At 70.5% G+C, this 54,771-nt stretch carries 56 protein-coding genes, 1 tRNA gene and 1 pseudogene (1 of these 58 only partly in view); 29 read left to right on the top strand and 29 right to left on the bottom strand.

Features of this window, described 5'->3' with window-relative positions:
- Positions 1–206: pseudogene (locus tag ACGG9C_RS07245) on the top strand (hypothetical protein); the annotation flags it as partial.
- A gap of 108 nt (positions 207–314) precedes the next feature.
- Here the strand turns inward: ACGG9C_RS07245 and ACGG9C_RS07250 are convergent.
- Positions 315–388, bottom strand: a tRNA-Gly gene (locus ACGG9C_RS07250).
- Positions 389–467: 79 nt separating this feature from the next.
- Between ACGG9C_RS07250 and dcd the strand changes: the two genes are divergently transcribed.
- Positions 468–1,073 (top strand): dCTP deaminase, encoded by a 606-nt coding sequence (dcd, locus tag ACGG9C_RS07255; protein WP_071045473.1) that lies wholly within the window; start codon positions 468–470, stop codon positions 1,071–1,073.
- 168 nt (positions 1,074–1,241) lie between these two features.
- Here dcd and ACGG9C_RS07260 read toward each other — a convergent pair whose 3' ends face one another.
- The 3 genes from ACGG9C_RS07260 to ACGG9C_RS07270 form a co-directional block, all read right to left on the bottom strand.
- On the bottom strand, positions 1,242–3,551 hold the full coding sequence (locus ACGG9C_RS07260) for an alpha-galactosidase (RefSeq protein WP_194384017.1): 2,310 nt from the start codon (positions 3,549–3,551) through the stop codon (positions 1,242–1,244).
- Positions 3,509–4,555, bottom strand: coding sequence for a LacI family DNA-binding transcriptional regulator (locus ACGG9C_RS07265; protein ID WP_194384016.1), 1,047 nt, complete (start codon positions 4,553–4,555; stop codon positions 3,509–3,511). The genes ACGG9C_RS07260 and ACGG9C_RS07265 overlap by 43 nt, the downstream gene beginning before the upstream one ends.
- A 179-nt stretch (positions 4,556–4,734) precedes the next feature.
- Positions 4,735–5,364 (bottom strand): MarR family winged helix-turn-helix transcriptional regulator, encoded by a 630-nt coding sequence (locus tag ACGG9C_RS07270; RefSeq protein ID WP_194384015.1) that lies wholly within the window; start codon positions 5,362–5,364, stop codon positions 4,735–4,737.
- 91 nt (positions 5,365–5,455) lie between these two features.
- Between ACGG9C_RS07270 and ACGG9C_RS07275 the strand changes: the two genes are divergently transcribed.
- Complete coding sequence (locus tag ACGG9C_RS07275) at positions 5,456–6,049, top strand: MarR family winged helix-turn-helix transcriptional regulator (RefSeq protein WP_194384014.1); 594 nt, start codon at positions 5,456–5,458, stop codon at positions 6,047–6,049.
- A 183-nt stretch (positions 6,050–6,232) separates the two neighbouring features.
- On the top strand, positions 6,233–8,005 hold the full coding sequence (locus ACGG9C_RS07280; RefSeq protein WP_228481140.1) for a BCCT family transporter: 1,773 nt from the start codon (positions 6,233–6,235) through the stop codon (positions 8,003–8,005).
- Between the two features lie 18 nt (positions 8,006–8,023).
- On the opposite strand, the gene ACGG9C_RS07285 is transcribed toward ACGG9C_RS07280, so the two are convergent.
- The gene (locus tag ACGG9C_RS07285; RefSeq protein ID WP_194384013.1) at positions 8,024–9,430 is read right to left on the bottom strand and encodes an MFS transporter; all 1,407 of its coding nucleotides are present in this window, start codon (positions 9,428–9,430) and stop codon (positions 8,024–8,026) included.
- A gap of 81 nt (positions 9,431–9,511) precedes the next feature.
- On the opposite strand from ACGG9C_RS07285, the gene ACGG9C_RS07290 reads away from it, so the two are divergent.
- Together ACGG9C_RS07290 and ACGG9C_RS07295 are read left to right on the top strand one after the other, a co-directional pair.
- The gene (locus ACGG9C_RS07290; RefSeq protein ID WP_194384012.1) at positions 9,512–10,000 is read left to right on the top strand and encodes a cation:proton antiporter regulatory subunit; all 489 of its coding nucleotides are present in this window, start codon (positions 9,512–9,514) and stop codon (positions 9,998–10,000) included.
- Between the two features lie 7 nt (positions 10,001–10,007).
- Entirely contained in the window at positions 10,008–11,198 is a 1,191-nt protein-coding gene (locus ACGG9C_RS07295) for a cation:proton antiporter (protein WP_194384011.1), read from the top strand.
- A gap of 6 nt (positions 11,199–11,204) precedes the next feature.
- Here the strand turns inward: ACGG9C_RS07295 and ACGG9C_RS07300 are convergent, their stop codons facing one another.
- Positions 11,205–12,008, bottom strand: a complete 804-nt coding sequence (locus ACGG9C_RS07300; RefSeq protein WP_194384010.1) for a response regulator transcription factor — start codon at positions 12,006–12,008, stop codon at positions 11,205–11,207.
- Between the two features lie 240 nt (positions 12,009–12,248).
- Between ACGG9C_RS07300 and ACGG9C_RS07305 the strand changes: the two genes are divergently transcribed.
- Genes ACGG9C_RS07305 through ACGG9C_RS07315 form a run of 3 tightly spaced genes read left to right on the top strand, consistent with a single transcriptional unit; the run spans position 12,249 to position 16,324 of the window.
- Positions 12,249–13,913: a GspE/PulE family protein gene (locus ACGG9C_RS07305; protein ID WP_194384009.1), complete on the top strand. Its 1,665-nt coding sequence runs from the start codon at positions 12,249–12,251 to the stop codon at positions 13,911–13,913.
- Complete coding sequence (locus ACGG9C_RS07310) at positions 13,900–15,096, top strand: type IV pilus twitching motility protein PilT (RefSeq protein ID WP_272872941.1); 1,197 nt, start codon at positions 13,900–13,902, stop codon at positions 15,094–15,096. Before ACGG9C_RS07305 ends, ACGG9C_RS07310 begins: the two co-directional genes overlap by 14 nt.
- A gap of 1 nt (position 15,097) precedes the next feature.
- Positions 15,098–16,324 carry a type II secretion system F family protein gene (locus ACGG9C_RS07315; protein WP_390178468.1) on the top strand — a complete coding sequence of 409 codons (1,227 nt, stop codon included), beginning with the start codon at positions 15,098–15,100 and terminating at the stop codon, positions 16,322–16,324.
- 30 nt (positions 16,325–16,354) lie between these two features.
- On the opposite strand, the gene ACGG9C_RS07320 is transcribed toward ACGG9C_RS07315, so the two are convergent.
- The 8 genes from ACGG9C_RS07320 to ACGG9C_RS07355 form a co-directional block, all read right to left on the bottom strand.
- Positions 16,355–17,014 (bottom strand): hypothetical protein, encoded by a 660-nt coding sequence (locus tag ACGG9C_RS07320; RefSeq protein WP_390178469.1) that lies wholly within the window; start codon positions 17,012–17,014, stop codon positions 16,355–16,357.
- A gap of 1 nt (position 17,015) precedes the next feature.
- Positions 17,016–17,663 (bottom strand): PilN domain-containing protein, encoded by a 648-nt coding sequence (locus ACGG9C_RS07325; protein ID WP_390178470.1) that lies wholly within the window; start codon positions 17,661–17,663, stop codon positions 17,016–17,018.
- Positions 17,660–18,664 (bottom strand): type IV pilus biogenesis protein PilM, encoded by a 1,005-nt coding sequence (gene pilM, locus ACGG9C_RS07330; protein WP_390178471.1) that lies wholly within the window; start codon positions 18,662–18,664, stop codon positions 17,660–17,662. The genes ACGG9C_RS07325 and pilM overlap by 4 nt, the downstream gene beginning before the upstream one ends.
- 8 nt (positions 18,665–18,672) lie before the next feature.
- Positions 18,673–19,494: a prepilin peptidase gene (locus tag ACGG9C_RS07335; protein WP_390178472.1), complete on the bottom strand. Its 822-nt coding sequence runs from the start codon at positions 19,492–19,494 to the stop codon at positions 18,673–18,675.
- The gene (locus tag ACGG9C_RS07340; protein WP_390178473.1) at positions 19,491–21,149 is read right to left on the bottom strand and encodes a hypothetical protein; all 1,659 of its coding nucleotides are present in this window, start codon (positions 21,147–21,149) and stop codon (positions 19,491–19,493) included. Before ACGG9C_RS07340 ends, ACGG9C_RS07335 begins: the two co-directional genes overlap by 4 nt.
- Positions 21,140–21,796, bottom strand: a complete 657-nt coding sequence (locus tag ACGG9C_RS07345) for a PilW family protein (protein WP_390178474.1) — start codon at positions 21,794–21,796, stop codon at positions 21,140–21,142. The genes ACGG9C_RS07340 and ACGG9C_RS07345 overlap by 10 nt, the downstream gene beginning before the upstream one ends.
- A complete protein-coding gene (locus ACGG9C_RS07350; RefSeq protein ID WP_390178475.1) occupies positions 21,793–22,215 on the bottom strand; it encodes a prepilin-type N-terminal cleavage/methylation domain-containing protein in 423 nt (140 codons plus the stop codon). Before ACGG9C_RS07350 ends, ACGG9C_RS07345 begins: the two co-directional genes overlap by 4 nt.
- A gap of 76 nt (positions 22,216–22,291) precedes the next feature.
- Positions 22,292–22,684, bottom strand: a complete 393-nt coding sequence (locus ACGG9C_RS07355; RefSeq protein ID WP_390178476.1) for a prepilin-type N-terminal cleavage/methylation domain-containing protein — start codon at positions 22,682–22,684, stop codon at positions 22,292–22,294.
- 273 nt (positions 22,685–22,957) lie between these two features.
- On the opposite strand from ACGG9C_RS07355, the gene dnaK reads away from it, so the two are divergent.
- The 6 genes from dnaK to ACGG9C_RS07385 all read left to right on the top strand — a co-directional run bounded on the left by dnaK (position 22,958) and on the right by ACGG9C_RS07385 (position 28,969).
- The gene (gene dnaK / locus ACGG9C_RS07360) at positions 22,958–24,829 is read left to right on the top strand and encodes a molecular chaperone DnaK (RefSeq protein ID WP_390178477.1); all 1,872 of its coding nucleotides are present in this window, start codon (positions 22,958–22,960) and stop codon (positions 24,827–24,829) included.
- A 2-nt stretch (positions 24,830–24,831) separates the two neighbouring features.
- Entirely contained in the window at positions 24,832–25,437 is a 606-nt protein-coding gene (locus tag ACGG9C_RS07365; protein ID WP_071045457.1) for a nucleotide exchange factor GrpE, read from the top strand.
- Between the two features lie 8 nt (positions 25,438–25,445).
- Positions 25,446–26,450 carry a DnaJ C-terminal domain-containing protein gene (locus ACGG9C_RS07370; protein WP_390178478.1) on the top strand — a complete coding sequence of 335 codons (1,005 nt, stop codon included), beginning with the start codon at positions 25,446–25,448 and terminating at the stop codon, positions 26,448–26,450.
- A 131-nt stretch (positions 26,451–26,581) separates the two neighbouring features.
- Entirely contained in the window at positions 26,582–27,040 is a 459-nt protein-coding gene (locus ACGG9C_RS07375) for a heat shock protein transcriptional repressor HspR (RefSeq protein WP_071045455.1), read from the top strand.
- Positions 27,041–27,097: 57 nt separating this feature from the next.
- Positions 27,098–27,844, top strand: coding sequence for a potassium channel family protein (locus ACGG9C_RS07380; RefSeq protein WP_390178479.1), 747 nt, complete (start codon positions 27,098–27,100; stop codon positions 27,842–27,844).
- Positions 27,845–27,853: 9 nt separating this feature from the next.
- Positions 27,854–28,969, top strand: coding sequence for an AI-2E family transporter (locus ACGG9C_RS07385; RefSeq protein ID WP_390178480.1), 1,116 nt, complete (start codon positions 27,854–27,856; stop codon positions 28,967–28,969).
- A gap of 3 nt (positions 28,970–28,972) precedes the next feature.
- On the opposite strand, the gene ACGG9C_RS07390 is transcribed toward ACGG9C_RS07385, so the two are convergent.
- The 3 genes from ACGG9C_RS07390 to ACGG9C_RS07400 all read right to left on the bottom strand — a co-directional run bounded on the left by ACGG9C_RS07390 (position 28,973) and on the right by ACGG9C_RS07400 (position 30,505).
- On the bottom strand, positions 28,973–29,332 hold the full coding sequence (locus tag ACGG9C_RS07390; RefSeq protein ID WP_071045453.1) for an SHOCT domain-containing protein: 360 nt from the start codon (positions 29,330–29,332) through the stop codon (positions 28,973–28,975).
- Positions 29,333–29,350: 18 nt separating this feature from the next.
- Entirely contained in the window at positions 29,351–29,764 is a 414-nt protein-coding gene (locus ACGG9C_RS07395) for a DUF6325 family protein (protein ID WP_071045452.1), read from the bottom strand.
- Between the two features lie 81 nt (positions 29,765–29,845).
- Positions 29,846–30,505 carry a transaldolase family protein gene (locus tag ACGG9C_RS07400; RefSeq protein ID WP_071045451.1) on the bottom strand — a complete coding sequence of 220 codons (660 nt, stop codon included), beginning with the start codon at positions 30,503–30,505 and terminating at the stop codon, positions 29,846–29,848.
- Between the two features lie 89 nt (positions 30,506–30,594).
- Between ACGG9C_RS07400 and ACGG9C_RS07405 the strand changes: the two genes are divergently transcribed.
- Genes ACGG9C_RS07405 through ACGG9C_RS07420 form a run of 4 tightly spaced genes read left to right on the top strand, consistent with a single transcriptional unit; the run spans position 30,595 to position 33,790 of the window.
- Positions 30,595–31,566, top strand: coding sequence for a ribokinase (locus ACGG9C_RS07405; RefSeq protein WP_390178481.1), 972 nt, complete (start codon positions 30,595–30,597; stop codon positions 31,564–31,566).
- Complete coding sequence (gene rbsD, locus ACGG9C_RS07410; RefSeq protein WP_194384000.1) at positions 31,563–31,967, top strand: D-ribose pyranase; 405 nt, start codon at positions 31,563–31,565, stop codon at positions 31,965–31,967. Before ACGG9C_RS07405 ends, rbsD begins: the two co-directional genes overlap by 4 nt.
- 1 nt (position 31,968) lies before the next feature.
- Positions 31,969–32,760 carry a GntR family transcriptional regulator gene (locus ACGG9C_RS07415; RefSeq protein ID WP_390178482.1) on the top strand — a complete coding sequence of 264 codons (792 nt, stop codon included), beginning with the start codon at positions 31,969–31,971 and terminating at the stop codon, positions 32,758–32,760.
- Positions 32,744–33,790, top strand: coding sequence for a LacI family DNA-binding transcriptional regulator (locus tag ACGG9C_RS07420; RefSeq protein ID WP_390178483.1), 1,047 nt, complete (start codon positions 32,744–32,746; stop codon positions 33,788–33,790). Before ACGG9C_RS07415 ends, ACGG9C_RS07420 begins: the two co-directional genes overlap by 17 nt.
- Positions 33,791–33,848: 58 nt before the next feature.
- Here the strand turns inward: ACGG9C_RS07420 and ACGG9C_RS07425 are convergent, their stop codons facing one another.
- A complete protein-coding gene (locus tag ACGG9C_RS07425) occupies positions 33,849–34,925 on the bottom strand; it encodes an FAD-dependent monooxygenase (protein ID WP_286717883.1) in 1,077 nt (358 codons plus the stop codon).
- On the opposite strand from ACGG9C_RS07425, the gene ACGG9C_RS07430 reads away from it, so the two are divergent.
- Entirely contained in the window at positions 34,897–35,148 is a 252-nt protein-coding gene (locus ACGG9C_RS07430) for a hypothetical protein (protein WP_194383996.1), read from the top strand. The two genes, ACGG9C_RS07425 and ACGG9C_RS07430, sit on opposite strands and share 29 nt — an antisense overlap.
- 206 nt (positions 35,149–35,354) lie before the next feature.
- Positions 35,355–36,989 carry a fucose isomerase gene (locus ACGG9C_RS07435; RefSeq protein WP_194383995.1) on the top strand — a complete coding sequence of 545 codons (1,635 nt, stop codon included), beginning with the start codon at positions 35,355–35,357 and terminating at the stop codon, positions 36,987–36,989.
- Between the two features lie 4 nt (positions 36,990–36,993).
- On the opposite strand, the gene ACGG9C_RS07440 is transcribed toward ACGG9C_RS07435, so the two are convergent.
- Positions 36,994–37,863, bottom strand: coding sequence for a sugar phosphate isomerase/epimerase family protein (locus ACGG9C_RS07440; protein ID WP_390178484.1), 870 nt, complete (start codon positions 37,861–37,863; stop codon positions 36,994–36,996).
- A 197-nt stretch (positions 37,864–38,060) separates the two neighbouring features.
- Between ACGG9C_RS07440 and ACGG9C_RS07445 the strand changes: the two genes are divergently transcribed.
- The 3 genes from ACGG9C_RS07445 (at position 38,061) to ACGG9C_RS07455 (ending at position 41,712) form a co-directional block, all read left to right on the top strand.
- A complete protein-coding gene (locus ACGG9C_RS07445; RefSeq protein ID WP_071045445.1) occupies positions 38,061–39,566 on the top strand; it encodes a sugar ABC transporter ATP-binding protein in 1,506 nt (501 codons plus the stop codon).
- Positions 39,563–40,597, top strand: coding sequence for an ABC transporter permease (locus tag ACGG9C_RS07450; RefSeq protein WP_083336607.1), 1,035 nt, complete (start codon positions 39,563–39,565; stop codon positions 40,595–40,597). Before ACGG9C_RS07445 ends, ACGG9C_RS07450 begins: the two co-directional genes overlap by 4 nt.
- 125 nt (positions 40,598–40,722) lie before the next feature.
- Positions 40,723–41,712: an ABC transporter substrate-binding protein gene (locus tag ACGG9C_RS07455; RefSeq protein WP_390178485.1), complete on the top strand. Its 990-nt coding sequence runs from the start codon at positions 40,723–40,725 to the stop codon at positions 41,710–41,712.
- Between the two features lie 100 nt (positions 41,713–41,812).
- Here ACGG9C_RS07455 and ACGG9C_RS07460 read toward each other — a convergent pair whose 3' ends face one another.
- The 7 genes from ACGG9C_RS07460 to ACGG9C_RS07490 form a co-directional block, all read right to left on the bottom strand.
- Entirely contained in the window at positions 41,813–42,748 is a 936-nt protein-coding gene (locus tag ACGG9C_RS07460) for a phosphotriesterase (RefSeq protein ID WP_194383993.1), read from the bottom strand.
- On the bottom strand, positions 42,745–43,668 hold the full coding sequence (locus tag ACGG9C_RS07465) for a shikimate dehydrogenase (RefSeq protein ID WP_390178486.1): 924 nt from the start codon (positions 43,666–43,668) through the stop codon (positions 42,745–42,747). Before ACGG9C_RS07465 ends, ACGG9C_RS07460 begins: the two co-directional genes overlap by 4 nt.
- Positions 43,665–44,321 carry a bifunctional 4-hydroxy-2-oxoglutarate aldolase/2-dehydro-3-deoxy-phosphogluconate aldolase gene (locus ACGG9C_RS07470; RefSeq protein WP_390178487.1) on the bottom strand — a complete coding sequence of 219 codons (657 nt, stop codon included), beginning with the start codon at positions 44,319–44,321 and terminating at the stop codon, positions 43,665–43,667. The genes ACGG9C_RS07465 and ACGG9C_RS07470 overlap by 4 nt, the downstream gene beginning before the upstream one ends.
- A gap of 11 nt (positions 44,322–44,332) precedes the next feature.
- Entirely contained in the window at positions 44,333–45,286 is a 954-nt protein-coding gene (locus tag ACGG9C_RS07475) for a phosphoglycerate dehydrogenase (protein ID WP_390178488.1), read from the bottom strand.
- A complete protein-coding gene (gene xylB, locus ACGG9C_RS07480) occupies positions 45,286–46,773 on the bottom strand; it encodes a xylulokinase (protein WP_390178489.1) in 1,488 nt (495 codons plus the stop codon). Before xylB ends, ACGG9C_RS07475 begins: the two co-directional genes overlap by 1 nt.
- Before the next feature lie 7 nt (positions 46,774–46,780).
- Complete coding sequence (locus tag ACGG9C_RS07485; protein ID WP_194383988.1) at positions 46,781–47,356, bottom strand: glucose-6-phosphate isomerase family protein; 576 nt, start codon at positions 47,354–47,356, stop codon at positions 46,781–46,783.
- 63 nt (positions 47,357–47,419) lie between these two features.
- A complete protein-coding gene (locus ACGG9C_RS07490; protein ID WP_071045495.1) occupies positions 47,420–48,106 on the bottom strand; it encodes a FadR/GntR family transcriptional regulator in 687 nt (228 codons plus the stop codon).
- A 64-nt stretch (positions 48,107–48,170) separates the two neighbouring features.
- On the opposite strand from ACGG9C_RS07490, the gene ACGG9C_RS07495 reads away from it, so the two are divergent.
- The gene (locus ACGG9C_RS07495) at positions 48,171–49,010 is read left to right on the top strand and encodes an amidohydrolase family protein (protein ID WP_390178490.1); all 840 of its coding nucleotides are present in this window, start codon (positions 48,171–48,173) and stop codon (positions 49,008–49,010) included.
- 46 nt (positions 49,011–49,056) lie between these two features.
- Here ACGG9C_RS07495 and ACGG9C_RS07500 read toward each other — a convergent pair whose 3' ends face one another.
- On the bottom strand, positions 49,057–49,827 hold the full coding sequence (locus ACGG9C_RS07500) for an SDR family NAD(P)-dependent oxidoreductase (RefSeq protein ID WP_286795633.1): 771 nt from the start codon (positions 49,825–49,827) through the stop codon (positions 49,057–49,059).
- Positions 49,809–50,666 carry a fumarylacetoacetate hydrolase family protein gene (locus ACGG9C_RS07505; RefSeq protein ID WP_390178491.1) on the bottom strand — a complete coding sequence of 286 codons (858 nt, stop codon included), beginning with the start codon at positions 50,664–50,666 and terminating at the stop codon, positions 49,809–49,811. The genes ACGG9C_RS07500 and ACGG9C_RS07505 overlap by 19 nt, the downstream gene beginning before the upstream one ends.
- A gap of 133 nt (positions 50,667–50,799) precedes the next feature.
- Here ACGG9C_RS07505 and ACGG9C_RS07510 point away from each other — a divergent pair, with 133 nt between their 5' ends.
- Genes ACGG9C_RS07510 through ACGG9C_RS07520 form a run of 3 tightly spaced genes read left to right on the top strand, consistent with a single transcriptional unit; the run spans position 50,800 to position 53,482 of the window.
- Positions 50,800–52,089, top strand: coding sequence for an L-fuconate dehydratase (locus tag ACGG9C_RS07510; protein WP_390178492.1), 1,290 nt, complete (start codon positions 50,800–50,802; stop codon positions 52,087–52,089).
- Positions 52,076–53,047, top strand: a complete 972-nt coding sequence (locus tag ACGG9C_RS07515) for an aldo/keto reductase (RefSeq protein ID WP_390178493.1) — start codon at positions 52,076–52,078, stop codon at positions 53,045–53,047. Before ACGG9C_RS07510 ends, ACGG9C_RS07515 begins: the two co-directional genes overlap by 14 nt.
- Positions 53,048–53,062: 15 nt before the next feature.
- Positions 53,063–53,482 carry an RbsD/FucU family protein gene (locus ACGG9C_RS07520; RefSeq protein ID WP_390178494.1) on the top strand — a complete coding sequence of 140 codons (420 nt, stop codon included), beginning with the start codon at positions 53,063–53,065 and terminating at the stop codon, positions 53,480–53,482.
- Between the two features lie 21 nt (positions 53,483–53,503).
- Here the strand turns inward: ACGG9C_RS07520 and ACGG9C_RS07525 are convergent, their stop codons facing one another.
- Positions 53,504–54,097 (bottom strand): hypothetical protein, encoded by a 594-nt coding sequence (locus ACGG9C_RS07525; protein ID WP_071045432.1) that lies wholly within the window; start codon positions 54,095–54,097, stop codon positions 53,504–53,506.
- A gap of 190 nt (positions 54,098–54,287) precedes the next feature.
- Between ACGG9C_RS07525 and ACGG9C_RS07530 the strand changes: the two genes are divergently transcribed.
- Positions 54,288–54,771 carry the 5' portion of a glycosyltransferase gene (locus tag ACGG9C_RS07530; protein WP_390178495.1) on the top strand. 713 nt of this gene lie beyond the right edge of the window, so 484 of the gene's 1,197 nt are visible here — the first part of the coding sequence; it begins with the start codon at positions 54,288–54,290; its stop codon lies off the right edge, out of view.

A 54,771-nucleotide genomic window follows, 5' to 3' on the forward strand; every position in this document is an offset into this window, starting at 1 on the left:
CGTTCTGCGAAAGCCACCACGCGCTGAAACAAGCCGCCGGATGGACCGTCGTCCAAATGCCCGGCGGAAGACTTCACTTCACCGCACCCTCCGGCCTCGAATACGACGACGACCCACCACCACGAGTCATGTTCATGCCCGACGGGGTCGGCGGCCCGGGCGACGCGGACCCACCCGACCCAGAAGTCTGCCCAGCGCCTTTCTAGACAACCCGCTGTGCCGTGGGCGGATCAGGACGCCCGCAGGCGGATCGATGCCGACGGCATCCGTACGAGAGCCCTCCCGCACCACCGTCGGTGGCACGTGAGGGCTTGTGGAGGGGATGACGGGAATCGAACCCGCGCTGTCTGCTTGGGAAGCAGAAGTTCTACCATTGAACTACATCCCCGAGAGCGGAAAACCGCAGCATCCGACAGCATAACAAGGTCGGCGTCGAACGCTCGCACGCGGATCGCTAGGCTGATGCCGTGCTGCTTTCCGATCGCGATATCCGCGCAGAAGTCCACGCCGAACGCATCGGAATCGCCCCCTGGGATGCGCGGATGGTGCAGCCGTCCAGCGTCGACGTTCGCCTGGACCGGTACTTCCGGCTGTTCGACAACCACAAGTACCCGTTCATCGATCCCGCCGAAGACCAGCCCGACCTCACGCACCTGATCGAGGTCGCGCCGGATGAGCCGTTCATCCTGCATCCGGGAGAGTTCGCGCTCGGGTCGACGTTCGAGCAGGTCACCCTGCCCGACGATGTCGCAGCGCGTCTGGAGGGCAAGTCGTCGCTCGGCCGCCTGGGACTCCTCACCCACTCGACGGCCGGATTCATCGACCCGGGGTTCTCGGGCCACGTGACCCTCGAACTGTCCAACGTCGCGACCCTGCCGATCAAGCTGTGGCCGGGCATGAAGATCGGGCAGCTGTGCTTCTTCCGGCTCTCGTCGCCGACCGAGAACCCCTACGGCTCCGGCCCGTACGCCAACCGTTACCAGGGGCAGCGCGGACCGACCGCCTCGCGCTCGTTCCAGAACTTCCACCGATCCGATGTCGGCGTCACCGATGCGGGCTCCGCGGGTCGATGAGAATCCGCTTCGCTGCACCCCTTCCCCTCGGGATGAGAATCCTCTAACCTGAGTCGCGTCGGCAGTCGGAGGCCACGGAGTCGTCGCCTTCACGAACACCGATACCCGGGGTTTACCCCGCGGTCGCTGCGTCGTCGGGGGGCACAGCGGCGACCGCGGGACGCCCCGTCAACGGGCAACCGAGTCGATCGCCTCGACGTCGTAAAGCACGGTCGTGTCGGGGAACACCGCCGGATGCGTGAGGCCGACCCGCTCGAGGGTCCCGCCGGTGAAGACGGCACCCACGCTCGCAGCGACATCGTCGGCGGTGACCGCGGAGTGCGCGGCCATGTCACCCGCGCCGCCACCCCACCACGGTGGCGGCAGCATCCCGCCGAGACTTCCCGCCGGCAGTACCGGGCGCACCCGGTAGCGACGATCCGGATCGAGCCCGCGCAGGCGCACGCGCCCGTACATGCTCGTCACCGGCCGGTCGACCGAGGTGATCGCGAACAGCGCGCGGGAACGGTCCGCGTCGACCACGCCGTGACCGAACAGGGTCTCGTCACCGGTGTCGAGACGCACGATCGTGCCGGTGTGCAGCAGGTCACGCCACTGCTTGTAGAACGCCACCCAGGCTGTGAGCTGCGCGAACTCCGCCGCCGGGGCGTCGCGCAGATCCCACTCGATGCCCAAGTGACCGAACAGCGCGGTCGACGCGCGGTATTCCAGCGAGTGGCCCCGTCCGGTCGTATGCGAGACGCCTGACGCGATGTGCGCGCCCATCAGCTCGGGCGGCAGCAGCTGCTGGGTCCAGCGGTGCATGAGCTGGCGCTCGTGCGGGTCGATGCAGTCCGATGTCCAAACGCGGTCGGTGCGCTCGATCACCTCGAGGTCGATGCGCCCGCCACCCGAGGAGCACGACTCGATCTCGAGGCCCGGGAAGGTCGCCTTCAACTCGTCGACGAGCCGGTAGAAGGCGAGCGTCTGGGCGTGCACGACCGGTCGGCCGTCGATGCGGTCGGCCGCTTCGACGAGGTCGCGGTTGTGATCCCACTTGATGTACGAGATGTCGTACTCGCGCAGAATCGCGACCATCGCATCCCGGATGTGGTCGTAGCAGGCCGGGATCGCCAGGTTCAGCACCTGCTGGTGGCGGCTCGGAACCGGCAGCCGGTCGGGATCGGCGCTCATGATCCATTCCGGATGCGCCCGCGCCACGTCGGAGTCGAGGTTCACCATCTCGGGCTCGAACCACAGTCCGAACTGCATGCCGAGTCCGGTCACGTGGTCGACCAGTGGCCCGAGCCCGTCGGGCCAGACATCCGCAGACACCTGCCAGTCGCCGAGGCCGGAGGTGTCGTCGCGGCGGGATCCGAACCAGCCGTCGTCGAGCACGTAGCGCTCCACCCCGATCTCCGCTGCCCGGTCGGCGAGATCGATGAGTCCCGGCAGGGAGTGGTCGAAGTAGACCGCCTCCCACACGTTGAGGGTGACCGGGCGCGGCGACGACGGATGCTGCGGACGGGCCCGCAGATGCCGATGGAAACGCGCCGCGAGCTCGTCGAGCCCGTCGCCGTATGCGCCGTAGAGCCATGGCGACGTGTAAGACGCACCCGCGTCGAGGACGACCTCGCCGGGCAGCAGCAGTTCGCCGCCCCCGAGCATCTGCTCGCCGCTGAAGAGCCGCTCGGCGTAGTGCACGTGGTTGCCGCTCCACGCCGCGTGCACCGCCCACACCTCTCCCGAAGCGAAGTCGAATCCGGGCACCCCGGCGTGCAGCAGATAGGCCGAATCGGCGCCGGTGCGCCCTCGGCGGTTCTCGCGCGAGTGGATGCCGACACCGAGGTCGGTGCGCTGCGGTGTACGCTCACGCGCCCAGCGGCCGGCGAAGTCGAGCACCTCGCCGGCGATGGGCGGGATCGGCAGCGCCGGCGTGAGCGCATCGAGCGCGTAGTCGTCGGTGCCGAGATTGGTCAGCTCCGCTCGTGTGCGCACGAGTCCGCTGGGCAGCAGCTCCACGCGGAGCGTCAGCGCGAGGCCGGCTCTGGCGTCTTCGGCGCGCACGACGAGCTCCCCCGGCCCGGACTCGGTGTAGCCATCACGCACCGCGACGCCTCCGAGTGTGCGCTCGGTCACCCGGAATCGCGGCGACCACGCCGTGCCGCCGCGCGAACCGGATACGCCGGGACGGCCGGGCCATCCGCTCGACCCCTCGGGAAGGATCGCCACGCGCACCGGCTCGTCCACCTGGTTGAGGCCGACGGGGTTCACGCCGGCGTCGATGAGCGCGAACGCCTCCGGCTCATTCAGCTGTCCGGGGTCGGCGCCCCAGTGCGCGGTCGCCGGGAGCAGATCGCCGGAGAGGTCGAGCACGAGCGCGACGCCGGCGGCGCGCAGCGACACGGCGCGCCGCGGGAAGGCGGGGGAGGAGGAGGTCACGGAGGCCTTTCGCGTCAGGAATCGATCGGTCCTGCGACCGGGGGTGTGAGGGGGCATCCGCACGATTCCCGCACGACGAGGTCGACGGGAAACGCGTGATAGCGCGGGTCGGGGTCGGGATGCGCGACCAGCGCGAGCGCGAGATCGGCCATCTCGCGCACGGGCTGACGTGCTGAGGTGAGCGCCGGCCACGTGAAGTCGCCGGCGCCCGTGCCGTCGAAGCTCACGATCGGACACGCGCGCGGGATGTCGATGCCAGCCTCGAGGAGGGCGCGGAGCACGCCGATCGCCTGCGCATCGGAGCCGACGAAGAGCGCGTCGGGCAGTGCTCCGGTGTCGAGGAGGCGTCGTGCGGCGCGGTATCCGCCCGCGTTGCTCCAGTCGTCGACCGCGAGGGCGCCCGGCGTGACGCCGCGCGCCTTGGTTTCGCTGCGCCATCCGGCGAGGCGCGGATCGGGGCTGGCGAGACCGTCGGGGCCGATGACCATGCCGATGCGCCGGCGGCCGTGCACCTGTGCGAGATGGGCGACGGCGGCGCGGGCGCCGGAGGCGGCATCCGGACCGATCGTGTGATGACCGGCGACCGGACCGGCGCAGTCGAGCAGCACGGTGGTGGGATCCCGCGGGTTGGCAACGGCGGGCTCGGTGGTGGGAGGCCCCGAGCTCGCGAGCAGCAGGGCGTCGACCTGACGGTCGGACAGATCCGAGAGCAGGCGGCGTTCGGCGTCGCGATCGCCGTGCGACTCGGCGGTGAGCACGCCGAATCCGCGTTCGCGGGCGGCGCGGTCGATCTCACCGGCAAACTCGGCGAAGTAGGGGTTGAGCGTGTCCTGCAGCACGAGGCCGATGGTGCGGGTCGTGCCGAGATTGAGGGTGCGTGCCGCGTGGTTCGGCCGGTAGCCCAGGTCATCCATCGCCGCGCGCACGCGGGCCGCCGTCTCGGGCGCAACCGGACGCGGGCCGCCGTTCATGACGTAGCTCACGACGGCCGTGCTCACGCCCGCCGCACGCGCGACGTCGGCCCGGGTCACCCGGCGGCTGCGCGCCTCGTCCCGCCCCATCCGTCGCTCTCCCTCGCCCTGAATCCCTCGGCGAGCGCGAGTCTACCCGGGTAGACCGGCGCGGGAGGTCGCATCGCCCCCGCCGATGTCGGAGATTCAGCTCGATGTCGGACGATTTCGGGCGAATCCTCCGACATCGGCGCGATTCTCCGACATCGGCGGGGCGGGGTCGGGTGTCGTCAGGCGGTGGGGGCGCGGTCGGGGCGGGGGCCGTAGCCGGGGTGGCGCGGACCGAAGCCGTGGTGGCGGTTGCCGTCCCAGCCGTCACGGAATCCGCGACCGTGCCCGTCGCCGGAGCCGTGTCGGTATCCGCGACCGTGCCCGTCGCCGTGCCCGCGGCCGAAGCCGTGCCCGCGACCGAAGCGGCCGCGAGCGAAGTCGAACGAGTCGTCGTCGGCGCCGCCGAGCGAGCGGGTGAGGGCCTCGAGGCTGCGCACGGTCGTTTCGTAGTCCTGCTCGCCGACGGTCTCGACCAGGCGGGAGCGCACCTCGTCGATGATGCCCGCCAGACGCTGCTTCGCCTCGCGACCGGCGTCGGTGAGCGACAGGCTGCCGTCTCCGGCCTCCTCCACCCAGCCTCGGTCGGCGAGGTGGCGCAGGTGGCGTCCGCGTCCGTGGCCAGGGCCGCGGCCCTGGCGCGTGGGCCAGGGTGCGTCGATGGATCCGTCGATGACGTTCAGCAGCATCCAGTCGCGTCGTGTGACGTCTTCGGCCGCAAGGCGCCCGTCGATCTCTCGCGAGAGTGAAGCATCCAGCGCGCGCAGCCAGAAGCCGAGGGGGCGGGGTGTGGGTGTTTCGGGGGTGTTCATGGAAGTTCTCCTCAGATATATGTCATGTAACAACTACATGCATGGTGACATGCTTGTGTGGAACATGTCAAGAGACATGTAAATTCGAACCATGACCGATCCTCGGCCCGACGACCCCGCCGCCACGATCGCCGCCGCGCTCGCTCGCCTGCGGGGGCGGCGCTTCTCCCGGCCGCCGTGGGAGGGCGGTCGTCATCCTCACGGCCGGCACGGCAAGCCCGGGTCGCACGGCAAGCCCGGGTCGCACGGCAAGCCGGGCGTCGGCGAGCGGGGGCGCCCGGAGTGGCCGGGTTCGCACCCGCTCGCCGGACCCGGCCGATTCGGCGGTCCGGCGCGGGTGCGCATGCTCGACGTGCTCGCGAGCTCGCCGGAGCCGCTGGGCGTGAGCGAGCTCGCCGAGAGGATCGGTGTCGACCAGCCCCGTGCTTCGCGACTGGTGCAGCAGGGCGTGCAGGAGGGGATGGTCCGCCGCGAGGCGCATCCCGACGACGCACGTCGCACGCGCATCGCCCTGACAGAGGAGGGCGCCGCGATCGCGCGAAGTTTCCGGGGCGAGCGGACGGATGCGGTGCGCACCGCCCTGGCGGGCTTCACCGACGCCGAGCGCGTGGAACTCGCGCGCCTGCTCGGCAAGCTCGCCGACGCGTGGCCCGGGCCGGCGCCCGGCGAGAACCCTCGAGCATAGCCGCCGGCCGCGGCACACCACCATGACTTTCGGTCGTCCGGCGGGCGTCGATACCGTGGAGCGGTGAGCGAGAACCAGACGCGCGCCGATACGGCGCCTGACGACCCCGCGCCCGACGACCCGACCTCCTCTCCGACCGAAGAGACCGAGAACCTCCTCGACGTGAAGCCCGCCGAGGAGGATGTGACCAGCACCCTCGCCGCCGGGAAGGGAGTGCAGCCCTGGGTCTTCTGGCCCGCAGCGGGAGTCGTGATCGCCTTCAGCGCCTTCGCGATCCTCGCCCCCGGTGCGGCTGAAGATCTGTTCCTGGGCCTGCAGAACTCCATCGTCAACGGCTTCAGCTGGTACTACGTGCTGATCGCGGCGATCTTCGTCGCGGTCGCGATCGTCTTCGGGTTCTCCCGCTTCGGCGACATCAAGCTCGGTCGAGACAACGACGAGCCCGAGTTCTCCCTCGGCGCCTGGTTCTCCCTGCTGTTCGCCGCGGGCATGGGCATCGGCCTGGTCTTCTACGGCGTCAGCGAGCCGCTCAGCCACTTCATCTCGCCGCGACCCGGCGTGACCGGCGAGCCGCCGCAGCTCGCGCAGGCGGCGCTCACCCAGACGTACCTCCACTGGGGGGTCACGGCCTGGTCGATCTACGTCATCGTCGGACTCAGCCTCGCCTACGCCATCCACCGGCGCGGCCGGCCGATCTCGATCCGCTGGACGCTCGAGCCCGTCCTCGGGCGCAAGCGCGTCGAAGGACCCTGGGGTCATGCGATCGACGTCGTCGCCCTCGCCGGAACGCTCTTCGGTGTGGCGACCTCGCTCGGCCTCGGCGTGCTGCAGATCAGCGCGGGTCTCGACGCCGCCGGTATCGCCGAGCCCTCCGCGGGCCTGCAGGTGATCATCATCGGCGTCATCACGGTGTGCGTGCTCGCATCGGTGCTGTCCGGCGTCACCCGAGGCATGAAGTGGCTGTCCTCGACGAACCTGATCCTCGCCGGCCTGCTCCTGCTCTACATCCTGATCTTCGGGCAGACGGAGTACCTGCTGCGCGAGTGGGTGCAGTCGATCGGCTCCTACATCCAGAACTTCGTCGGCCTCTCCTTCACGGTGAGTGCCTTCCAGGGCACCGCCGGGGAGGACTGGCAGTCGTCGTGGACCTCGTTCTACTGGGGCTGGTGGATCTCGTGGGCGCCCTTCGTCGGCATCTTCATCGCCCGCATCTCCCGCGGGCGCACCGTGCGTCAGTTCGTGCTCGGCGTGATCGGCGTGCCGACCCTGCTCGGCATCCTGTGGTTCGCGGTGCTGGGCGGATCGGCCCTGTACCTCGAGCTCGACCAGCCGGGATCGATGACGACGGCCGACGGATCGGTGAACATCGAGGGGGCGATCTTCCAGCTCCTGGACTACTTCCCGGGCACGACGCTGCTCACGATCGGCGTGATGGTGCTCGTGGCGGTGTTCTTCATCACGTCGTCCGATTCCGGGGCGCTCGTGATGGGGATGATCGCCACCGGCGGCAATCAGGAGCCGGCGAAGTGGATCCGCACTTTCTTCACGCTCGTGACCGCGCTGCTCGCGATCGCGCTGCTGCTCACCGGCGGACTCACCGCCCTGCAGACGGCGGCGATCACGATCGCCCTGCCGTTCAGTGTCGTGATGCTGCTGATCTGCTGGTCGACGATCGTGGCGTTCCAACGCGAACGCCGCGCCTACGACCACGCGCAGCGCGCCGCCTTCGTCGAGCGCATCGGCGACTACTACGGCCTCGAGGTCGAGGAGCCCGACCAGCGCGGCGTGAGGTGGCCGCGCCTGCCGAAGTGGATGCATCGGCGCGCCGACAGCGGTGACGGGAACGGCGCAGGCACCGGCCGTGGCTCGGGAGCCTCGCCGGCGGAGCGCGTCGATCCGTCGGTCACCCAGATCGAGGCGTCTCGCAAGGACGTGGGAGCGTATCCGCCCGAGTGATCGGGGAGCAGGCCGTCGTCAGTCGATGACGGCCTGCTTCGCCTTCACCGGGATCATGAGGGCGAGCCCGGCCAGCAGCACGATGGTGATGCCGAGGATGCCCAGTCGGGTGTCGCCCGAGATCGCGACGAAGAGGGCGAACAGGCCCGGCGCCATGAACGACACGGCGCGGCCGGTGGTGGCATAGAGGCCGAAGATCTCGCCCTCGCGCCCCGGCGGCGTGATGCGGGCGAGGAACGACCGGCTCGCCGACTGCACCGGCCCGACGAAGGCGGTGAGGATGAGGCCGGTGATCCAGAAGCCGATCTGCGCAGTGCCGATGAAGAGCACCACCGTCCCCGTCGCGACGAGGCCGATGAGCGAGGCCATGATGACGTTCTTCGGTCCGAAGCGGTCGTCGAGGCGCCCGGCGAGGATCGTGGATGCGCCCGCGACGACGTTGGCGGCCACGGCGAAGTAGAGCACCTCGCTGGAGGAGAACCGGAACACCTGGGCGGCGATGATCGCGCCGAAGGTGAAGACGCCCGCGAGCCCGTCGCGGAAGACGGCGCTGGCCAGCAGGAACATCAGCACCTGCCGGTTGCCGTGCCAGAGCTTGGTGAGGGTGCCCCACAGCACCGCGTAGGAGCGGAAGAAGCCCACACGCACCCGGCGCTCGGCCGCCGGGATTTCGGGAACGCGCAGCAGCACGGGGATCGCGAAGATGCCGAACCACACCGCCGAGGCGACGATCGCGACGCGGATGTTGAGCCCGTCGTCGGTCGGGATGTCGAGCACACCCGCCGCCCCGTCGGCGCCGAAGCTCTGGATGAACAGCACGAGCAGCAGCAGGAGCAGCACGATGCCGCCGACGTAGCCCATGCCCCATCCGAAGCCCGACACGCGGCCCATGTTCTTCGGCGTCGACACCTGCACGAGCATGGCGTTGTAGTTGACCCCGGCGAACTCGAAGAAGACGTTCCCGACCGCGAGCAGCGTGGCTCCGAGGATGAGGTAGCCGGGTGTGCCCTCGACGAAGAACATCGCGGCCATGGCGCCGACGACCACGAGCGTGTTCACGCCGAGCCAGAACTTGCGGCGACCGCTCCCGTCGGAGCGCTGGCCGAGAACGGGGGCGAGCACGGCGATGAGGATGCCGGCGATCATGAGGGCGACGCCGACCACGCTGGCGTTGTTCGCCAGGGCGGCCACGAGCGCCGGATCGTCGTCGTTGCCTCCGGCGGCGTCGACGATGGCAGGGTCGACGAACAGGCTGCTGGCGAGGTAGGTGCTGAAGACGAACGTGGTCACGACCGCGTTGAAGGCCGCCGACCCCCAGTCCCACAGGGCCCACGCGAGCACACCGCGCCGGCGCGTGTCCGGTGCGTCGTCGGCCTGCGTCGTGGGATGTCCAGATTCCGGGGAGGGGCGGTCGGGATGCGGCATGTCGGTCACAGTATGACCTTTCGGTGAACGGCCGGTGCTCGGCGGCGAGCGGGGATCGCCTCATGATGCGAGGATGTGGCCATGCCCGTCAATGTCGAGCGCACCGAACTGCCGGGGATCGGCATCCGTCACGATGTCGAGACCGCGGCAGGGCGTCGCGTGTCGATCGTCACCTTCCGCGACGGGGGCCGCGAGCTCGCCGTCGCGGATCCCCATGATCCGGACCGCGCCGAGCTGTCGCTGGAGATTACCGACGACGAGGCCACCGCGCTGTCGGAGGTGCTCGGCGGCTCGGTCATCATGACCCAGCTCGCGGGCCTCCGCGACCAGGTCGACGGCCTGTCGACCTCGCAGATCCCGGTGCGGGCCGACTCGCCCTACGCCGGACGCCCCCTGGGCGCCACCCGCGCCCGCACCCTCACCCGATGTTCGATCGTCGCCGTCGTGCGCGCCGGCGGCGTCGTGCCGGCGCCCGGACCGGACGACGTGCTGAGTGTCGGCGACTCGCTCGTGGCGATCGGCACGGCGCGGGGCCTGGAGATGCTGGCCCGGATCATCGAGGGAAGCTGAGCACCCCATGGATCACGGCGCGCTCGTGCTCATCGAGCTCGGCGCGCTCCTGCTGGGCATCGCCCTTCTCGGCCGACTCGCCGGCCGGCTCGGCATCTCGCCGATCCCGCTGATCCTGCTCGGCGGCCTCGCGTTCGGCGAGGGCGGCCTGCTCCCGTTCGCCGCCGGGGAGGAGTTCATCGAGATCGGCGCCGAGATCGGCGTGGTGCTCCTGCTGCTCATGCTCGGGCTCGAATACACCGCGGATGAGCTCGTCGGCAGCCTGCGCACCTCCCGCCGCGCGGGGGTGATCGACATGCTGCTGAATGCCCTCCCGGGTGCGGCGTTCGCGCTGCTCCTGGGCTGGGGGCCGATCGCGGCGGTCGCGCTCGGCGGGATCACCTGGATCTCGTCGTCGGGCGTCGTGGCGAAGCTCCTGCAGGACCTCGGACGCCTCACCAACCGCGAGACTCCGGTCGTGCTGTCGATCCTCGTGATCGAGGACCTCGCGATGGCGTTCTACCTGCCGCTGCTGACCGCGCTGCTGCTGGGGCTGAGTCTCGGAGCGAGCGTGCTCACCGTCGTCATCGCGATCGCGGTGGTCGCCGTCATCCTGTTCGTGGCCCTGCGGCACGGGCACGTCGTGTCGCGGCTCGTCTCTTCGCGCAGCGCCGAAGTGCTCCTGCTGACGGTGCTGGGGGTGACCCTCATCGTGGCGGGCCTCGCCGCGCAGGCGAGCGTGTCGTCGGCGGTCGGCGCGTTCCTCGTCGGCATCGCGATCTCCGGCCCGGTCGCCCGGCACGCCCAGCAGATGCTCACCCCGCTGCGCGACCTGTTCGCGTCGGTGTTCTTCCTCTTCTTCGGGCTGTCCACCGACCCCGCCGACCTGCTGCCGATGCTCCTGCCCGCGCTCGCCCTGGCCGCCGTCACGATGGCGACGAAGCTCCTCACCGGCTATCTCGCGGCCCGTCGCAGCCGGATCGGCGAGGCCGGACGCTGGCGCGCTGGGTTCGCCCTCATGCCGAGAGGCGAGTTCTCGATCGTGATCGCCGGCCTCGCGATCGCTGCGGGCGTGGACCGGTCCCTCGCCGCGCTGGCGACCGCGTACGTGCTGATCACGATCATCGCCGGCCCCCTGCTGGCGCGCATCCCGGACACGAGGGCGTTCACCGCGTGGACGGCACGTCGACAGGGCGCTGGCCGCCCCACCCGCGCGTGAGCGGCGTCAGCCGACGGCGGAGAGGGGCTCGATGGTGCGCACGCGGGCGGTCGCCGGAGCCAGGCGGTAGCCGAGCCCCCGCACCGTCGCGATGCACTCCGGCGAGCGGGCGTCGTCTCCGAGCTTGCGACGGATGTTCATGATGTGCACCTCGACCGCGTGACGGTCGTGCTCGGTGATGTGCTGGCCGGGCAGCCCGTTGGTCTCGCGCAGCATGAGCGCGAGCGACGACTTGCTGAAGACCTGCTCCTTGGCGCGCACGAGCATGTGCAGGATGTCGAACTCCGACCGCGTCAGCTCGCACGCGCGGCCGCGCATCTCGACGCGACGCGAGTGCGGATGCATCCGCAGCGGTCCGTGCGTGAGCCACGCGCCCTCGTCCTGGCGCGGAGCTCCGGTGCTCGTCAGGCTGCGCGAGCGACGCAGCAGCGCATCGATGCGTGCGCGGAGCGCGTGGGGGCGGACCGGGCCGGCGAGGTAGTCGTCGGCGCCGGCGCGGAAGCCCTCGACCGTCGCGGACTCGGAATCGTCGTCGGACAGCATGATCACGAAGGCGTCGCTGAAGTCCCGGATGCGACGGACGGCTTCGAAGCCGTCGAGGCCCGCCAGGTCGGTCTGCACGATCACGAGGTCGGGGCGATGCTGCGCGGCCGCGTCGATTCCACTGAAGGCCGTCGCAGCGGAACGCACCCGGAAGCCCTGCTGCGACAGGCGGTCGGCCACCGCCTTGGCTCGATCGGCGCGACTGTCGATGACGAGGGCGGTCCGCGCGAACGGATCCGACAGGGGGTGAGTGGCGATGGGGCGCATGGGGGCCTTCGGCGTATGTGGGGGCGAACGTCGATACAGCTGGCGAGGCGTACGTGCAAGAAATTCTGTCTTTCATGAGTAACTTCTCATAAAACTCAGCTTTCACACAGTCCCCATCCGCCCCATAACTTCAGTTTTTCCTCAGGTCGACCGGCTTTGGCTCAGGAAAGGTCGCGGAAGTCGTGCCACGAGACGGCCGAGATCTAGCCTGGGTCGCCGGAGGAGAACGGGGGGAGAACCGTGCGGGGAATCGCGCAGACGCTCGTCCTCCTGGGATCCACGCGCGCCTCGACGCTCAGCGAGCTGCTCGCCGAACACGGTGAGGGCGACCGCTTCCTGCACGAGGTCGTCGCGCGCGAGATCGTCACCCCGTCACAGCTCGCCGAGGCGATCGCGCGCCAGACGGGCCACCGCTTCGTCGACATCACCGGACTGCAGCTCGAACCCGAGGTCGTCACGCTCGTGCCCGGCGGCCTCTGCCGGAAGTACGACGTGCTCCCCATCGGTCGCACGGCCGACCGGGTCGTGCTCGCCATGGCCAATCCCACCGACATCATCGCGCTCGACGACGTGTCCACCGTCACCGACCTGCAGGTGGAGCCGGTCGTCGTCGCGGCCGACGCGCTCCAGCTGGCGTTCCAGCGCTACGTGCGATCCGACGAGGAGCTCTCCGATCTGTCCGCCGAGCTGGAGGAGAGCGCGGCCACACACCTGTCGGCGACCGAGGTCGTCGACGATCAGGACAGCGATGCGCCGATCGTGCGGTTCGTGAACCTCCTCGTCACGCAGGCGATCGACGATCGCGCGAGCGACATCCACGTGGAGCCGGGCGAGTCCCACCTGACCGTGCGCTATCGCATCGACGGGGTGCTGCACGAGATGCAGCGGGCCGACCGCAACATCCAGGACGGCATCATCTCGCGGCTGAAGATCATGGCCTCCATCGACATCGCCGAGCGGCGCCGGCCGCAGGACGGCCGGCTGTCGGTCTCGCACGGCGGCCGCAAGGTCGATCTCCGCGTCGCGACGCTCCCCACGGTGTGGGGCGAGAAGATCGTGATGCGCATCCTCGACAACACCGCCGTCAGCCTCTCCCTCGCCGATCTGCGGATGGGCCGCGGCAATCTGACGCGCTTCCGCGGCGCCATCGAGCGGCCGCACGGCATGGTGCTCGTGACCGGGCCGACCGGATCGGGCAAGTCCACGACGCTCTACACGGCGCTGCGGGAGGTGTCGAACCCGCGCGTGAACGTCATCACGGTCGAGGATCCCGTCGAGTACCGCATGGCGGGGGTCAACCAGGTGCAGGTCAACGCCAAGGCCGGCCTGACGTTCCAGTCGGTGCTGCGCAGCATCCTGCGCTCCGACCCCGACATCGTGCTCGTGGGCGAGATCCGCGACAGTGAGACGGCCGTCATCTCCATCGAGGCAGCGCTCACCGGCCACCTCGTGCTCTCGACGCTGCACACGAACGACGCTCCGGGCGCCGTCGCGCGTCTCACCGAGATCGGCGCCGAGCCCTACCTCGTCGCCACCGCGTTGTCGGCGGTGGTCGCGCAGCGCCTCGCGCGGCGGCTGTGCTCGACCTGCCGGCAGCCCTATCGCGAGGACTCGGCGGTGCTCTCGCGCCTGGGTGTTCCGCACGATCCGACCGACGTGCCCGTGCTCTACGGCGCGCAGGGGTGCCCGGCGTGCTCCGGGACGGGCTATCGCGGACGCGTCGGCCTGCACGAGGTGATGGCGATGACCCCCGACCTGGAGGCGGCGGTGGTGCGCAGCGCATCCGGCGCCGACCTGCGGGAGCTCGCGCTCGCGCAGGGCATGACGAGCCTGCGGGCCGACGGGTGGTCGAAGGTGCTCGAAGGTCTCACCACGATCGAGGAGGTGCTGCGTGTCACGGTCTGAACTGCGGATGCGGTCAGGGGGCGGTGTCGCCGAAGACGCGCCCGAGCGGGTGCTGGAGGGGGTGCTCCGCACGGCCGCGACGATGGGGTCATCCGACATCCACTTCTCCGCCGACGCGCCGGCGCTCCACCGGCACGACGGACACCTCGTGCCGGTGCCGGGCTACGAGCACCCCATCCCGGGACCGGTGCTGCTCGACGCACTCGTGGGGATCATGTCCGCCGCGCACCGCGAGGGGTTCCACGCCACCGGCGATGTCGACCTCTCCCACACGGTGCCCGGGACCGGGCGGTTCCGCGTGAACGTGTTCCGCCAGCTCGGGCAGGTCGCGGCGGCCTTCCGTCTCATCGCGAGCCGCGCCTTCACCCTCGACGAGCTGGGCGCGCCGGCCATCGCCGGAGACCTCGCGCTGCGTCCGCGCGGGCTCGTGCTCGTGACCGGGCCGACCGGATCGGGCAAGTCGACGACCCTGACGGCCATGATCGACCTCATCAACCGCACCAAGCAGGATCACGTGGTGACGGTGGAGGATCCGATCGAGTTCGTGCACACGTCGCAGCGCTCGCTCATCCACCAGCGCGAGGTCGGCGCCGACACGACCTCCTTCGCCGAAGCGCTCCGCCGCGTGCTCCGGCAGGATCCCGACGTCATCCTCATCGGCGAGCTGCGCGACCCGGAGTCGATCTCGACCGCGCTCACCGCTGCCGAGACGGGCCACCTCGTGCTCTCCACCCTGCACACGCAGGGGGCGGCGAAGAGCATCAACCGCATCGTCGACGCGTTCCCCGCGCACCAGCAGAACCAGGTGCGCAGCCAGCTCGGCGACACGCTGCAGGGGGTCATCAGCCAGACGCTCCTGCCCAAGGCGCAGGGGGGAGGCCGCGTGATCGCGACCGAGGTGCTCGTGTCGACGCCGGCGGTGGCGAACCTCGTGCGCGAGAACCAGATCGCCCAGCTGTACAACGCGATGCAGGCCGGGGAGGGTCACGGCATGCACACGCTGGATCAGTCGCTGAAGACCCTCGTCGAATCGGGCGACGTCGCCGCCTCGCTCGCGCGTCACTACCTCACCGACCCGCATGCCCTCGACGGCGTGCGAGTGCGCCCGCGCGACTACGACGCCGAGGCGTGGCTCGGCGGAAACGCCGACCCCGCGCCGCCGTCGGACGACTGGATCCTGTGACATGCCGCTGGAGGAATATCGCTGGCGCGCGGCCACCGCCACCGGGGCGGAGGCGAAGGGGGTGCTCGAAGCGGCGAGCGAGAGCGCCGTCGTGGCGAAGCTCCGGGCGCAGGGGCTCGCTCCGCTCAGCGTCGTGGCGCAGTCCAAGACGGGGCTCAACCGCGACGTGACGATCCCCGGGTTCGAGCGCGGCGTCGCCACGAAGGACCTCGCGGTGTTCGCGCAGCAGTTCGCCGGACTCATCCAGGCGGGGCTCCCCCTCATGCGGGCGCTCGCCCTGCTCGCCGAGCAGACCCCGAACCGGCGGCTGGCGTCGGCGCTGACGGCGGTGCAGGTCGACATCGAGTCGGGGTCGTCGTTCTCCACCGCGCTCGCGGCGCATCCGAACGTCTTCCCGCCGCTGATGGTGAGCCTCGTGAGCGTCGGCGAGACCGGCGGCTTCCTCGCCGACTCGCTCGAGGCAATCTCGCGCAGCTACCAGGCCGACGTGAAGCTGCAGCAGAAGATCCGCTCCGCCATGACCTACCCGATCATCGTGCTCGTCATCGCGGTCGTCGGCGTCATCGCGATGATCACGTTCGTGGTGCCGGTGTTCGAGAACATGTTCGCGAGCATGGGCGGCGAGCTCCCGCTCCCGACGCAGATGCTCGTGACCCTGTCGCACAACATGGTGTGGATCCTGCCGCTGCTGATCGTGGTCGCCGTGGCGGGGTGGATCTGGTACCAGCGCGTGAAACACACCGACCGCTTCCGGGGCGTCGTCGATCCTTTCCGCCTGCGGATGCCGGTGTTCGGCTCCCTGGTGACGAAGATCGCCGTGGCGCGATTCGCCCGCAACCTGTCGATGATGCTCGGGGCCGGGGTGCCCCTCATGCAGGCCCTCGACCTCGTTGGCAGGGCGGCGAACAACAAGGCCATCGAAGACGCCCTGCGCAGCGTGCGCGAATCGGTGCGCCTCGGCCGGTCGTTCTCGGCGCCACTCGCGCGCGCCGCCGTCTTTCCGCCGATGGTCAGCCAGATGGTGTCGGTCGGCGAGGAGTCGGGGTCGCTTCCGGACATGCTCGAGAACATCGCGGCGATGTACGAGGCCGAGGTCGACGCGGCATCCGAGCAGCTGACGAGCATGATCGAGCCGATCATGATGACGGTGCTCGGACTCCTCATCGGCGGCATGGTCGTCGCGCTCTACATGCCGATGTTCACGATGTACCAGCAGCTCGGTCAGTGACCGGGGCCGGCCGCGGCGCGGCGGTGCGGCTCAGGGTCGCGTGAAGACGAGGAGCGTCGCGCTGAGGCTCGCCCCGCCCTCGGCGCCCTCGGTGACGGAGGCCTGCGTCACCGCGACCAGGCGGGGGCCGGCGCGCAGCTCGTCGAGGATGCGCGTGGCGGCCTCGACCGTGGGCGCGGCCACCACGACGGTCACCGACGTCTGCTGAGGGCCGTCGCTCGCCGCGACGGGCGCCGGGGTGCTCGACTCGAGGGTGGTGCTCGGCCCGACGGCGGCGGAGGCGTCGTCGGTCTCGGCTGCCTCGTCTGCGGGCTGCGGTGCCGGAGTGGCGGTCTCGTCCGTGCGCACGGCGAAGGCCTCGCTGCTCGCGGGCGTCACCGAGGTGACCGAGCCGCCCTGCGCGGCGGCCGCGTCGATCGCGAGCAGGAGCACGTCGTCGACGCGCGCCTCGGCGGGGATCTCCGCGCGGAGGGTCGCGACCTGCGCCTCGAGGGCCGTCATGTCGGCGGACTGGGCGACCAGCGCATCCAGCACCCCCTGCTGCGAGCGGTTCTGCGCGGCGACCGCGTCGGCCTCGCCCGCCGTGCGGGTCGCCTGCGTGAACAGGGGGAGCGCGAACACGAGCACGGCGAGCACGAGGATCGCGAGGGTCGTGGCCGCGCCGATGAGGTTGACGAGCTGCTTGGTCATCTCACTCCTCGGCCGTGAAGGCGCCGGTGTACACGGACTGGTCGAGCGCGATGCGCAGGGTGTAGGTGAACACGCCGTCGGCGGCGGTCAGCGACTCGAGGTCGGCCGCGATCACCGCGGGGGCCTCACGCAGGTCGCGGGTCGCCGCGACGAGGTCGATCGCGGCGGGCGTCTGCACGGTCACGGTGCCCGACATCCCGGTCGCAGACGTCGGGTCGGACCCCGCCACGGGCGCGGCGCCGGCATCGAGCGAGAAGCCGGTGATCGTCACCCCGGCCGGCAGGTGCGAGGCGATGAGCGCGACCGCGGGCGTCCACTCCAGGTCGCCGGCCATCGCATCGGCGCGCAGCGCCTGCAGGTCTCCGCGGGTCGCCAGCGCTTCGCTCACCTCCGACAGCTCCGCGATGCCGGTGAGGATCTGCTGGGTGCGGGCCTGCTCGAGGCCGAGCCGCACCGACGAGGCGACGTGATAGGCGGCGGCTCCGCCCACGAGCAGCGCCGAGACGGCGACGGCGGCGATGCCGACGACCATCCACGCGCGGGCGCGCGCCAGCATGTCGCGCCGTCGCATCTCGGACGGGGGCAGCAGGTCGACACGGGGGAGAGCGCCGATGGGAAGCACGGGCTGCCGGGTGCGACGCACGTTCACGAGACGCCGCCCTGCAGCAGCGCGGCCGCGCCGGTCAGGCGCGCGGCCGTTCCGACGGGCAGCGCGAGACCGGGAGCGGCCGGCACGAGATCGCCGACCGAGACCGGGGTGACCGGGGCGCCGGCGGCCGTCGCGATCGCCTCGACGAGTCGCGGATGCGCGGCGTGCGTCCCGGTCACGAAGGCGATGTCGATCGGCGCGGCGTTCGCACGGTCGCGGTAGAAGGCGACGGTGCTCCGCAGGCGCCCGACGAGGTCGATGAGCGCCGTCTGCACCGCGGGCGAGAGCGCGTCGCGCGCATCCGACTCGACCGCCGCGGCGCGACGACGGCGAAGCGGCTCGGATGCGGGTGCCGGTTCGTCGGGGGGTGCCGCGTCGACGATGTCGAGCGGAACGACGCGCACGAATCTCGGCACCCCGTCGGTGGCGATGACGATGTGCGTGGTGTGCTCGCCGATGCCCACGAGGAGGCCGGTGCGGCCCGGCTCGACGAGGGTCGCGAGGGCGCGGGCGTAGCCGAAGGCGACGAGGTCGATCGACAGGGGGCGAAGGCGTGCCTTGTCGAGGGCGCCGACGAGCTCCTCCATGTGCTCGGCGACGGCGGCGACGAGCAGGCCGTGCACGCCCCGGTCGTCCTGCGCGGTCGGCACGAAGTCGAGAACGGCCTGATCGACCGGCACGGGCAGGCGGTCCTGCACTTCGAACGGCAGCGCCTGGCGGATCTGCGCGGGGTTGGTGAGCTGGGTCGAGTGCTCCCGCACGAGGATGCGGCGATTGCCGACGCCGAGCACGACGTTGCGCTGCGAGATGCGCGCCTCGGCCCACAGCCGCTGCAGGGCGACGGCGACCGCATCGCGATCGAGCACCTCGGAGTCCTTCGCCGCCCCCGGCGGCACCGGCACCTCGCCGGCCGCCACGACGGTCGGGGTGCGTCCGAGGCTCACCTCGATCGCGCGCACGCTCTCCTCGGTGATCTCCACCGCCACCTGCGTCTTCGGCATGATCGTCCTCACAGCTCCGGGTACAGGCCGGTGTAGGCGAGCGCGATCGCGTCGCCGGCGAGCACGCCGATCCAGGCGCCGACGATGATCCACGGGCCGAACGGGATGGCCGTACGCCGACCGCCGCGGCGGCCCAGCAGCATGCCGACCCCGAACGCGCCGCCGGTCACGAACGCCGCGAACGCACCGACGAGCAGCGGGCCCCATCCGAGCCAGCCCAGCATCAGGCCGACGACGGCCGCGAGACGCACGTCGCCACCGCCCATGCCGTCGGGACGCACGAATCGGATCGCGGCGTAGAACGCCCACAGGGCCGCGGCGCCGACGAGCGCGCGCAGCAGGGATGCGCTGTCGGCGCCCAGCAGCACGGCGAGACCGAGGAGTGCCGCGCACACGATCAGGGCGGATCCGGTGATCGCGTGGGGGAGGCGGCGGGTGTCGAGGTCGATGAGGGTGAGCACGATCCCCGAGGCCGCGAACCACAAATAGGCCGCGATGACGACGAGCGTCGCCGCGGGCGGACCGGGAAGGGCGAGAACGCCCCACGCGACGACGACGGCGAACACGATCGCCGTGAGCGCCTCGACGAGCGGGTAGCGCACCGGGATCGCCGCACGGCATCGCGCGCAGCGGCCGCGGAGGGCCAGCCATCCCAGCACCGGAACGTTGCGCCACCACCGCACCGGCTCGTCGCACGCGGGGCAGCGGCTCTCGCGCAGCAGCGAGATGCCGGCGGGCACGCGATAGGCGACGACGTTGAGGAACGAGCCGATGACGGCGCCGAAGACGCCGGCGCCGACGGAGACGAGGGTGAGGGCGAGCGGGGTCACGGGGATGCCACCTCCCGGCGCCACAGCACGTCGCCGAGCGCGTGCTCGCCGGTCTCGATGATCGTGGGCGTGCCGCCGTATCCGCCGTCGGGGGCGGGCTGACCGGGCAGGCTCATGAGCTCGCCCTTGATCGTGATCTGACCACCGGAGTTGAACCCGTTCGTGTAGAGGGATCCGAGCAGCACGCCGCCGCCGGAGACGGACAGGCGGCACGGGGTGTAGATGAGCGAGCGCACGCCGTCGAGGTTGGCGCCGTTGGTGTTGACATTCGTGGCCGTCGCGCCGAGGGCGCACGAGGGCCTTCCGTCGGGCACGGTGTCTTCGGTGATGAAGTACACGCGGGGCGTCGCACCGGTGGCGGCGGTCATGGTGAGGCCGGTCGTGTCGAACTTCTTCGCCAGGAGCACGACGTTCGAGGCCTTCAGCGCCGGTGCCGGATTGCCGCCCGCGTTGGAGGTCAGCTGGTCGCACGCGCGGCCGTCGATCACGACCGTGCCGGTGTAGTTCGCGAGGTCCTTCCATCCGCGGTTCCCGCCGCCGACCCACGTGCCGTCGACGCTCCACCCGGTGTGCTTGTTGTAGTAATCGCACGTGTCGGTCGCGTTGGCGCTGACGTTGCGCAGCGTCACGACGGTCGCACCCGGCCAGTCGGCGGCGCGGTAGGTGTAGTCGAACCAGCCGGGCAGGCTCGGCGCGGGCACGGTCGGCACGTCGTCGGTCTGGATGGTCTCACCCTCGATGCGGCCGCCGTTTATCGAGGGTGTGCTGCCGGTCGGCAGGGTCACGTCGCCCTCGATGACCCGGCTGTTGACGGTGACGGAGCCGTTCGCGATCACGTTCGTGTGGGCGCGGGCGCCGCTCCAGAGCAGGTCGAGTGCCCCGTTGACGTGCACGGTCGAGAGCGGATCGTCGGCGTTCGCGCTGCCGATGCTGCTGTTGATCTTCGAGGTGCCGGTGCCCGCGGCGAGGATGTCGCCGAGCACCGTCGTCGCGCCGCCGTCGAAGGTGACCGTTCCGCCGGCGTAGATGTCGCCGCTGACGTTGCAGCCGTCGCTCGAGGTGACGTTGCCGCCCACCAGCAGGTTGCCGGGGATGCCGAGCCGGCAGCCGAACGTTCCCGTGACCGCGACCACCTGCGGCTCGTTGCCGCCGTGCGCGAGCAGGGTCACCTGGCCCATCGTCGAGGCGTCGTAGAGCACGAGGCCGACGGGGGTGAGCGACGGATCGACGGCCTCGATGGTCTCGGCGACGAGGGCGTAGACCGCCTGCACGGTCGCCGACGTGCCGTCGGCCGTGCCGGTGGCGGTGAGGGTCACCGTGCTGCCGTCGTCGGCGCACGTGAGGGATGCGGTATAGGCGGCGCCGGTGTCGAGCGCGCCGTCGGGCACGGTCGCGTCGCACAGGTCGCCGCCCTTCGCGGCGGCGACCGCTTCGGCCATGCCGGCGTCGGCGGCGGCGCGCGCCTCGAGCGTGGCGCGGACGCCGCTCGTGGTGAGCGTCGTGTTCACGACGGCGCTGGAGAGCCCGACGGCGATGACGCCGAGCACGAGCGAGACGATCAGCACCGAGATGAGGGCCGCGCCCCGGTCGTCGTCGACGGCGCGGTTGCGGGCGCGGTCGCGGACGCGGACGCGGTTCGGTCGGGTCACCAGCATCGGGCACCGCTTCCGTCGTCGCGGGCGCCGGCGACGGCCGACCCCGAGAGCGAGGTCGTGCTGCGCGCGTTCAGCTGCGGCTGCTTCGACGCGACGACCGTCAGGTTCCACGACAGATGGCGGTCGTCGAGGGTGAAGGGCGGCAGCGCCGCGCCGGCGGCATCCGTCGCGGGTTCGACGACGTCGACGAGGGCGCCCCACGTCGTCGCGGGGGCGGGTGCGGTCTGCGTGCCGGTGAGCGGGGCGGAGGTGTGGGTGCGGGCTTCGAAGTCGCCGTCGGCGCCGGCGCGGGTTCCGTCGGCGTCCGTCGTGGTGAGGTCGACGAGCGCCCACGCGCGGCACTGCCAGCCGGTGTCGCCGGTGGCGACGCGGGCCCGCACGAGGGTGCCACCGCCCGGGATGTCCTCCACGACGATCTCCGCGGCATTGCGGATGTCGGTCTGCAGCGACGTGCTGAGGGCCTGGGCGCGACCCGTGGCGAGGTCGAGGTCGCGGGTGGCGGCGGTGGCCTGCATCGTCGAGACGAACAGCGAGGCGATGAGGGTCAGCAGCATGCCGCCGACGAAGAGGGCGACGAGCAGCTCGACGAGACTGAGGCCCGCGTCGTCGGCGGCGGCCATCTCTCGCGAGGACAGGTCGGCGCTCATGGGGCGGTCACCACGATCTTGGTCGCCATCTCGACGACCGGGGAGCCGGCGTAGGCGTCCGCATCCCGCACGGCGACGGTGACCGTCACGGCGGCCGGGTACGAGGTCGGGCACGCGTCGACGGTCATGTCGGCGACGAGGCCCGTGTCGGCGGCGTCGGGAACGCCCGTCGCCGCGGCGTCGGCCAGCGCCGTGCACGAGTTGGCCGCGTCGTCGGGATGCGCCGCCCGCACATCCGCGAGCTGCCCCGCCGCGAACGACTGCGCCGACGCGCGGTCGCGGTTGCCGGCGCTCAGCACCGACGCCTGAAGAGCCAGGGGGAGGATCGCGACGGCGATGACGGCGAACAGCAGCATCGACACCACGACCTCGACGAGACCGAAGCCCTCGTCGGAGCGGGTGTCGCGGGTGCCGGCCATGCCGGATCCTTTCCGGGAGATGCGGGATGGCCGGGCCGACGCCACGCGTCGACCCGGCCGAGGTGAAGCGGCTGGGTCAGCTTTCGTCCGGAATCACGGAGTCTGCCTCCACGCAAGCCGGACCCGCGGCGGAGATGCGGTCACCGCTCCTGGCGGTCACGCAGTAGTTCTCAACTGAGTCGCCTCGCACGAGCGTCAAGGTGTAGTCGTCGCTCATTGCGGTGAGCTGGCTAGACACAGCGGTCGCGTCGTCGCCCTGCGCAAAGTCTGCAGCGGCCTGTGAAGCGCCATTCGCGGCTGCCGTATCCACGGCGCTCTGCTCTGCCTGCCCCTGAAGCCCCAGGAAGACCGGGACGGCGATGGCGGCGAGGACGCCGAGGATCACGACGACGACGATCAGTTCGATGAGCGAGAAGCCGGCGTCGCCGTTCTCCTTGCGACGCCGCAGGGCGGCGATGTAAGTGGTCATGCGAGTCTCCCTTAGCGGTGTCGAGGGTGCGGGAGGTCCCCGCGGCATCCACTGTCCCCAGCGCACCTCAGATCTCCAATGCCCCGACGTCAGGCGTTCCTCAGGTTTCCTTCAGCACCCAAACTTGAGCCGATGCATATCAACTTCATTTGACACCGCGAACCTCGCGGTCTACGCTTGAGTCGTCTCGGCTCAGGTCCCTGAGTCGACCCGTGACTTTCGGCAACAACCCGGGCCGCGCATCCGCTTCGGCCCCACCCAGAAGGAGAAGACATGCCCCGTGCTGTTGGAATCGACCTCGGTACGACGAACTCCGTCGTCAGCGTGCTGGAGGGCGGCGAGCCCAAGGTGATCGCGAACGCCGAGGGCTTCCGCACCACCCCCTCGGTGGTCGCTTACACCAAGGACGGCGAGGTGCTCGTCGGCGAGACCGCCAAGCGCCAGGCCGTCACCAACGTCGACCGCACCGTCTCCAGCGTCAAGCGCCACATGGGCACCGACTGGGGCTTCGACGTCGACGGCAAGAAGTGGACGCCGCAGGAGATCTCCGCGCGCATCCTCATGAAGCTCAAGCGCGACGCCGAGGAGTACCTCGGCGACACGGTGACCGACGCGGTCATCACCGTTCCGGCGTACTTCAACGACGCCGAGCGCCAGGCCACGAAGGAGGCCGGCGAGATCGCGGGCCTGAACGTGCTCCGCATCATCAACGAGCCGACCGCGGCGGCCCTCGCCTACGGCCTCGACAAGGGCCAGGAGGACGAGCTCATCCTCGTCTTCGACCTCGGTGGCGGCACTTTCGACGTCTCGCTGCTCGAGGTGGGCAAGGACGACGACTTCTCGACCATCCAGGTGCGCGCCACCTCGGGTGACAACCGCCTCGGCGGCGACGACTGGGACCAGCGGGTCGTGGACTACCTGATCAAGCAGTTCAAGGAGACCACCGGCGTCGACGTCTCGGGCGACAAGATCGCGCTGCAGCGCCTCAAGGAGGCCGCGGAGCAGGCGAAGAAGGAGCTCTCCAGCTCGTCGTCGACCTCGATCAACCTGCCCTACCTGTCGCTGACGGAGTCGGGCCCGGTTTCCCTGTCGGAGACGCTGTCGCGCGCCAAGTTCGAAGACCTCACCAAGGACCTCCTCGACCGCACCAAGAAGCCGTTCGAAGACGTCATCCGCGAGGCCGGCATCAAGGTCGCCGACATCGCCCACGTCGTGCTCGTCGGTGGCTCGACCCGCATGCCCGCGGTCGCCGAGCTGGTGAAGAAGGAGACCGGCAAGGACGCCAACAAGGGCGTCAACCCGGATGAGGTCGTCGCCGTCGGCGCCGCCCTGCAGGCCGGTGTCCTCAAGGGTGAGCGCAAGGACGTGCTGCTCATCGACGTCACCCCGCTGAGCCTCGGCATCGAGACCAAGGGCGGCATCATGACCAAGCTCATCGAGCGCAACACCGCCATCCCCACCAAGCGGAGCGAGACCTTCACGACCGCCGACGACAACCAGCCGTCGGTCGCGATCCAGGTCTTCCAGGGCGAGCGCGAGTTCACCCGCGACAACAAGCCGCTGGGCACCTTCGAGCTCACCGGCATCGCGCCGGCCCCGCGTGGCATCCCGCAGGTCGAGGTCACCTTCGACATCGACGCCAACGGCATCGTGCACGTGTCCGCGAAGGACAAGGGCACCGGCACCGAGCAGTCCATGACCATCACGGGCGGCTCGTCGCTGCCCAAGGAGGACATCGACCGCATGGTGCGCGAGGCCGAGGAGCACGCCGCCGAGGACAAGAAGCGCCGCGAGGCCGCCGAGGTGCGCAACCAGGCCGAGACCACGTCGTACTCGGTCGAGAAGCTCATCTCCGACAACGCCGACAAGCTGCCCGAAGAGGTCAAGACCGAGGTGCAGGCCGACGTCGACGCCCTCAAGTCCGCGCTCGCCGGTGACGACGACGAGGCCGTGAAGACGGCTTTCGACAAGCTGAACCAGAGCCAGCAGAAGCTCGGCGAGGCGATCTACCAGTCGTCGCAGAACGAGCAGGCCGCCCCCGGCGCCGGCGCGTCGGAGGAGCAGGCATCGACGGAGTCCGATGAGGATGTCGTCGACGCCGAGGTCGTCGACGAGGACGAGGACAGCTCGGAGGAGAAGAAGTAACCATGCCCAAGGACTTCGAACCGGGACCCGACGAGGTCCCCGAGAACGAGGTCCCCGGCGACGAGGGGTCGGAGGCTCAGGCCTCCGACCCTCAGCCGGAGGATCCGGCCCTGACCGTCGACGACATCCTCGGTGCGGAGCAATCCGAAGACGCCGCCGGTGCCGACGCGGAGGACCAGGTGCTCGCCGACCTCGAGTCGCAGCTGCTGGGAGACCTCAAGCGCCTGCAGGCCGAGTACGCCAACTACCGCCGCCGCACCGAAGAGCAGCGCGAGGTGGAGATCGAGCGCGCCAAGGGCTCGGTCGCCAAGGGACTGCTGCCGGTGATCGACGACCTCGACCGCGCGGAGAAGCACGGCGACCTCAACGAGGGCACCCCCTTCGCCGCGATCGCCGAGAAGCTGCGCGGCGTCGTCGAGCGCATGGGCATCGAGCCCTACGGCGCCGCCGGCGAGGCGTTCGACCCCCAGCACCACGAGGCGATCTTCCAGGCACCCACCCCCGGCACCGAGACCCCGACGATCCTCGAGGTCGTCGAAGTCGGATACCGCCTGGGCTCTGTCGAGCTGCGTCCGGCCAAGGTCGTCGTCGCCGTTCCGGCGGAGTAGGAGGACACGTGGCGAGTCAGGACTGGTTCGACAAGGACTTCTACAAGGTCCTCGGTGTCTCCAAGGAGGTCAGCGCCGCCGACCTCAAGAAGACCTACCGAAAGCTCGCGCGCACCTACCACCCCGATTCCAACCCGGGGGATGCCAAGGCCGAAGCGAAATTCAAGGAGATCAGCGAGGCGTACGCCGTGCTGAGCGATCCCGAGCAGCGCGAGGAGTACGACCAGATCCGGGCCATGGGCTCGGGCGCGCGCTTCACCGCCGGCGGAGCCGGACAGGGTGGGGGCTTCGAGGACGTCTTCTCGAGATTCGGGCAGGGTCGTGGGGGCGGCGGCTACAGCAGCGCCGACTTCGACGACATCTTCTCGATGTTCAACCAGCAGCAGGGTGGGCGCGGCACGGGCTTCGGCTCCGGTCGATTCGGGCAGCCCTCCGGCGGGTTCCAGGGATTCGGCGGTCCGTCGCGCGGTGCGGATGTCACCGCGCGCACGACCATCGACTTCATCACCGCCACCAAGGGCGAGACCATCACCCTGCAGGGTGAGGACGGCAAGCCGTTCAAGGTGAAGATCCCCGCCGGTGTGCGCGACGGGCAGAAGATCCGCCTGCGCGGCCGCGGTCGCCCCTCGCCGGACGGCGGGGAATCGGGCGACATCGTCGTGCAGGTGACCGTGCGGCCGCATCCGGTGTTCACCCGAGACGGGCTGAACCTGCGCGTGACCGTGCCGGTGACCTTCACCGAGGCCACCCTCGGCGCCACGATCGAGGTGCCGACCCTCGGCGGAGACCCGGTGCGACTGCGGGTCGCGGCGGGCACCCCGTCGGGGCGCGTGCTGCGGGTCAAGGGTCGTGGCGTGCAGACGCAGAAGGGCACCGGCGACCTCCTGGCGGAGGTGCAGGTGGCGGTGCCGTCGCACCTGGATGACGCGGCCCGTGAGGCGCTCGCGGCGTATCAGGCGCTGGAGCCGAAGGAGAACCCGCGCGCGGACCTCATGGCGAAGGCGCGCACGTAGCGTTTCGTCTCGCTCCGCTCGCTCAACGACCGGTGGGGGTGACCGGTGGCCGCGGAGTACCTTGGGATCAACCTTTTCCGGTCGTTGAGCGACGAGCGGAGCGAGGAGACGAAACGGAACGAGGTGAGCACATGGTGGACCCCGACGAGATCGACGAGGACGCACCGATCCTCGCCATCGCCGGCGCCGCGGAGCTGGCGGGGATGCATCCGCAGACCCTGCGCCAGTACGACCGTCTCGGCCTCGTCGTGCCCGCCCGCACCCAGGGCGGGTCGCGCCGCTACTCGCTGCGGCACGTCGCGCAGCTGCGAGAGGTCGCGCGCATGTCGGCGGAGGGCATGAGTCTGCCGGCCATCGCGCGCATCCTCGAACTGGAGAACCGGGTGCGCGAGCTGCACCTGCGCGTGCGCGACCTCGAAGACCGCATGAAGAGCGAGCTCGAGCGACGCCCCGGTGCGCGCGTGTTCGCGGCCGGCGCGACCGGCTCGGTCATCTCGCTGCGCCACGGCACCCGCGTGCGTCGCGCCACCGAGGTCGTGCTGTGGCGTCCGCACCGCGCCCTGCCTCCCGCCGACGACACCGACTCGTGAGAGCCTGGGCGGCGAGGCTGCCGGTCAACGCCGGGCGGCGCTCGTAGTCTCGAACGCATGACGTTGGACCGGTGGCAGCAGATCACGAACTGGCCGCTGATCATCGCCTCGCTCGCCTTCATCGTCGCGTACTCGTGGCAGGTGATCGCCGACCTCGAGGGCGGCGAGTTCTCCCTCGCCCGGGCGATCATGTTCGCCACCTGGGTCGTGTTCGCGATCGACTACATCGTGCAGCTCTCCCTCGCCAAGCCGAAGGGCCGCTGGTTCCGCTCCCACCTGTTCGACCTGTGCGTCGTGGTGATCCCCGCCCTCCGCCCGCTGCGCCTGCTCAAGGCCCTCACCGTCATCCACGTGCTGCAGCGCACCGCCGGTGCGGCCCTCCGCGCACGCATCGCCGTCTACGGCGCGGGTGCCGCCCTCACCCTCATCTGGGTCGCCGCCCTCACGGTGCTCGAAGCCGAGCGCGACGCCCCGAACGCGAACATCACCTCGTTCGGCGACGCCCTGTGGTGGGCGTTCGTCACGATCACCACCGTCGGCTACGGCGACTACACGCCGGTCACCGCGTGGGGCCGGGTCATCGCGGTGCTGCTCATGACCGGCGGCATCGCCGTCGTCGGTGTCGTCTCGGCCACCTTCGCCTCGTGGGTGCTCGAGCGGGCCGCCGCCGGTGCGGATGACGCGGGCGAAGCCGCCACGCGCGGGCAGGTGCGCGCCCTCGCCGCCCAGATCGAAGACCTCGGAACCCGCCTCGGCCGGCCGGGCGACGGCGCCGCATCCACCGACCGCCCGCCGAGCGCCTAGCCTGGCATCGTGAAGGGACCCGCCCCCGCACCCGCCGCACCCGCGCCACCGGCGCTGTCGCCGTCGCTGCGGATCGTGATCGGACTCGCCGCGTCGGTGATCGTGCTCGTGGGGCTCTCGATCGGCCGCGATGTCGTCGGGCCGCTCGTGCTCGGCGCGGTCATCGTGATCATCTGCCAGCCGCTCGGCACGGCGCTGCGCCGCAGGGGGTGGCCGCGATGGGCGGCCACCACCGCCGTGATCGTGCTCGGCTACCTCATCCTCGCCGTGCTCGCCGTCATGCTCGCCTTCGCCGGCGTGCAGTTCGGGCGGCTCGTGCAGGACTTCGCCGGAGATCTGCAGCGGACCGCCCTGGCCGTCGTGGAGTGGCTCCGCGGCCTCGGCCTCGACGACCAGATCGCCGCCGCGACGGCCTCGCTGCTCTCGCCGTCGACCCTGCTGACGATCGCGTCGTCGGTCGGGGGCAGCGTGCTCGGCGTGCTCACGGCGTTCTTCTTCGTGCTGGCCTACGTCATCTTCATGGCCGCCGACGCGTCGCGGTACTCGCGCGCCGAGACGGCGTTCGGCACCGGCATCCGACCGACCCTCGGGCGCTTCGCGGCCTACAACCGCAGCGTGCGCCGCTACTACGTCGTCAACGCCGCGTTCGGTCTCATCGTCGCCGTGATCGACGGGCTCGCGCTGTGGGCGCTCGGCATCCCGGCACCGATGGTGTGGGCGATCCTCGCCTTCGTGACGAACTTCGTGCCGAACATCGGGTTCGTGCTCGGTCTCGTGCCCCCGGCGGTCCTCGCCCTCGTCGTCGGCGGCTGGCCGACGATGCTCGTCGTGATCGCGATCTACTGCGTCGTGAACGTCACCCTGCAGGTGCTCGTGCAGCCGAAGTTCGTCAGCGACGCGGTGAACCTGTCGCTGACGCTGAGCTTCTTCTCGGTCATCTTCTGGACCTTCATCATCGGGCCGCTGGGCGCCATCCTCTCCATTCCGCTCACCCTGCTGGTGCGCGCGCTCGTGCTCGAGGGCGACCCGAGCACGCGGTGGCTGCGCTGGCTGTCGGGGGATGTGGATGCGGCGATCCCCGCCGGTGAGGCACCGACGGGGATCGCGACGAAGAAGAAGCGGTGAGGCTCAGCCGAGGAGCTTGGCCTTCGCGGCGGCGAACTCGGCGTCGGAGAGCACACCGGCGTCTTTGAGCGCGGCGAGCTTCTGCAGCTCGGCGACGATGTCGACGCCGCCCGCCGCGGGGGCGGGGGCTGCGGGGGCGGCCGGCGCCGCCGCCTGCTGCTGGGCGACGGCCTGCTGGGCCGCCTGCTGCATCGCGGCCTGCTGCTGGGCGGCCTGATACTGCTGCTGCTCGTACTCCGACTGCTGCTTGCGCTGGCGGTTGTTCGACATGGCACCGCTGACGGCGCTGGCGGTGCCGGCGACGACGGCGGTGCGCGCGGCGAGACCGATCAGACCGGGACGGCCGACTCTGCGAATGGGCATGATGACTCCTTCTGCTTCTCAGGCCTCGTCGGCCAGATCCATGACGGCGTTGACGACGGGGGCCGGGATGCGCTCGGCGCTCAGCACGACGGCGCCGGCGCTGTCGAGGCGCTCGGCGAGCTCGCGCGCATAGCTGAGCTCGAGCGCGACCAGCAGCGCCGATCCTCCCGGCGGCACGAGCTCGGCGAGCTCGGCGATGTCCTCCTCGCCGGCGATGCCGACTTCGTGCAGCTCGAGCGCGAACTCGTCGGCCTCGACCTCGGTGACCGTGATGTCGCCGTCGTCGGACTTGGAGATCAGCACGAGATCGAGCAGACGCATCAGTCCGCTCTCGAGCAGGTCGGACAGGGCGGCCATCGTGCCGGCGTCGGGGCGCTCGCCCTCGAAGCCGACGAGGTAGAGCTCGACGGGGCCGTAACGGAACGCGGGCATGGTGCGCCTTTCTGACGAGGAAGGATCCTCGCTGAGGCTAGCGCGCCGACTCGGTCGAGGGTAGACCGACCGTGGCCGGAGCTACCCGCGGATGCGGCCGATGGCGCCCTCGAACTCCTCGGCCGAGCGGTCGCTGATGTCGTCGGTGAGCAGATCGAGGATCACCTGCGGCGCCGCGGTGAAGTGGGACACTCCCGCTCGGCGCAGCCCCACGATGTCGTCGGGAGACCGCAGGCTCGCCGCGAGCACATCCGTGTCGGCCCCGGCGCAGGCCGCCTGCATGTCGCCGATGAGGGCGTCGCCGTCGAGGCCGGCATCCCGCAGGCGTCCGAGGTAGGGCGCGAGGTAGCGCGCGCCGTAGGCCGCACCGGCCAGGGCCTGCGCGACGGAGTAGACCGCGGTGATGAGCACCGTCGTGTCCTCCTGCACGAGGGAGGTGACCGCGGCGAACCCCGCCCGGGTGGCGGGCACCTTCACGGCGACCCGGTCGCCGAAGCCCTTGATCCAGGCCGCGTTGGTGAGCATCTCCTCGGTCGTCGCCCCCCACGTCTGGAAGAAGACCTGGGAGGCGCCTTCGTCGACCCACCGCTGGTACAGATCGGGGAGGGCGTCGAGGGCATGCCCGCCGCGCTCGAGGATGGTCGGGTTGGTCGTCACGCCCGTGACGAGGCCGTCGCGCAGCAGCTCGCCGACGAGGGCGAGGTCGGCGCTGTCGACGTAGAGGACCGGAGCGGTGGTCATGTTTCTCCCTCGAACCTGTCGTTACAGGTGGAATCCCCGATAATGTAGCGGAGTGCTGACGGCGCAGTCAAAGAAACGCAGGTGGTGCCATGACCGATGACCAGCAGGCTCTCCCCGGGGTCGTCGTCGTGGGATCCGTCACGGCCGACCTCACCACGTTCTCGACGCGATTGCCCGTGCCCGGCGAGACGATCCTGGGCGACGACTTCACCCTCGTGCTCGGCGGCAAGGGCGCGAATCAGGTCGTCGCCGCGGGCCGAGCGGGCGCTGCAGCCAGCTTCGTCGCGTGCGTCGGCAGCGACCTCTTCCACGACATGATCATGGATGGTCTCGTCGACGCGGGCGTCGACGTGACGCACGTGCGCACCGTTGCCGGTCCGACCGGCATCGCGCACATTCGCGTCGATGCCTCGGCGCAGAACGACATCGTCATGGTGCCCCTCGCCAACGCCGCGCTCAGCGCCGGTCAGATCGACGCCGGGCTGGACGCGCTCGCCGGCAGGGCATCCGTGCTCCTCACGCAGCTGGAGATCCCCGCACCGCTCGCGATGCACGCCATTCGGGCCGGCAGCGAGCGCGGGCTCACCGTCGTGCTCGATCCGGCGCCGGCGTCGGCTCTTCCCGACGACATCTGGCGCCACGTCGATGTCGTGACGCCCAACGAGACCGAGGCGACGGTGATGACGGGCGTCGAGGTGACCGATGTCGCGAGTGCCGAGCGGGCGGGGCGCTGGTTCCTGGAACGCGGCGTCGGCGCCGCGGTCGTGACCCTCGCCGGTGCCGGTGCCCTGCTGATCAGCCCCGACGGAGCGCGCCTGGTCGCACCGTTTCCCGTCGAGGCCGTCGACACCACCGCCGCCGGTGACGCGTTCTCCGGATACCTCGGCGCGGCGCTCGCGGAGGGCGCCACCCTCGACGAGGCCGTCGTGCGTGCCGCCGCGGCGGGCGCGCTGGCCGTCACCGTGCGAGGAGCCTCGCCGAGTCTGCCGACCCGCGAGCGCGTCGACGCGTTCCTCGCCGAACGCCCCGCGCCCGAGATCGTCGACGGGAGCCGCGCATGAGAAAGATTCCCTCCACCATCAACCCGGCCCTCTCGCGCGTCATCAGCGAGACCGGGCACACCGATCTCATCGTCGTGACCGACGCGGGGCTGCCGATTCCGGTCGGCAGCGAGCGGATCGACCTCGCCTACCGTCCGGGGGAGCCGGCCTTCCTCGACGTTCTCGACACGGTGCTCGGCGAGATGGTGATCGAGGGCGCGACCGCGCCGGCGGAGATCGCCGAGCAGAGCCCCGCCATGCTCGCGGCCCTGCGCGAACGCCTCGAGCCGCTCGGCGTCGAACTCGAACTCGTGCCGCACGTCGAGTTCAAGGCACGCACGCGGAGCGCCCGCGCCTTCGTGCGATCCGGAGAGTTCACGGCCTACGCCAACGTCATCCTCCACGCCGGGGTCGCGTACTGACATGACGACCGAACCGCCGCACGGCGACGCGATAGACCGCCGGTCCTCGTCTCCGATGTACGACCAGCTGTGCCGGCTGCTGCTCGCGCGCATCTCGCAGGGCAAGCTCAAGCCCGGCGATCTGCTTCCCGGCGAGATGCGGCTGTGCGAGCACTACGGCATCTCCCGCACCGTCGTGCGGCAGGCGCTGGCGCAGCTCGAACACGAGGGGGTCGTCGAGCGGGTCAAGGGGAAGGGCACGTTCGTGGCCCGCCCCAAGACGAGCGAGAGCCTCGTGCACACCCTGATGGGGCTCTACGAAGACGTGGAGCGCCGCGGCGGACACGTGCACAGCGATGTCATCCGGCACGAGCGCGAGGATGCCGCGGCCGATGTCGCCGAGGCGCTGGAGATCCCCGTCGGCGACTCCGTGATCGCCCTGGAGCGGCTGCGCTTCGTCGACGGCCAGCCGTGGTCGCTGTCGACGACATGGATGCCGGAGGCGGTGGGTGCCGTGACGCTCGGCGTCGACCTCGCCGACGCGTCGCTGTATCGCGTGCTCGCCGACAGCGGGATCGTCGCGGCCGAGGGCGTGCGTTCGGCCGAGGCGACGGTCGCCTCGCACGAGCAGGCGCGCCTGCTCGACCTCACCACCGGCGCCGCCCTGCTCCGCCTGCGCAGCGTCAGCCGCGACGCATCGGGGCGCCCGATCGAATTCTTCATCGCCCACCACCGTGGGGATCGGAGCCGGTTCGAGTTCGAACTCGCCTCCGACGTCTCGCACGCCTCGCTCGTCCATGTCCACGCGGAGTAGGGCGCGCGCCGCGCGCGGCGCGGACGGCGGCGGTGCGGAGTCGGCGTTGTCGACGGCCACGATCTACGACGTCGCCGAGCGCGCGGGCGTCTCGCCCGCCACCGTGTCGCGCGTGTACAACGGCGTCGGGGTGTCACCGGCGAAGACCGAGGCCGTGCAGCGCGCCGCCCGCGAGCTGAAATTCGTGCCCAACAGCACCGCGCGGAACCTCCGGACCGGCAGCGCGAACGCGATCGCGCTCGTGATCCCCGACATCGAGAACCCGTACTTCACCGAGACGGCGCGGGGCATCGAAGACGTCGCGTCGGCGGCGGGCTACTCGGTGATGCTCTGCAACTCCGACGGCGACATCGCCAAGGAGAGCACCTACCTCGGCATCGCCGCCTCCGCCCACATGGCCGGCGTCATCCTCGCGGCCGCCGGAGACGACACCGACGTGAGTGCGCTGCGTGCCGCCGGCCGGCCGATCATCGCCGTCGACCGTTCCGCGGGCGGCGGCGTCGACTCGGTGCTCATGGCCAACCGCGCGGCGGGGTACGCCGCGACGATCGATCTGCTGGATGCCGGCTATCGCCGGGTCGCCTGCATGGTCGGGGGGATGGCGATCGAGACGTCGCGGGAGCGCGCGCAGGGATGGCGGGACGCGATGGAGGAGCGCCTGGGCTCCGCCGATCCGGCGCTGCTGTACCCGACGACCTTCCATCTCGAGGGCGGCCGGGTCTCCATCGATGCGCTGCTGGCGGCGGAGAATCCTCCCGACGGCTTCGTCGCGGGGAACAACCTCATCGGCATGGGGGCGATCCAGCGCCTCGCGGAGCTCGGCACCCCGCCGCCGGCCTACGGCATGGCGGTCATCGGATCCCTTCCCTACACGATCATCTCGCCGTCGTCGGTGTCGATCGTGCGGCTGCCGGCGCGGGAGATGGGAATGACGGCGGCGCGGATGCTGCTGGACCGCCTCGCCGGCGACGACGCCCCGCCCCGCACCGTCGTGCTGGGCGGCGAGCTGCTCCCGCGCCTCGACTCGTGAACTCCGGGGCGGACGCAGGGCCAGGTCGCAAAACCTGCGTCGCCGCTTCGGACCGCCGTCACATGGCGACCAGCTGCGCGTTCCGCGACGCGATCGCCTCGGCGGTGGCGGGGAAGATCATCGGCACCCCGAACGCCTCCGTCTCGGTCTGGATCTTCTCCGCCGTCGGGCGGAAGCTGCGCTCGTACTCCGCGAAAGACCGATCGATGTCACCCCCGGCCACGACGAACGCGTCGTGCAGTGCGGTCGCGCCGAGGATCGCGACCGACCCGCCCATGCCCGCCGCCGGTGACGGGCAGTAGGCGGCGTCGCCGACCAGGGCCACGCGACCGGACGTCCACCGGGGAAGACGGATCTGGCTGAGCTTGTCGAAGGAGAAGTTGTCGGCGGTCAGTGCTGGCTCCAGCACCGTGGCGAACGGCTCGCCGGCGTCGGCGAAGTGCTCGCAGATGATCCTCTTCTGCTCCGCCATGTCGTGGTGGTCGTACGGGATCTCATCTTCGGAGCGGAACGCCAGCACGACGTCGGTCGTGTCGGCGTAGAAGTTCACCAGCAGCGTGCGGCCGGGGGTGTTCTGGATGCGCGTCGTCCACGACGGAATGAACGTTCCGTCGACCACGGTGACCGACATGTAGTTGTGCAGGAAGGTGCTGTACTCGCTCTCCGGCCCGAACCACAGTCGGCGCACGGTGGAGTGACTCCCGTCGCATCCCAGGACCATCGCGAAGTCTTCCTCGGGGCCGTTGCGGAAGGCGGCCCGCACGCCGTCCGCCGTCTCGGTCAGCGAGATGATCGAGTCGTCGAAGCGCACCTGCACGCCGTCGTCCAGCGCGCCGAAGAGGATCGCGAGCAGGTCGTCGCGGTGGATCTCCACATCGTCGTGCCGGTGGATCTCGTAGTCGTCGATCACGATGTTCTCGGCCGCGCTGTCCGGCTCGCGACGTGCGATGGGGGCGCCGTCGATGTCGGCGAACTCGGTCATGCGAGTGGGCAGCGCCTTCGCGCGGACGGCGTCGATCAGTCCCAGCCGGTCGGCGATCGCCATGGTGTCGCGGCGGAGGTCGATCGGCGTCCCGCCCTTCCGCACGTTCTTCGCGTTCTCGACGATGGTGACGCGGATCGCCGCGGCGATCACCTCGACCGACCCGGACCTTCCGCCCCTCGTCGCCCGCGCGCACGCGAGCGTCCTCGTCACCGTCATCCAGGCCGTCACCGACAGGGTCGGAGCGGCCGTGCTCTCCGGCACGGATCTCGCCTCCCTCACCGAGCAGCTGCACATCGATGCGGATGTCGCGCTCGTCGACGCCGCCGAGAACTTCCGGGCGACCAAGCGCAGGATGTCGACTCAGACCCGCTGACGCGTCCGGCTGCGGGCCAGGCGGCGGCGCATGAGCTCGAAAATTCGGGGTCGCGATGAAATCGATTTCATCGTAGACTCTCTCCAGATCCCGCGACGAAGAGGAGGTCCGATGAACCGCGTGGGCAGCTCTCACTCGCGTGGCGCCGGAACCGGCGCCGTCGCGCACGCGCCGGCGGAACGCCCGCTCGCCACCGAAAGGACATCATGACCTCGTACGCCCTGCCCGTCGTGTCCACGCCGCCGGAAGCTCCGGCGCGAACGGCCTACCTCATCGCCAGCGGTGACCTGCGCGAGTCGGCGAACGCGGCCGGCTGGCCGACCCAGGCGGCGATGGAGGCGGATGTCACGGCGGCGCTGGAGAAGCTCGGGTGGAGCGTGGTCCGCGCCAACGACATCGACCCGGCGACCGGGCACGGCTTCATCTCCAGTCAGCGCATGGGGATGGAGGTCTTCCGCTCGATTCCGCGCGAGGCGCCGCTCATCGTCGCCGAGGCCGTCTGGCAGTACAGCCATCACGTGCTCGCCGGCCTGCGCACCCACCGCGGTCCGATCCTCACGGTCGCCAACTTCGCCGGCGACTGGCCGGGCCTGGTCGGCCTCCTCGGCCTCAACGCGGGCCTGACCAAGATGGGCACGCCGTATTCGACGCTCTGGTCGGTCGACTTCGCCGACGAGTGGTTCCTCGCGGGTCTCGAGGAGTGGACGCGCACCGGCACCGTCACCCACGACGCCTCCCACGTGCGAGCGCTCCCCGAGCTGCCCGCAACGCCCGAGGTCGAGCTCGGACGCGCGCTCGGCGATCAGCTGCTGGCCGAGAAGGCGATCATCGGCGTCTTCGACGAGGGCTGCATGGGCATGTACAACGCGATCTTCGACGACGAGCTGCTGAACGCGACCGGCATCTACAAGGAGCGCCTGTCGCAGTCGGCGCTGTACGCGGAGATGCTCCAGGTGACCGAGGCCGAGGCGGACGCGGCGTTCGACTGGCTCGTCGAGCGCGGCATGACCTTCCGCTTCGGCGACGACGCGGCCACCGAGCTCACCCGCGAGCAGGTGCAGTGGCAGATGAAGATGTACATCGCGGCGCTGCGGATCGCCGACGACTTCGGGTTGGATGCGGTCGGCATCCAGTACCAGCAGGGCCTGAAGGACCTGGTGCCGGCCTCGGACCTCGCCGAGGGCATCCTGAACTCCACCGAGCGCCCGCCGGTGCTCTCCCGCGACGGGTCCCGCGAACTGTTCGCCGGCCGCGCCTTCCCGCACTTCAACGAGGCCGACGAGGGCGTCGCCGTCGATGCGCTCGTGACCGACCGCGTGTGGACGGCGATGGGGCTCGTTCCCGACAACACCCTGCACGACGTGCGCTGGGGCGAGGAGTACGACGGCGAGTTCGTGTGGGTCTACGAGATCTCCGGCTCCGTGCCCGCGTCACACCTCGGCGGCTGGGACAAGGCGGAGGGCTGGCGGCAGGGTGATGTGTTCTTCCCCGCCGGCGGCGCCACGATCAACGGCGTCTCCAAGCCAGGCGAGATCGTGGTCTCGCGCGTCTTCATCGCCGACGGGATCCTGCAGGCAGACATCTTCCGCGCGAGCGTCGTGGAGCTTCCGGAGGAGGAGACGCAGCGTCGCAAGAACGCCACGAACCCGGAGTGGCCGATCGCGCACGTCGTGCTGCACGACGTCACGCGCGACCAGTTCATGGCCCGACACAAGGCGAACCACGCGCAGGTGGTCTACGCCCCCGACGCCGAGACGGCCGACCGCGCCCTCGCCGCGAAGGCCGCGATGTTCGACCGCATCGGCATCCGGGTGAACCTCGTCGGTCGTGTGGATCTGTGAGGCGTCAATGCATCTCGATCGTCTGAACGGCGCGCTGAGCGTCCCTGATGAAGCGGTTGGCGTGCGCCGCGAGGTCGTCGCTGTCCTCCCACAGGTTGCGCCAGATGCCGAGCGTGTTGCTCAGCTGGGCGCTCACGACGGCCGAGGAGAACGACTCGAACACGACGGGACCGTCGTAGCCGATGCGGTCCAGCGCCCGGAAGAAGTCGCCGAAGGCGACCGATCCGGTGCCGAGGTAGCCGCGGTGGCTCTCGCCGATGTGCACGTAGCCGAGGCGCGGGCCGGCGTCCAGCACGGGCTGGAAGAGGTCGGACTCCTCGATGTTCATGTGGTATGTGTCCAGGTGCACGCTCACGCGGTCGTCGCCGACGCCGTCGAGGTAGGCGAGCGCCCCGCGAGACGTGTTGAAGACGTTCGACTCGTAGCGGTTGACGACCTCGAGCGAAAGGCGGATGCCGCGCTCGGCGGCGGATGCCGCCAGTCGCGCGATCGCCGCCTGGCTCGCCGCCACGCCGTTCGTCGTCGGCGGAGTGAGGTACTTCTGCATCGCGGAGTAGATCACGCCGCACAGCACATCGCCGCCCATCGCGGCGACATGGTCGAGGCACTGCTCCAGCACCCGTTCTCCGGCCGCGACGACCGCCGCGTCTTCGCTGGTCAGGTCGGTGGCCGCGGTGAGGCCGAGCGAGGCGGAGACGGCCAGGCCGGCATCGGCGATCATCCGGCCGGCGAGGGCGGAGTCGAAGCCGTCGGGATCCATCAGCGGGATCTCGATGAGATCGAAACCGGCGCGGGCCGTGCCCTCGACCGCGCGGCGCAGGCCGGCCTCGTCGAACTCTCCGGTGAAAACGAGACCATGGGCACCGATCTGCATGTCGTCCTCTCCCCCGAGGACGGCCGTCGTCCGCAGGTTGTGACGAAGATGTTATTACAGGTCTTCCCCCCGCGTCGGCGAGTAGATACATTTAGGTACAACTTGCGCTGCACGGCAGCGCGATGGAATATTGATCGGATGTTTACCGCCAGCGTGCGGCACTCGATCGATCGGCCTTCGAAGAAGCAGGTGACACAGTGAGCGAGCCCATCCTCAGAGTCGAGGGGATCAGCAAGGGATTCCCCGGCGTCCAGGCCCTCAAGGACGTGCATCTGGAGGTGTACGCCGGCGAGGTTCTCGTGCTCGTCGGGGAGAACGGCGCGGGCAAGTCCACGCTGATGAAGATCCTCTCCGGGATCTACCAGCGCGACGAGGGCACGATCACCTTCGACGGCAAGGACGTCGAGCTGACCAGCCCGCTGCAGGCGCAGCAGCTCGGCATCACGATCATCCACCAGGAGATGAACCTGATGCCGGACCTCACCGTCGCGCAGAACATCTACATCGGGCGCGAGCCGCGCACGGGCCCGTTCGTCTCGGACACCAAGCTCAACGCCAAGGCGAAGGAGCTGCTGGAGCGGCTGAACATCCGGGTGGACCCCAAGCAGCCGGTCGGCGAGCTCACCGTGGCGAAGCAGCAGATGGTCGAGATCGCCAAGGCCCTCTCGTTCGACGCCAAGGTGCTCATCATGGATGAGCCGACGTCGGCGCTCACCGACAGTGAGACCGAGACGCTGTTCACCCTCATCGAAGACCTGAAGGCCCGCGGCACGGGGATCGTCTACATCTCGCACCGCATGGATGAGCTCAAGCGACTCGCCGACCGCGTCAGCGTGCTTCGCGACGGCACATACATCGGATCTCTGACGAAGTCGGAGATCGCGGTTCCGACCATCATCGAGATGATGGTCGGCCGCCAGATCGACGAGGGCGCGCGCCCGGAGGCGCGCGAGCACCTCGGCGATCCGGTCATCCTCGACGTGCAGAACCTCAGCACGAAGTCGCTCCTGAAAGACGTCTCCTTTCAGCTGCACAAGGGCGAGATCCTCGGTTTCGCCGGCCTCATGGGCGCCGGCCGCACCGAGACGGCGCGAGCGATCATCGGCGCCGACCCGCGCGACGGGGGAACCATCACCGTCGCCGGCAAGAAGGCGCGCATCCATCAGCCCGCTGACGCGGTCAAGCTCGGGGTCGGCTACCTCAGCGAGGACCGCAAGCTCCTGGGGCTCATGCTCGAGCAGGACGTCACCTTCAACACCGTGCTCGCCTCGCTCGGGTCGTACGCCAACGCCATCGGGTGGATGTCGGACGGCAAGGCCAAGCAGCAGACGAAGGACTACGTCAAGACGCTCCGCACCAAGACGCCGTCGGTCAACCAGGTCGTCAAGCTCCTCTCCGGAGGAAACCAGCAGAAGGTCGTCATCGCCCGGTGGCTGCTTCGCGACTGCGACGTGCTCATCTTCGACGAGCCGACCCGCGGCATCGACGTCGGAGCCAAGGAGGAGATCTACCGCGTGATGCAGGATCTCGCGGCATCCGGCAAGTCCATCATCGTCATCTCGTCGGAGCTCCCCGAGATCCTCCGCGTCGCCAACCGCATCGTCGTGATGGCGGGCGGCCGGATCACGGGCACCCTCCGCAACGAGGAAGCAAGTCAGGAAAAGATCATGCAGTTCGCCGCGCACGCGCAGGAGGAAGAATGAGCACCGACCAGAACCCGGGCCCGTCGACGACGACGGTGATCCAGAACGCGATCGACGAGAAGAGCTCGTCGGGCGGTTTCGTGGGCCTCATGAAGAGGCAGCTCCAGCAGTCGCTGGCGTTCGGAACCCTGATCATCCTGGTGATCTTCTTCTCGATCTTCGGGAACAACTTCTTCACCTGGAGCAACATCTCGGGCATCCTCCTGGCCACCTCGGTGATCGGGATCCTCGCCCTCGGAACGACGTTCGTCATCATCACCGGCGGCATCGACCTGTCGATCGGCACCGGCATGACCCTCGCCGCGGTGATGACGGGCGTGTTCATCACGAACATGGGTCTGCCCGTCTGGCTCGGCGTGCTCGGCGGCATCGGCACCGGCGTGCTGATGGGGCTGGTGAACGGCCTGAACATCACCTTCCTCGGGCTGCCGCCGTTCATCGCGACCCTCGCGATGATGATGATCGCGCAGGGGCTCGCGCTGGTGATCTCGGGCGTGCGCCCGATCTACTTCTCCGGCTCGGCGCCGGACTTCAACCAGATCGCGCTCGGCACCCTCGTCCCCGGCCTGCCCAACGCCGTGCTCATCACGCTCCTGCTCGCCGTGGTCGGCTACCTCGTGCTGAACCGCACCATCCTCGGCCGCTACACCTTCGCGATCGGGTCGAACGAGGAGGCGACGCGCCTGTCCGGCGTCAACACGCGCCGCTGGAAGATCCTCATCTACATGTTCGCCGGCGCCTTCACCGGCATCGCGGGCGTCGTGCTCGCGGCGCGACTGGACTCCGCTCAGCCGCAGCTGGGCGTGGGCTACGAGCTGCAGGCGATCGCGGCCGTGATCATCGGCGGCACCTCGCTGCTCGGCGGCCGCGGCTCGATCCTCGGCACCGTCATCGGTGCGCTCATCATGAGCGTGCTCATCAACGGTCTGCGCATCATGTCGATCCAGACGGAGTGGCAGAACGTCGTCGTGGGCATCGTGATCCTCATCGCGGTCTTCTTCGACTCCCTCCGCAACCGCACCTCCACCTGACCTCGCCGGCGGCGACCGTGCCCGTCGCCGGCTCAGCCGGACATCCGGCAGGAAACAACCCGAGGCACACAGCAACACTGTCCGCACCGACCGGGCGACCGGTCTCACACAACAATGGAGTTTCAATGAAGTACGGAAAGAAGGTCGCCTTCGCGGCCACCGTCGCGGCAGCGGCTCTCGCCTTCGCCGGATGCTCGAGCTCGGACGGCTCGTCCGGGGGCGAGGCCGGCGGCGACGGCGACTCGATGTACATCGCCATGATCTCGAAGGGCTTCCAGCACCAGTTCTGGCAGGCCGTCAAGCAGGGTGCCGAGGAGCGCGCCGCCGAACTCGGCGTCGAGATCACCTTCGAGGGCCCGGCCGCCGAGACCGAGGTCGACGCGCAGCTGCAGATGCTGCAGACGGCGATCGACAAGGACCCCGACGCGATCGCGTACGCCGCGCTCGACCCCGAGGCGTGCATCCCGCTGTACGAGAGCGCCGAAGCTGCCGGCATCCCGGTCGTCGAGTTCGACGCGCCCTGCGACAGCGACTACTCGCTGAGCCTGGCCGCGACCGACAGCATCGTGGCCGGCGGCATCGCGGCCGAGCACATGGCCGAGCTCATCGGCGGTGAGGGACAGGTCGCGATCGTCGGCCACAGCCAGATCAACTCGACCGGTGTCGAGCGCCGCGACGGCTTCGTGCAGGAGATCGAGGAGAACTACCCCGACATCGAGATCGTCGACATCCAGTACGGTGACGGCGACCACCTGAAGTCGGCCGACATCGCCAAGGCGATGATCGCCGCGTACCCCGACCTCAAGGGCATCTACGGCACCAACGAGGGTTCCGCGATCGGCGTCGTGAACGCCGTGAACGAGCTCGGTCTCGACGCCGGTGAGATCACGATCGTCGGCTTCGACTCCGGCGCCGCGCAGATCAACGCGATCAAGGACGGCACGATGGCCGGTGCCATCACGCAGGACCCGATCGGCATCGGCGCGACCGTCGTGCAGGCCGCGTACGACGCCGCGATGGGTGAGACGGTCGAGGGCTTCTACGACACCGGCTCGTACTGGTACGACGCCGACAACATCGACGACGAGGACATCGCCGCGGTCCTCTACGAGTAAGCCGCACCATCGAGAAGGGCTCCCGCCGCGGCGGGAGCCCTTCTTCGTGCGCCCGCGGTGGGGGAGGGGAATCGCGAATCGGCGCCGGCCGGTGTCGCGCTCAGGAGGACAGGGACAGCAGGCGCGCGGGGTTGTCGCGCAGCATCGTGTCGACAGCGTCCGCGCCGACACGCTCCCGCAGTCGCGGCACGTACCGCTCACCGAGGTAGCCGAGGCCGGGCATGCCGCCGTAGGCCAGATAGCGGGTGCGGCGCGCCACGTCGCCGCCGAGCACGATGCGCTCGCCCGCGCCCGCGTGGACCACCGCTTCGGTGAGGGTCAGGAGCTCGGCGTCGCTGCGGGTGCGGGGGCGGGCGAACCCGTCGTAGCCGAGGTAGGCGCCGCGTGCGGCCAGCGCCGCGTGGAGACCGGGATCGGGATCGCGGTCCGCGTGGGCGAGCACGACCCGGTCGGCGGCGACGCCCTGCTCGGCGAGCAGATCGAGCACCTCATGCGCGGCGGTGCAGAACTCCAGGTGCACCATGACCGGAGCACCCGTCTCGCGGTGCGCGGCGGCGACCGCGTCGAGCGTCGCGCGCTCGAAGGCCGTGATCCGCCAGTATCCGACCCCGCCCTTCAGCAGGCCCGCTCGCACGGATGTTCCGCCCGGACCCCGTGCGAGGTCGTCGCCGTCGCACATGCCGGCGACGATCTCGCCGACGAAGCGGGCCGTCAGGCGATCGACGTCCCATGCGTGCAGCGGATGCTCGCCGGGATAGTGCGCTTCGCGGTGGCGTCCGGTGGTCGCGACGATGTGCAGGCCCGTCGCGGCGCTGATGCGGGCGATGCCCGCCGCGTCGCGTCCGAGGCCGAGCGGGGTCGCATCCACCATCGCCGCGAAGCCGCTGTCGCGCAGGGTCTCGGCCTCGCGGCCCGACCGCTCCTCGTCGTCCAGTTCGTCGCCGGGGAGGAGCGGCGAGATCTGGAACAGGTGCTCGTGGTAATTCGTGGGGCCGAGCTCGGCCGCCTCGATGTCGCCGAGCACCGTGCGGATCATCTCGTGGTCTCCGCGGCGGCGGCCAGCCGATCGACGATCTCGGGGGTGAGGGTCACGTCGAACACGTCGGCGACGACCTGGGACCAGCCGTGGATGAAGTACCGCCAGCCCTCGACGACGACGAGCTCCCGCGCATCCTGCTGAGCGAGGGCCTGGTGCCAGAACTCCCGGCTGCCCCGGTAGTTGAACTCCCATACGAAGGCGTTGCGGGGGAAGACCACGTCGTCGGGAAGCGGGGAGCCGGGGCGGTCCTTGCCGAGGCCGGTGGCGTTGGCGATGACCGACGCCGGCGGGAGCGCGGCGACGAGGGCGGCCGAATCCGCATCGTCGTCGACGCGACGGTATTCGATCAGGTCCGGGGGCGTTCCGCGCCTCTCGTGCACGGACCGCAGCTCGTCGAGGCTGCGGTCGTCGCGAGCGGTGACGACGATGCGGGCCGGGCGCTCGAACGCGGGCCGCTCGGCCAGTGCCCACGACAGGGCGGTTCCGGAACCGCCCGCGCCGAGGATGAGCACGTGGCCGTCGGTGGTGGCGAAGTGGTCGCGCGGAAGGAAGTCATCGAGCGCGAGCGCGACGGTCAGCGGATCCTTCGCCTGGCCGATCAGCCGGTCGCCCCGCTTGGAGATCGAGGAGATCTCGCTGCACGACACCGCGAAGGGGTCGAGGTCGTCGAACATGTCGGATGCCGCCGCGAAGACGTTCATCTTGTGCGTGGTCACCAGTGCGCCGCGATGGTGCTCGTCGTCGCGGATGCGGGCGACGAGGTCGCGGTACTGCTCGCGCGTGGCGTCGAGCGGAAGGTCGTGCCCGATGAGCCGATCGGTGGGGAGCCCGAGGATCTGCGCCCACAGCGGGAACACCTCGTTGATCGAGGACGAGCCGGTGCTCACCCCGACGAATCCCATGTAGTCGCCGGTCATGCCGCCTCACCCTCCTCGCGCACCCGCTGCAGCGCCGCGGCGAACAGCCGCGCGCGGCGCTCGATCTCCTCCATGTCTCCCGCCGCCAGCGCCGACCCGGGAACGAGGTCTCCGCCGGCTCCCACGGCGACCGCGCCGGCGGCGAACCACTCCGCGAGGTTGTCGGGGGTGACGCCGCCGGTCGGCATGAGGGGGATGCCGGGCAGCGGTGCGCGGAGCGCCCCGAGGTACGACGGGCCGAAGACCGATGCCGGGAAGATCTTCACCACGTCGGCGCCGTAGCCGCGCGCGAGCATGACCTCGCTGGGGGTCAGTGCGCCGGTCATCGTGACGAGCCCCGTGGCGGTCATCGCCGCCGAGAGCTCCGCGACCGAACCGGGACTGACGAGGAACTGAGCGCCCGCCTCCGCCGCTTCGCGGGCCTGCTCCGCCGTGGTGACCGTTCCCGCGCCGACGAGAGCGTCGTCGCCGTATCGTGCGCGCACCTGCGCGATCACCTCGGGGGCATCGGGCGTGCTGAAGGTCACCTCGATGCCGGTCACGCCGCCGCGCACGAGAGCATCGACCGCGTCGAGCGCTGTCGAAGCCGAGGGGGCGCGCAGCACGGCCAGCACGCCGGCTTCGCTCGTGGGGACCAGGGGATCGGTGGTCATGCGTCCTCGTTTCAGGTGCTCGTCACGGCGTAGGGCGCCGGTTCGCCGGCGAGCACGGCCAGAGCGTTCTCGAGGGCCATCGCCCCCATGTTGTCGACGGCCTGCGTTGTCTGCGCGGCCAGATGCGGTGTGATGACGACCCGGTCGGCCAGTGCGGCATCGAGCAGCGGGCTGTCGCGCCCGGCCGTGTCTCCGGTGAGCACGTCGGCGGCGTAGGCTCCGACGCGGCCGTCCGCGAGCGCCGCGGCGAGTGCCGGCTCGTCGACCAGATCGGGCCGAGCGCAGTTGACGATCACGGCGCCGCGGCGAAGGCGCGCGATGCGCTCCTCGTCGACGATCACCTGTCCGCCGGGCGCGTGCAGGGTGATCACATCCGCCTTCGCGAAGATCTCGTCGAGTGTCGCCGGCTCCGCGCCGGCACGTCGCACATCCTCTGCGGGCACGAACGGGTCGGTGGCGAGAACGTCGGACCCGAAGCCCTGCAGGCGTCGTGCGACGCCGCGTCCGATGCGCCCGAAGCCGACGATACCGACCGTCGACCTGCCGAGTTCGCGGCCCCGTCGCACGGTCCAGTCGCCGGAGCGCACGCGGCGATCGCCGTCCACCGTCGACCGGAGTGCGGCCAGGGCCAGGCCGACGGTGTGGTCGGCGACGGCCTCGGCGTTGGCGCCCGGCGTGTTCGAGACCACGATGCCGCGCTCGGTGGCCGCGGCGACGTCGACGGCCTCGACCCCGACGCCGTAGCGGGCGATCACCGCCAGCCGGGGTGCGAGGTCGAGGTGCTCGGTCGTGATGGGTCCGGTGCCGGCGATCCACGCGTCGACGGTGGGGAGCACCTCGGCGAGGTCGTCGAGGGGATGGTGCGCCGGACCGCGCACGATCGTGTGCCCCGCCTCGGCTGCTCGGGCGTGCACGTCGAGGTCGCCGTCGCCGAACGATCGGCTGGTGACGAGGATGACGGCCATCAGGCTCCTCCGGTGAACCACGGCTCGAGCGCGTCGTACGCCGCGGAGAACCGTGCGTGCCGTTGCGCGTATGCGCTGTGGCGATGCGGATCGGGTGTGAATTCGGCGGTGACCTCGCTGAGCGAGCGCGCCGCCGAGAAGTCGGTGAGTCCGAGCCCCGCGGCGCCGGTGACGGCCGCGCCGAGACTGTTCGCCTCGCTCACGATCGTCCGGCGCCGCACCGGCACGCCCCAGATGTCGGCGAGGATGCTGAGCCAGGCGTCGCTCTGGGCGCCGCCGCCCACGGCATCGATGCGATCGAACGTCGCCCCGGCCGCGCGGAACGCCTGGATGCACGTGAGCAGGTTGAATCCGACCCCCTCGAGCACCGCACGCATCAGGTGGGCCCGAGTGTGATGGCGTGCGATGCCGACGAAGGCGCCGCGCGCATCCGGATTCCAGTACGGGGAGCGCTCACCCAGGAGGTAGGGGAGGAAGTACAGGCCGTCGGTGTCGACATCGCCGCCGGCGTCGGCCGTGAGGGCGGCGGTGTCGGGGCGCGTCGGGTCGGAGGACAGGGCCTCGGAGATCCATTGCACCGATGCGCCGCCGGCCTGCATCGTCGCGGTCGGCACGAAGCTCCCGGGCACGACATTGTCGAAGGTGAAGGTGCGGCGGTGCGGATCGTGGAGCGGCGCGTCGGTGGCGAACGAGATCCACGACGACGTGCCCAGGCACACGTAGGCGCCGTCTTCGGGGGCGACGATGCCGGAGCCGACGGCCGCCATCGGGCCGTCGCCCCCGCCCATCACGACGCGAACCTCGGCCGGCAGGCCCAGGGCATCGGCGGCATCCGGGGTGAGGGTGCCCATGACCGTCACGGAGTCGACGATCTCGGGGAAGAGCGAGGCATCGAGGCGTGCCGCGTCGAGCACGGCGCTCGACCAGGTTCCGGCGAGCTGGTCGTAGGCGTTCGTGCCGCTCGCGTCGGACCGATCGGTGGCCAGGCGCCCGGTGAGACGGAGGACGATGTAGTCCTTCGCGACGCAGAAACGGCGCACCCGCCGCCATACGTCGGGTTCGTTGTCGCGCACCCACATGACCTTCTCGACCGAGTAGGTGGGGTTCAGCCGGTGGCCGAGCAGCCGGTAGGCCGGCTCGTCGCCGAGGGCGTCGCTCAGTTCGCGTTCCTGTGCCGCCGCGCGCGTGTCGGCCCAGATGATCGCCGGGCGCACGGGCCGCCCGTCGCCGTCGAGGAGCACGGCGCCCATCATCTGGCCGCTGACGACGAGGCCCGTCACCTCGGACGGCTGCACCTCGGCGCGCTCGACGAGCGATCGCGTCGCCGACACGACGGCGTCCCACCAGTGGCCGGGGTCCTGCTCGGCGATGCCGTCGGCGGCGAAGTGGGCGGGGTAGGAGACGGTGACGGATGCGAGCAGGCGGCCGGTGTCGTCGTGGAGAGACGCCTTGTTGCCGGTCGTTCCGAGATCGTGGGCGATGAGCACGGGAGAGTCACTCCCCGTACGGGCGCAGCTCGAATCCGCCCTCGGCGCGGAACGCACGCCGGCCCATGCCGTGCTCGAGGACCCAGCCGTAGTCGTGCCCCGCGCCGCCGGGATAGACGGCGAGGAACGCGTAGGCGTCATCGCCGGTGTTGACCGAGCGGTGGGCCCAGCCCGGCGGGATGTATCCGATCGTCCCCGGGGTCATGTCGAGCCAGGCGTGCTCGTCGCCGTCGAACATCAGCAGGCCGCCGGTGCCCTGCAGGGCGTAGTAGATCTCGCCCTGGTGGTCCGGATGCTGGTGGCCCTTGGTCATCCAGAGCTCGCCGCCGGTGGTGCCGGGCAGGATCGTCGTGATCGACTGCGGCAGCTCCCGCTCGATCTCGGGGACGGGGCTGCTGGAGACCGTGTAGACCACGGGGTCATCACCCTCGGCGGCGGTGCGCCAGGCGTCGTGGTCGCGGAAGAGACCTTCGAGGTCGCTCATGCGCCGCGTGAGCGTCGGTCCCTCGGGGGAGAGGGTCAGCCGGTCGGGGTCGAAATCGATCGCGAACGGCCGCAGCGGCGGGGTGCGGAAGGCAGGCATGAGTCCTCCTCGACGGTCCTGTAACTACAGGTGAGTGTAGCTGTCATTACAGGTGCCGTCCAGTCACTCGCCCCCGTGCGCTCCCGCCCGCCGGAGCCAGCGCTCGACACCCGCCACGTGTGCGGTCGCGACGGCGGTCGCGAGAGCCACGTCGCCCTCGGCGATCGCGTCGACGATCGCGCGGTGCTCGGCCAGGGTGCGCGCGACGGCGCCGTCATCGGTCAGGCCGCGCCACACGCGAGCACGGACCGTCTGGCTGGTGAGGGAGTCGACGAGGCTCGCGAGGTACTGATTGCCCCCGATCACGACGATCATGCGGTGGAAGCGCAGGTCGTGGTCGACGAGCGTCTCGATGTCCTGCACGTCGGAGACCTTGTCGACCTCGGCCGTCAGGGCTTCGACGTCGGCGGGAGTCGCGCGCCGGGCGGCGAGTCCGGTCGCGTGCGACTCGAGGATGCGGCGCACCTGGAAGATCTCCAGCAGCGAGGTGTCGTCGTGGAGGTCGGCGAGGAAGGACACCGCGTCGAGGAGGAGTCCGGGCTCGAGGCTGGTGACGTACGTGCCGTCGCCGCGCCGCACGGCGAGCACGCCCATGACCTCGAGCGCCTTCACCGCCTCCCGCAGCGAGTTGCGGGAGAGCCCGAGGCGCTCGGACAGCTCCTTCTCGGGCGGGAGGCGGTCGCCCGGGGCGATCTCGCCGTCGACGATCATCGCCTTGATGCGCTCGATCGCGTCGTCGGTCAGGGCCATGTCGACATCGTAGGGCGAGACATCCTCCACGACGCCGACCGCGGTCCGCGCCACAATGGACGATGTGCGCCTCCTCGACAGTCATCTCCACCTCTGGGATCCGGATCACCTGCACTACGCGTGGCTGGAGGGCCCCCTGGCCGCGCGGCACGACGTCGCCGAACTGACCGCCGCGCTGCAGGATGCGCCCGCCGTATCCGAGCGCGCCTTCGTCTTCGTGCAGGCCGACTGCGCGCCGGAGCAGGCCGTCGACGAGGTCGACTGGGTCGTCGAGCGGGCGGGCGTCGCCGACATCCGCGGTGTCGTCGCCTTCGCGCCGGTCGAGCGCCCCTCCGACCTGGACGACGTGCTCGCGCGTCTCTGCAAGCGACCGCTCGTGCGAGGCATCCGACGTCTGCTGCAGGGCGAAGACCGCGGGTTCGCGCTCTCGCCGGAGTTCCTCGCCGGGGCGCACGCGATCGCGCGGGCCGGGCTCACCTTCGACGCGTGCGTGCGACACGATCAGCTGGCCGATGTCGTCGCGCTGGCCGACGCCGTGCCGGAGCTGACGATCGTGCTCGACCACCTCGGCAAGCCCGATCTCTCCTCCGCCCCGGCCGCGCGGTGGATGGGGGACATCGCGGCGCTCGCCGAGCGGGAGAACACCGTCGCGAAGATCTCCGGTCTGCCGGCCGAAGCACGCGGGCCGTGGACGTCCGAGGGACTGCGGCCCTATCTCGACGTGGCGCTGGAGGCCTTCGGGCCCGAGCGGCTGATGTTCGGCGGGGACTGGCCGGTGTCGACGCCGTACGGACGGTGGGCGAGATTCGTCACGGAATGGTCGTCCCGACTCGATCCCGGCGATCGGGACGCCATCCTCTGGTCGACCGCCGAGCGCACCTACCGGCTTTCGGCGGCGGCCTGAGAGCGGCGGGGCGCATCCCGTGCGGGTCGCGCCCCGCCGCCCGCGGTCACGACGTCGGACGCAGCCGCAGCGGGCCCATCCCCCCGTCGACCTCGATCGCGGTGCCGGTGGTCGATCCGGCGCCCGGACCGACGAGGTAGTGCACGGCCTCGGCGACCTCGGCGGCGGAGACGAGACGCCCGTGGGGCTGGCGCGCCTCCAGCGCGGCGCGCTCGGCCTCGGGATCCGGCGCGCTCGCGAGCAGGCGTCCCACCCACGGGGTGTCGGCCGTGCCGGGGTTCACCGCGTTGACGCGGATGCCCTCACGCAGGTGGTCGGCGGCCATGGCGCGGGTGAGTGCGGCCACCGCCCCCTTCGACGCGCTGTACAGGGCGCGCTGCGGCAGGCCCGCGGTCGCCGCGATGGACGCCGTGTTGCAGATGGCCGCCGCGGGCGAGCGGCGCAGCCAGGGGAGGGCGGCGGCGCTGACGCGCGCGATGCCGGTGACGTTGATCGACAGCACGCGCGCCCATTCATCGTCGTCGTTCGCGGCGACATCGCCCTGTGCTCCGATGCCGGCGTTGTTGACGACGATGTCGATGCGGCCGAAGCGCTCGCCGACGGCCGCGATCGCGGCATCCACACTCGCTCGGTCCGACACGTCGGCGGTGAAGGCGGCGAAGCGCTCGTCGGCCCCCGTCGGATCGAGGTCGAGCACGGCCACGTGCGCGCCCGAGGCGTGCAGGCGCTCGGCGATCGCGGCGCCGATCCCCGACGCGCCGCCGGTGACGACCGCGACGAGGCCGTCGAGCACGCCGGTCACGACGCGGGCTCCCATGCCGTGAAGACCTGTCGCTGCCGGCCGAGTCCGTCGATCTCGATCTCGACGACGTCACCGGGGGCCAGGTACGGGAAGCGCCCCGACAGCGCCACGCCCTCCGGGGTCCCGGTGAGGATGAGGTCGCCCGGCTCGAGGGTCATGTACTGCGACAGCTGGTAGACGATCTCGTCGACCGGGAAGATCATGTCGGCGGTGTTCGAGTCCTGGCGCGGTTCCCCGTTGACGAAGCTGCGCAGGCTCAGGGCGTCGGGATCGACCTCGTCGGCGGTGACCAGCCACGGCCCGGTGGGGCTGAACCCGAAGGAGCACTTGCCCTTCGACCACTGGCCTCCCGAGACCTCGAGCTGGAACGTTCGCTCGGACACGTCGTTCGCGACGACGTAGCCGGCGATGTGCGCGCGAGCTTCGTCCCGGCTGTCGAGGTAGGCGGTGCGCGTGCCGATCACGACGCCGAGCTCGACCTCCCAGTCGGTCTTGACGCTGTCGCGCGGGATCATGACCTCGTCGTCCGGACCGACGACGGTGTTGGGGGTCTTGAGGAAGATGATCGGGATCTCCGGCGGCGCGGAACCCGACTCCGCCGCGTGGGCGGCGTAGTTCATCCCGACGCAGATGACGGCCGAGGGGCGGGCGATCGGTGCGCCGATGCGCAGACCGTCGACGTCGAGCTCGGGGAGCCGTCCGGCCTCGATGGCCGCGGACACACGCGATACGTGATCGGCGGCGAGGAAGTCCCCCGTGACATCGGATGTGAGGGGTCGCAGGTCGAGATGGCGATCTCCGTCGACGACGGTGGGGATCTCGTGGCCGACCGGCCCGAGGCGTGCGAATTTCATGAATCTCCCGTACGACAGTGTGCGGCCGCGCACGCGTCAGCGCCTGCGACCCTGGTGGCAATTGACAGTATAGACATCCGATGTTTACACTTCCAAGGTTCCCGCGGAAGCCGCGGCTCGAGGAGGAGTACCTGTGACCCGCATCGTCTCACTGGACACGACAGACATCCGCTTTCCCACGTCGCTCAGTCTCGACGGCTCCGACGCGATGAACCTCGACCCCGACTACTCCGCCGCCTACGTGCAGGTCGTCACCGACGCGGGCGAGGCCGGTCACGCGTTCGTCTTCACGATCGGCCGCGGCAACGACGTGCAGGTCGCCGCGATCGACGCGCTCGCCGGCCACCTCGTCGGGCAGGAGCTCGAACCCCTCCTCGACGACATGGGCGCCACGTGGCGCGGGCTCATCGGCGACTCGCAGCTGCGCTGGCTCGGGCCCGAGAAGGGCGTCATGCACATGGCGATCGGCGCCGTCGTCAACGCCCTGTGGGACCTCAAGGCCAAGCGTGCGGGAATGCCGCTGTGGCGGCTCCTGTCGCGGATGACCCCCGAGGAGATCGTCGGGCTGGTCGACTTCCGCTACCTCACCAACGCCCTGACCCCCGACGAGGCGCTGGAGATCCTCCGCGGTGCCGAGGCGGGTCGTTCCGAGCGTGAGGCGGCCCTACTGGCCGACGGCTATCCCGCCTACACGACGAGCCCGGGCTGGCTCGGCTACTCCGACGAGAAGCTCACGCGCCTGTGCCGCGAGGCGATCGCCGAAGGATTCCCCCAGATCAAGCTCAAGGTCGGCGCCGATCTCGACGACGACGTGCGCCGCCTGCGCATCGCGCGCGAGGTCTGCGGGCCCGATTTCCCGATCGCCATCGACGCGAACCAGCGCTGGGAGGTCTCCGAGGCGATCGAGTGGGTGCGGGCGCTGGCGGAGTTCGACCTCGCGTGGATCGAGGAGCCGACGAGCCCCGACGACATCCTCGGTCACGCCGAGATCGCCCGCGGTGTCGCGCCGGTGCGCGTGGCCACGGGAGAGCACGCGCAGAACCGCATGATCTTCAAGCAGCTGCTCCAGGCCGAGGCGATCTCGGTCATGCAGATCGATGCGGTGCGCGTCGCGGGCGTCAACGAGAACGTCGCCAACCTCCTGCTGGCGGCGAAGTTCGGGGTTCCGGTCTGCCCGCACGCGGGCGGCGTGGGGCTCTGCGAAGCGGTGCAGCACCTGTCGATGTTCGACTTCGTCGCCGTCAGCGGCAGCCGGGACGGGCGGATGATCGAGTACGTGGATCATCTGCACGAGCACTTCATCACGCCCACCGACATCCGCCACGGCGCGTACATGCCGCCGCTCGCGCCGGGCGCCGGCATGGAGATGAAGGCCGAGAGCATCGCCACCTACACGTGGACGGGCGCGCATGTCGTCGCCTGACCCGCGCACGCCGACGCTGACCCCGCTCGGCTACGGCGCCGCCAACGTCGGCAACCTCTTCCGCGCGATGAGCGACGATGACGCGTTCGCCATCCTCGAGGCGGCGTGGGAGAGCGGCATCCGCTACTTCGACACCGCGCCGCATTACGGGCTCGGGCTGTCCGAGCGCCGGCTGGGCGCGTTCCTTTCGACCAAGCCGCGCGACGAGTACGTGGTCTCCACGAAGGTCGGGCGCCTGCTGCGCCCGAACCCCGACGACGACGGCGGTCTCGACCTCGACCACGACTTCCACGTTCCGACGACGCTGCGCCGCGAGTGGGATGTCAGCGCCGACGGCATCCGCACGAGCATCTCCGAGTCGCTTCAGCGGATGGGGCTCGATCGCATCGACATGGTCTACCTGCACGACCCCGAGCGCCACGACCTCGACCTCGCCGTGGCCGAGGCGCTCCCCGCGCTCGAGCAGCTCCGCGCCGAGGGCGTCGTGCGGGCCGTCGGCATCGGCACGATGGTCGCCGACACCGTCGTGCGCGGCGTCGGCGCCGCCGACCTCGACGTCGTCATGATCGCCGGCCGCTACACGCTCCTGGAGCAGCCCGCCGCCGCCGAAGCGCTCCCCGCGTGTCATCGCAGCCGCACGGATGTGGTGGCGGCATCCGTGTTCAACTCCGGCCTGCTCGCGACCGCGAAGCCCTCGCGCGAGGGCCGCTACGAGTACGGCGGCGTGCCCGACGACGTGTGGGAGCGCCTGCAGCGCATCACGGCGATCGCCGCCGACTGGGAGGTGCCGCTGCCGGCGGCGGCCGTGCAGTTCCCGCTCCGAGACACCGCGGTGCGCTCCGTCGTGGTCGGGGGGAGTCGCCCGGCGCACCTGGTGCAGAATGCCGAGTACATGCGCCTGCCGGTGCCGGACGGGTTCTGGGCCGAGCTCGCCGACGCGGCGCTCATCCCCGCCTGAGCTGGAAGGAACGACATGCTCGAAGGAATCCACCCGCTGCTGTCGGGTGAACTGCTGCACCATCTGGACGACATGGGACACTCCGACGCCGTCGTCATCGCCGACGCGCACTTTCCCGCCGCGGCCGTCGCGACGAGGCTCGTGAACCTCCCGGGCGCGACGACACCCGACGTGCTGCGCGCGATCCGCACCGTCGTTCCGCTCGACGACTCTCCGTCGCTCGACCTCATGACCTCCGCCGACGGCACCGTGCTCGAGGTGCAGCGCGAGCTGATGGATGCCGCCGGCACGACGCCGGAGACGACGGCCTTCATCGATCGCTTCGCCTACTACGACGTCGCGCGCGCGGCGTTCCTCGTCATCCGCACCGGGGAGACGCGCACCTACGGCAACGCCGTGCTGCGCAAGGGGGTCGTCGGGCACCCTCGGCCGTAGCGGGCACGTGCCGCGACCCGTTCAGGCGGGGTCGATGCGCAGCACGCCGGCGGATTCGCCGACCGTCAGATCATCCGCCACCCGCACGGTGCGCGCGAGGTCGTCCATGGAGCCCATGACGGTGCCGAACCGCTCTCGGTCTCCGCAGACGCACGTGACGGTGACGAAGTGGGAGCCCGTGTCCCACGTGTAGGTGGCGAAGGGCGGCGTGCGCGGGTCGGGCGGCAGGGGCATCGCGAGCTTCTCGCCCATCCCGAGGAAGGGGCTGCGGAACGACTCGGTGTCGTCGTACTCCATGGGCATCATCGCGCGCGCGGCCCGCGCCTGAGCGGTCGCCTCCTGCACCTGCGCCATCGCCACGAGCAGGTCGGGGTCGCTCTTCCACACCCACACCAGCACGCGCCCGTTCGCGCGCTTCATCAGCAGCGGCGCCGCCTGGCTCATCGCCCATGCGAGGAAGCCGCTGCCGGGCCGGTCGACCGCGCCCGCCGCGCGGTTCGCCTGCGTCAGCAGCATGCGGATCGCGGCCTTGCGGTGCCGGCGCCCGCGGAATCCCAGTGACCCCGTCACGGGAACCCAGAGGTGCTCGTCGGCGTCAGCGTGCAGTCGCGGCATGCGCCCAGCGTACGGCGCGCGCCTGACAGGGCACTCGAGAGCGTGGCGACAAGGCGGGGCGCCGCTCCCGGATCGGACCGGGGTTCTTCGGTACAGTTGACGCGCGCGCGAACCGGTGCGATCCACCCGCGCCATCCTCCGCAGACAGCCGCTGCGCTCCGCCGCCGCACAGATAGGCAGCCCGCATCCCGTGACCGACCCCGCCACGCCCGATCCCCGCCGCCCCCTCACCGTCGTCATCGGCTGCGACACCTTCGCGCCGGACATCAACGGGGCTGCCCGCTTCGCGGAGCGCCTGGCCGCCGGACTCGTCGGTCGCGGCCACGAGGTGCACGTCGTGGCCCCGAACCAGCGCTACCGACGTGCGGCGCCGGGCATCGAGACCGTCGAGGGCGTCCAGATGTGCGTGCACCGACTCCCCTCGGTGCGCTGGCCCCCGCACGACTGGCTGCGGTTCGTGTGGCCGTGGCGGTCGAAGCACTACGCCCGCCGTGTGCTCGACGAGGTCAAGCCCGACGTCGTGCACATCCAGTCCCACATCATCATCGGGCGCGGTCTCGCCTACGAGGCGAACCGCCGAGGGATCCCCGTCGTCGCGACCAATCACGTGATGGCCGAGAACATCCTCGACTTCACGGTGCTGCCGCAGCGGATCACCGACGCCGTCATCCGCT

Source organism: Microbacterium sp. MTN4-26, from assembly GCF_042846595.1.
GTDB lineage: Bacteria > Actinomycetota > Actinomycetes > Actinomycetales > Microbacteriaceae > Microbacterium > Microbacterium luteum.

What these genes read in the sequence shown, in the direction of transcription:
- ACGG9C_RS07405 (WP_390178481.1), top strand. Translation starts at nt 30,595, where the DNA reads ATGACCGATGACCAGCAGGCTCTCCCCGGGGTCGTCGTCGTGGGATCC.
- ACGG9C_RS07295 (WP_194384011.1), top strand. Translation starts at nt 10,008, where the DNA reads ATGGATCACGGCGCGCTCGTGCTCATCGAGCTCGGCGCGCTCCTGCTG.
- ACGG9C_RS07490 (WP_071045495.1), bottom strand. Translation starts at nt 48,106, where the DNA reads ATGGCCCTGACCGACGACGCGATCGAGCGCATCAAGGCGATGATCGTC.
- ACGG9C_RS07435 (WP_194383995.1), top strand. Translation starts at nt 35,355, where the DNA reads ATGACCTCGTACGCCCTGCCCGTCGTGTCCACGCCGCCGGAAGCTCCG.
- ACGG9C_RS07465 (WP_390178486.1), bottom strand. Translation starts at nt 43,668, where the DNA reads ATGACCGGCGACTACATGGGATTCGTCGGGGTGAGCACCGGCTCGTCC.
- ACGG9C_RS07260 (WP_194384017.1), bottom strand. Translation starts at nt 3,551, where the DNA reads ATGCCCCCTCACACCCCCGGTCGCAGGACCGATCGATTCCTGACGCGA.
- ACGG9C_RS07515 (WP_390178493.1), top strand. Translation starts at nt 52,076, where the DNA reads ATGTCGTCGCCTGACCCGCGCACGCCGACGCTGACCCCGCTCGGCTAC.
- ACGG9C_RS07525 (WP_071045432.1), bottom strand. Translation starts at nt 54,097, where the DNA reads ATGCCGCGACTGCACGCTGACGCCGACGAGCACCTCTGGGTTCCCGTG.
- ACGG9C_RS07470 (WP_390178487.1), bottom strand. Translation starts at nt 44,321, where the DNA reads ATGACCACCGATCCCCTGGTCCCCACGAGCGAAGCCGGCGTGCTGGCC.
- ACGG9C_RS07460 (WP_194383993.1), bottom strand. Translation starts at nt 42,748, where the DNA reads ATGATCCGCACGGTGCTCGGCGACATCGAGGCGGCCGAGCTCGGCCCC.
- ACGG9C_RS07375 (WP_071045455.1), top strand. Translation starts at nt 26,582, where the DNA reads ATGGTGGACCCCGACGAGATCGACGAGGACGCACCGATCCTCGCCATC.
- ACGG9C_RS07315 (WP_390178468.1), top strand. Translation starts at nt 15,098, where the DNA reads ATGCCGCTGGAGGAATATCGCTGGCGCGCGGCCACCGCCACCGGGGCG.
- ACGG9C_RS07455 (WP_390178485.1), top strand. Translation starts at nt 40,723, where the DNA reads ATGAAGTACGGAAAGAAGGTCGCCTTCGCGGCCACCGTCGCGGCAGCG.
- ACGG9C_RS07265 (WP_194384016.1), bottom strand. Translation starts at nt 4,555, where the DNA reads ATGGGGCGGGACGAGGCGCGCAGCCGCCGGGTGACCCGGGCCGACGTC.
- ACGG9C_RS07395 (WP_071045452.1), bottom strand. Translation starts at nt 29,764, where the DNA reads ATGCCCGCGTTCCGTTACGGCCCCGTCGAGCTCTACCTCGTCGGCTTC.
- ACGG9C_RS07430 (WP_194383996.1), top strand. Translation starts at nt 34,897, where the DNA reads ATGGTGACGCGGATCGCCGCGGCGATCACCTCGACCGACCCGGACCTT.
- ACGG9C_RS07520 (WP_390178494.1), top strand. Translation starts at nt 53,063, where the DNA reads ATGCTCGAAGGAATCCACCCGCTGCTGTCGGGTGAACTGCTGCACCAT.
- ACGG9C_RS07475 (WP_390178488.1), bottom strand. Translation starts at nt 45,286, where the DNA reads ATGGCCGTCATCCTCGTCACCAGCCGATCGTTCGGCGACGGCGACCTC.
- ACGG9C_RS07420 (WP_390178483.1), top strand. Translation starts at nt 32,744, where the DNA reads ATGTCCACGCGGAGTAGGGCGCGCGCCGCGCGCGGCGCGGACGGCGGC.
- ACGG9C_RS07285 (WP_194384013.1), bottom strand. Translation starts at nt 9,430, where the DNA reads ATGCCGCATCCCGACCGCCCCTCCCCGGAATCTGGACATCCCACGACG.
- ACGG9C_RS07380 (WP_390178479.1), top strand. Translation starts at nt 27,098, where the DNA reads ATGACGTTGGACCGGTGGCAGCAGATCACGAACTGGCCGCTGATCATC.
- dnaK (WP_390178477.1), top strand. Translation starts at nt 22,958, where the DNA reads ATGCCCCGTGCTGTTGGAATCGACCTCGGTACGACGAACTCCGTCGTC.
- ACGG9C_RS07355 (WP_390178476.1), bottom strand. Translation starts at nt 22,684, where the DNA reads ATGACCACTTACATCGCCGCCCTGCGGCGTCGCAAGGAGAACGGCGAC.
- ACGG9C_RS07365 (WP_071045457.1), top strand. Translation starts at nt 24,832, where the DNA reads ATGCCCAAGGACTTCGAACCGGGACCCGACGAGGTCCCCGAGAACGAG.
- ACGG9C_RS07500 (WP_286795633.1), bottom strand. Translation starts at nt 49,827, where the DNA reads ATGGGAGCCCGCGTCGTGACCGGCGTGCTCGACGGCCTCGTCGCGGTC.
- ACGG9C_RS07320 (WP_390178469.1), bottom strand. Translation starts at nt 17,014, where the DNA reads ATGACCAAGCAGCTCGTCAACCTCATCGGCGCGGCCACGACCCTCGCG.
- ACGG9C_RS07350 (WP_390178475.1), bottom strand. Translation starts at nt 22,215, where the DNA reads ATGGCCGGCACCCGCGACACCCGCTCCGACGAGGGCTTCGGTCTCGTC.
- ACGG9C_RS07505 (WP_390178491.1), bottom strand. Translation starts at nt 50,666, where the DNA reads ATGAAATTCGCACGCCTCGGGCCGGTCGGCCACGAGATCCCCACCGTC.
- ACGG9C_RS07290 (WP_194384012.1), top strand. Translation starts at nt 9,512, where the DNA reads ATGCCCGTCAATGTCGAGCGCACCGAACTGCCGGGGATCGGCATCCGT.
- ACGG9C_RS07300 (WP_194384010.1), bottom strand. Translation starts at nt 12,008, where the DNA reads ATGCGCCCCATCGCCACTCACCCCCTGTCGGATCCGTTCGCGCGGACC.
- ACGG9C_RS07345 (WP_390178474.1), bottom strand. Translation starts at nt 21,796, where the DNA reads ATGAGCGCCGACCTGTCCTCGCGAGAGATGGCCGCCGCCGACGACGCG.
- ACGG9C_RS07450 (WP_083336607.1), top strand. Translation starts at nt 39,563, where the DNA reads ATGAGCACCGACCAGAACCCGGGCCCGTCGACGACGACGGTGATCCAG.
- ACGG9C_RS07400 (WP_071045451.1), bottom strand. Translation starts at nt 30,505, where the DNA reads ATGACCACCGCTCCGGTCCTCTACGTCGACAGCGCCGACCTCGCCCTC.
- pilM (WP_390178471.1), bottom strand. Translation starts at nt 18,664, where the DNA reads ATGCCGAAGACGCAGGTGGCGGTGGAGATCACCGAGGAGAGCGTGCGC.
- ACGG9C_RS07390 (WP_071045453.1), bottom strand. Translation starts at nt 29,332, where the DNA reads ATGCCCATTCGCAGAGTCGGCCGTCCCGGTCTGATCGGTCTCGCCGCG.
- ACGG9C_RS07275 (WP_194384014.1), top strand. Translation starts at nt 5,456, where the DNA reads ATGACCGATCCTCGGCCCGACGACCCCGCCGCCACGATCGCCGCCGCG.
- ACGG9C_RS07270 (WP_194384015.1), bottom strand. Translation starts at nt 5,364, where the DNA reads ATGAACACCCCCGAAACACCCACACCCCGCCCCCTCGGCTTCTGGCTG.
- ACGG9C_RS07415 (WP_390178482.1), top strand. Translation starts at nt 31,969, where the DNA reads ATGACGACCGAACCGCCGCACGGCGACGCGATAGACCGCCGGTCCTCG.
- ACGG9C_RS07485 (WP_194383988.1), bottom strand. Translation starts at nt 47,356, where the DNA reads ATGCCTGCCTTCCGCACCCCGCCGCTGCGGCCGTTCGCGATCGATTTC.
- ACGG9C_RS07440 (WP_390178484.1), bottom strand. Translation starts at nt 37,863, where the DNA reads ATGCAGATCGGTGCCCATGGTCTCGTTTTCACCGGAGAGTTCGACGAG.
- rbsD (WP_194384000.1), top strand. Translation starts at nt 31,563, where the DNA reads ATGAGAAAGATTCCCTCCACCATCAACCCGGCCCTCTCGCGCGTCATC.
- ACGG9C_RS07340 (WP_390178473.1), bottom strand. Translation starts at nt 21,149, where the DNA reads ATGCTGGTGACCCGACCGAACCGCGTCCGCGTCCGCGACCGCGCCCGC.